General features: G+C 60.4%; 55 protein-coding genes and 1 tRNA gene (1 of these 56 running past the window's edge). 29 read left to right on the top strand and 27 right to left on the bottom strand.

Annotation, left to right across the window (positions count from 1 at the left end):
• From I2I05_RS17700 to I2I05_RS17685, 4 genes are all read left to right on the top strand, one after another.
• Positions 1-3,421: the end of an Ig-like domain-containing protein gene (locus I2I05_RS17700; protein WP_196283595.1), read on the top strand. 4,568 nt of this gene lie to the left of the window's left edge; only the last 3,421 of its 7,989 coding nucleotides appear in the window; its start codon lies off the left edge, out of view; its stop codon occupies positions 3,419-3,421.
• A gap of 145 nt (positions 3,422-3,566) precedes the next feature.
• Positions 3,567-4,487 carry an NAD(P)/FAD-dependent oxidoreductase gene (locus tag I2I05_RS17695; RefSeq protein ID WP_196283594.1) on the top strand — a complete coding sequence of 307 codons (921 nt, stop codon included), beginning with the start codon at positions 3,567-3,569 and terminating at the stop codon, positions 4,485-4,487.
• A gap of 44 nt (positions 4,488-4,531) precedes the next feature.
• Positions 4,532-5,251, top strand: coding sequence for an alpha/beta fold hydrolase (locus tag I2I05_RS17690; RefSeq protein WP_196283593.1), 720 nt, complete (start codon positions 4,532-4,534; stop codon positions 5,249-5,251).
• 47 nt (positions 5,252-5,298) lie between these two features.
• Positions 5,299-6,126, top strand: coding sequence for an MIP/aquaporin family protein (locus I2I05_RS17685; protein ID WP_196283592.1), 828 nt, complete (start codon positions 5,299-5,301; stop codon positions 6,124-6,126).
• A gap of 3 nt (positions 6,127-6,129) precedes the next feature.
• On the opposite strand, the gene I2I05_RS17680 is transcribed toward I2I05_RS17685, so the two are convergent.
• From I2I05_RS17680 to I2I05_RS17670, 3 genes are all read right to left on the bottom strand, one after another.
• Positions 6,130-8,439 carry a patatin-like phospholipase family protein gene (locus tag I2I05_RS17680; RefSeq protein ID WP_196283591.1) on the bottom strand — a complete coding sequence of 770 codons (2,310 nt, stop codon included), beginning with the start codon at positions 8,437-8,439 and terminating at the stop codon, positions 6,130-6,132.
• Positions 8,440-8,564: 125 nt separating this feature from the next.
• Positions 8,565-8,939: a DMT family protein gene (locus I2I05_RS17675; RefSeq protein WP_196283590.1), complete on the bottom strand. Its 375-nt coding sequence runs from the start codon at positions 8,937-8,939 to the stop codon at positions 8,565-8,567.
• A 47-nt stretch (positions 8,940-8,986) separates the two neighbouring features.
• Positions 8,987-9,964 carry a zinc dependent phospholipase C family protein gene (locus tag I2I05_RS17670; RefSeq protein ID WP_317192372.1) on the bottom strand — a complete coding sequence of 326 codons (978 nt, stop codon included), beginning with the start codon at positions 9,962-9,964 and terminating at the stop codon, positions 8,987-8,989.
• A 193-nt stretch (positions 9,965-10,157) separates the two neighbouring features.
• Between I2I05_RS17670 and I2I05_RS17665 the strand changes: the two genes are divergently transcribed.
• Positions 10,158-11,390 (top strand): kelch repeat-containing protein, encoded by a 1,233-nt coding sequence (locus I2I05_RS17665; RefSeq protein WP_196283589.1) that lies wholly within the window; start codon positions 10,158-10,160, stop codon positions 11,388-11,390.
• Between the two features lie 18 nt (positions 11,391-11,408).
• Here the strand turns inward: I2I05_RS17665 and def are convergent, their stop codons facing one another.
• Both def and ruvX read right to left on the bottom strand, forming a co-directional pair.
• Positions 11,409-12,008, bottom strand: a complete 600-nt coding sequence (gene def, locus I2I05_RS17660) for a peptide deformylase (protein WP_196283588.1) — start codon at positions 12,006-12,008, stop codon at positions 11,409-11,411.
• Between the two features lie 53 nt (positions 12,009-12,061).
• A complete protein-coding gene (gene ruvX / locus I2I05_RS17655) occupies positions 12,062-12,523 on the bottom strand; it encodes a Holliday junction resolvase RuvX (protein WP_196283587.1) in 462 nt (153 codons plus the stop codon).
• Positions 12,524-13,006: 483 nt separating this feature from the next.
• Here ruvX and I2I05_RS17650 point away from each other — a divergent pair, with 483 nt between their 5' ends.
• From I2I05_RS17650 to I2I05_RS17640, 3 genes are all read left to right on the top strand, one after another.
• On the top strand, positions 13,007-14,683 hold the full coding sequence (locus I2I05_RS17650) for a S41 family peptidase (protein WP_196283586.1): 1,677 nt from the start codon (positions 13,007-13,009) through the stop codon (positions 14,681-14,683).
• 173 nt (positions 14,684-14,856) lie between these two features.
• Complete coding sequence (locus I2I05_RS17645; RefSeq protein WP_196283585.1) at positions 14,857-16,062, top strand: homogentisate 1,2-dioxygenase; 1,206 nt, start codon at positions 14,857-14,859, stop codon at positions 16,060-16,062.
• 43 nt (positions 16,063-16,105) lie between these two features.
• A complete protein-coding gene (locus I2I05_RS17640; protein ID WP_196283584.1) occupies positions 16,106-16,627 on the top strand; it encodes a hypothetical protein in 522 nt (173 codons plus the stop codon).
• A gap of 75 nt (positions 16,628-16,702) precedes the next feature.
• Here I2I05_RS17640 and I2I05_RS17635 read toward each other — a convergent pair whose 3' ends face one another.
• Positions 16,703-17,434: a hypothetical protein gene (locus tag I2I05_RS17635; protein WP_196283583.1), complete on the bottom strand. Its 732-nt coding sequence runs from the start codon at positions 17,432-17,434 to the stop codon at positions 16,703-16,705.
• Positions 17,435-17,915: 481 nt separating this feature from the next.
• Positions 17,916-19,457, bottom strand: coding sequence for a hydroxymethylglutaryl-CoA reductase (locus tag I2I05_RS17630; RefSeq protein WP_317192371.1), 1,542 nt, complete (start codon positions 19,455-19,457; stop codon positions 17,916-17,918).
• Between the two features lie 606 nt (positions 19,458-20,063).
• Here I2I05_RS17630 and I2I05_RS17625 point away from each other — a divergent pair.
• Positions 20,064-20,879 carry a phytanoyl-CoA dioxygenase family protein gene (locus I2I05_RS17625; RefSeq protein ID WP_196283581.1) on the top strand — a complete coding sequence of 272 codons (816 nt, stop codon included), beginning with the start codon at positions 20,064-20,066 and terminating at the stop codon, positions 20,877-20,879.
• A gap of 47 nt (positions 20,880-20,926) precedes the next feature.
• The gene (locus tag I2I05_RS17620; RefSeq protein WP_196283580.1) at positions 20,927-21,712 is read left to right on the top strand and encodes an SDR family NAD(P)-dependent oxidoreductase; all 786 of its coding nucleotides are present in this window, start codon (positions 20,927-20,929) and stop codon (positions 21,710-21,712) included.
• 20 nt (positions 21,713-21,732) lie between these two features.
• Here the strand turns inward: I2I05_RS17620 and I2I05_RS22380 are convergent, their stop codons facing one another.
• Positions 21,733-22,422 (bottom strand): phosphatase PAP2-related protein, encoded by a 690-nt coding sequence (locus I2I05_RS22380; protein ID WP_196283579.1) that lies wholly within the window; start codon positions 22,420-22,422, stop codon positions 21,733-21,735.
• Between the two features lie 155 nt (positions 22,423-22,577).
• Between I2I05_RS22380 and I2I05_RS17610 the strand changes: the two genes are divergently transcribed.
• Both I2I05_RS17610 and I2I05_RS17605 read left to right on the top strand, forming a co-directional pair.
• A complete protein-coding gene (locus tag I2I05_RS17610; RefSeq protein WP_196283578.1) occupies positions 22,578-23,891 on the top strand; it encodes an amidohydrolase in 1,314 nt (437 codons plus the stop codon).
• Between the two features lie 343 nt (positions 23,892-24,234).
• Positions 24,235-26,700 (top strand): M4 family metallopeptidase, encoded by a 2,466-nt coding sequence (locus I2I05_RS17605; protein WP_196283577.1) that lies wholly within the window; start codon positions 24,235-24,237, stop codon positions 26,698-26,700.
• 97 nt (positions 26,701-26,797) lie between these two features.
• On the opposite strand, the gene I2I05_RS17600 is transcribed toward I2I05_RS17605, so the two are convergent.
• Positions 26,798-27,532, bottom strand: coding sequence for an outer membrane beta-barrel protein (locus I2I05_RS17600; RefSeq protein WP_196283576.1), 735 nt, complete (start codon positions 27,530-27,532; stop codon positions 26,798-26,800).
• An 80-nt stretch (positions 27,533-27,612) separates the two neighbouring features.
• Entirely contained in the window at positions 27,613-28,392 is a 780-nt protein-coding gene (locus I2I05_RS17595; RefSeq protein WP_196283575.1) for a tetratricopeptide repeat protein, read from the bottom strand.
• Positions 28,393-28,590: 198 nt separating this feature from the next.
• Between I2I05_RS17595 and I2I05_RS17590 the strand changes: the two genes are divergently transcribed.
• Complete coding sequence (locus I2I05_RS17590; protein ID WP_196283574.1) at positions 28,591-29,475, top strand: alpha/beta hydrolase; 885 nt, start codon at positions 28,591-28,593, stop codon at positions 29,473-29,475.
• 5 nt (positions 29,476-29,480) lie between these two features.
• Here the strand turns inward: I2I05_RS17590 and I2I05_RS17585 are convergent, their stop codons facing one another.
• The 4 genes from I2I05_RS17585 to I2I05_RS17570 form a co-directional block, all read right to left on the bottom strand.
• A complete protein-coding gene (locus I2I05_RS17585) occupies positions 29,481-29,972 on the bottom strand; it encodes a methylated-DNA--[protein]-cysteine S-methyltransferase (protein WP_196283573.1) in 492 nt (163 codons plus the stop codon).
• Positions 29,973-30,011: 39 nt separating this feature from the next.
• Entirely contained in the window at positions 30,012-31,181 is a 1,170-nt protein-coding gene (locus I2I05_RS17580; RefSeq protein WP_196283572.1) for an amine oxidase, read from the bottom strand.
• Positions 31,182-31,262: 81 nt separating this feature from the next.
• On the bottom strand, positions 31,263-32,228 hold the full coding sequence (locus I2I05_RS17575) for a cation diffusion facilitator family transporter (protein WP_196283571.1): 966 nt from the start codon (positions 32,226-32,228) through the stop codon (positions 31,263-31,265).
• A 154-nt stretch (positions 32,229-32,382) separates the two neighbouring features.
• The gene (locus I2I05_RS17570) at positions 32,383-33,330 is read right to left on the bottom strand and encodes a cation diffusion facilitator family transporter (protein WP_196283570.1); all 948 of its coding nucleotides are present in this window, start codon (positions 33,328-33,330) and stop codon (positions 32,383-32,385) included.
• 89 nt (positions 33,331-33,419) lie between these two features.
• On the opposite strand from I2I05_RS17570, the gene I2I05_RS17565 reads away from it, so the two are divergent.
• Together I2I05_RS17565 and I2I05_RS17560 are read left to right on the top strand one after the other, a co-directional pair.
• Complete coding sequence (locus tag I2I05_RS17565; protein WP_196283569.1) at positions 33,420-34,763, top strand: APC family permease; 1,344 nt, start codon at positions 33,420-33,422, stop codon at positions 34,761-34,763.
• A gap of 114 nt (positions 34,764-34,877) precedes the next feature.
• A complete protein-coding gene (locus I2I05_RS17560; protein ID WP_196283568.1) occupies positions 34,878-35,585 on the top strand; it encodes a phosphatase PAP2 family protein in 708 nt (235 codons plus the stop codon).
• A 37-nt stretch (positions 35,586-35,622) separates the two neighbouring features.
• On the opposite strand, the gene I2I05_RS17555 is transcribed toward I2I05_RS17560, so the two are convergent.
• From I2I05_RS17555 to I2I05_RS17530, 6 genes are all read right to left on the bottom strand, one after another.
• Positions 35,623-36,129, bottom strand: a complete 507-nt coding sequence (locus I2I05_RS17555; protein ID WP_196283567.1) for a GNAT family N-acetyltransferase — start codon at positions 36,127-36,129, stop codon at positions 35,623-35,625.
• A gap of 12 nt (positions 36,130-36,141) precedes the next feature.
• Positions 36,142-37,128 carry a porphobilinogen synthase gene (hemB, locus tag I2I05_RS17550; RefSeq protein WP_196283566.1) on the bottom strand — a complete coding sequence of 329 codons (987 nt, stop codon included), beginning with the start codon at positions 37,126-37,128 and terminating at the stop codon, positions 36,142-36,144.
• An 83-nt stretch (positions 37,129-37,211) separates the two neighbouring features.
• Positions 37,212-37,760 (bottom strand): hypothetical protein, encoded by a 549-nt coding sequence (locus I2I05_RS17545; RefSeq protein ID WP_196283565.1) that lies wholly within the window; start codon positions 37,758-37,760, stop codon positions 37,212-37,214.
• A gap of 59 nt (positions 37,761-37,819) precedes the next feature.
• Complete coding sequence (locus I2I05_RS17540) at positions 37,820-38,962, bottom strand: NAD(P)/FAD-dependent oxidoreductase (protein WP_196283564.1); 1,143 nt, start codon at positions 38,960-38,962, stop codon at positions 37,820-37,822.
• A 93-nt stretch (positions 38,963-39,055) separates the two neighbouring features.
• On the bottom strand, positions 39,056-40,306 hold the full coding sequence (gene rocD, locus I2I05_RS17535; RefSeq protein WP_196283563.1) for an ornithine--oxo-acid transaminase: 1,251 nt from the start codon (positions 40,304-40,306) through the stop codon (positions 39,056-39,058).
• A 67-nt stretch (positions 40,307-40,373) separates the two neighbouring features.
• Positions 40,374-40,883 (bottom strand): hypothetical protein, encoded by a 510-nt coding sequence (locus tag I2I05_RS17530; RefSeq protein WP_196283562.1) that lies wholly within the window; start codon positions 40,881-40,883, stop codon positions 40,374-40,376.
• Between the two features lie 77 nt (positions 40,884-40,960).
• Here I2I05_RS17530 and I2I05_RS17525 point away from each other — a divergent pair, with 77 nt between their 5' ends.
• The 10 genes from I2I05_RS17525 to I2I05_RS17480 all read left to right on the top strand — a co-directional run bounded on the left by I2I05_RS17525 (position 40,961) and on the right by I2I05_RS17480 (position 47,433).
• A complete protein-coding gene (locus I2I05_RS17525) occupies positions 40,961-41,143 on the top strand; it encodes a DUF5522 domain-containing protein (RefSeq protein ID WP_196283561.1) in 183 nt (60 codons plus the stop codon).
• A gap of 83 nt (positions 41,144-41,226) precedes the next feature.
• Positions 41,227-41,466, top strand: coding sequence for a 50S ribosomal protein L28 (gene rpmB / locus I2I05_RS17520; protein ID WP_044003635.1), 240 nt, complete (start codon positions 41,227-41,229; stop codon positions 41,464-41,466).
• Between the two features lie 194 nt (positions 41,467-41,660).
• Complete coding sequence (locus I2I05_RS17515) at positions 41,661-43,361, top strand: aminopeptidase P N-terminal domain-containing protein (RefSeq protein WP_196283560.1); 1,701 nt, start codon at positions 41,661-41,663, stop codon at positions 43,359-43,361.
• Between the two features lie 155 nt (positions 43,362-43,516).
• Positions 43,517-43,699 carry a 50S ribosomal protein L33 gene (gene rpmG, locus I2I05_RS17510; protein ID WP_035567317.1) on the top strand — a complete coding sequence of 61 codons (183 nt, stop codon included), beginning with the start codon at positions 43,517-43,519 and terminating at the stop codon, positions 43,697-43,699.
• Between the two features lie 8 nt (positions 43,700-43,707).
• Positions 43,708-43,872, top strand: a complete 165-nt coding sequence (locus I2I05_RS17505; RefSeq protein ID WP_083322258.1) for a DUF4295 domain-containing protein — start codon at positions 43,708-43,710, stop codon at positions 43,870-43,872.
• Between the two features lie 200 nt (positions 43,873-44,072).
• Positions 44,073-45,044, top strand: a complete 972-nt coding sequence (ftsY, locus tag I2I05_RS17500) for a signal recognition particle-docking protein FtsY (RefSeq protein WP_196283559.1) — start codon at positions 44,073-44,075, stop codon at positions 45,042-45,044.
• A gap of 81 nt (positions 45,045-45,125) precedes the next feature.
• Complete coding sequence (locus tag I2I05_RS17495) at positions 45,126-45,974, top strand: 3-hydroxyacyl-CoA dehydrogenase NAD-binding domain-containing protein (protein WP_196283558.1); 849 nt, start codon at positions 45,126-45,128, stop codon at positions 45,972-45,974.
• Between the two features lie 37 nt (positions 45,975-46,011).
• Entirely contained in the window at positions 46,012-46,461 is a 450-nt protein-coding gene (locus tag I2I05_RS17490; RefSeq protein WP_196283557.1) for a Rieske (2Fe-2S) protein, read from the top strand.
• A 109-nt stretch (positions 46,462-46,570) separates the two neighbouring features.
• A tRNA-Asn gene (locus I2I05_RS17485) sits at positions 46,571-46,644 on the top strand.
• A 198-nt stretch (positions 46,645-46,842) separates the two neighbouring features.
• A complete protein-coding gene (locus tag I2I05_RS17480) occupies positions 46,843-47,433 on the top strand; it encodes a hypothetical protein (RefSeq protein ID WP_196283556.1) in 591 nt (196 codons plus the stop codon).
• Positions 47,434-47,508: 75 nt separating this feature from the next.
• Here the strand turns inward: I2I05_RS17480 and I2I05_RS17475 are convergent, their stop codons facing one another.
• The 4 genes from I2I05_RS17475 to I2I05_RS17460 form a co-directional block, all read right to left on the bottom strand.
• Complete coding sequence (locus I2I05_RS17475; protein WP_196283555.1) at positions 47,509-47,979, bottom strand: nuclear transport factor 2 family protein; 471 nt, start codon at positions 47,977-47,979, stop codon at positions 47,509-47,511.
• A 289-nt stretch (positions 47,980-48,268) separates the two neighbouring features.
• Positions 48,269-49,516 (bottom strand): alpha/beta hydrolase-fold protein, encoded by a 1,248-nt coding sequence (locus tag I2I05_RS17470; RefSeq protein WP_196283554.1) that lies wholly within the window; start codon positions 49,514-49,516, stop codon positions 48,269-48,271.
• 137 nt (positions 49,517-49,653) lie between these two features.
• A complete protein-coding gene (locus tag I2I05_RS17465; protein ID WP_196283553.1) occupies positions 49,654-49,887 on the bottom strand; it encodes a hypothetical protein in 234 nt (77 codons plus the stop codon).
• 99 nt (positions 49,888-49,986) lie between these two features.
• Complete coding sequence (locus tag I2I05_RS17460; RefSeq protein ID WP_196283552.1) at positions 49,987-50,457, bottom strand: hypothetical protein; 471 nt, start codon at positions 50,455-50,457, stop codon at positions 49,987-49,989.
• Positions 50,458-50,658: 201 nt separating this feature from the next.
• Here I2I05_RS17460 and I2I05_RS17455 point away from each other — a divergent pair, with 201 nt between their 5' ends.
• Both I2I05_RS17455 and I2I05_RS17450 read left to right on the top strand, forming a co-directional pair.
• On the top strand, positions 50,659-51,093 hold the full coding sequence (locus I2I05_RS17455; RefSeq protein WP_196283551.1) for a hypothetical protein: 435 nt from the start codon (positions 50,659-50,661) through the stop codon (positions 51,091-51,093).
• A 76-nt stretch (positions 51,094-51,169) separates the two neighbouring features.
• Positions 51,170-51,559 (top strand): hypothetical protein, encoded by a 390-nt coding sequence (locus tag I2I05_RS17450; protein WP_196283550.1) that lies wholly within the window; start codon positions 51,170-51,172, stop codon positions 51,557-51,559.
• An 86-nt stretch (positions 51,560-51,645) separates the two neighbouring features.
• Here I2I05_RS17450 and I2I05_RS17445 read toward each other — a convergent pair whose 3' ends face one another.
• Positions 51,646-52,077 carry an energy transducer TonB gene (locus I2I05_RS17445; RefSeq protein WP_196283549.1) on the bottom strand — a complete coding sequence of 144 codons (432 nt, stop codon included), beginning with the start codon at positions 52,075-52,077 and terminating at the stop codon, positions 51,646-51,648.
• A 181-nt stretch (positions 52,078-52,258) separates the two neighbouring features.
• Here I2I05_RS17445 and I2I05_RS17440 point away from each other — a divergent pair, with 181 nt between their 5' ends.
• Together I2I05_RS17440 and I2I05_RS17435 are read left to right on the top strand one after the other, a co-directional pair.
• Positions 52,259-52,870 (top strand): recombinase family protein, encoded by a 612-nt coding sequence (locus I2I05_RS17440; protein ID WP_196283548.1) that lies wholly within the window; start codon positions 52,259-52,261, stop codon positions 52,868-52,870.
• Positions 52,871-53,001: 131 nt separating this feature from the next.
• Entirely contained in the window at positions 53,002-53,178 is a 177-nt protein-coding gene (locus I2I05_RS17435) for a hypothetical protein (RefSeq protein WP_196283547.1), read from the top strand.
• Here the strand turns inward: I2I05_RS17435 and I2I05_RS17430 are convergent.
• Positions 53,147-53,740: a Fic/DOC family protein gene (locus I2I05_RS17430; protein ID WP_196283546.1), complete on the bottom strand. Its 594-nt coding sequence runs from the start codon at positions 53,738-53,740 to the stop codon at positions 53,147-53,149. The two genes, I2I05_RS17435 and I2I05_RS17430, sit on opposite strands and share 32 nt — an antisense overlap.
• 109 nt (positions 53,741-53,849) lie before the next feature.
• The gene (locus I2I05_RS17425; RefSeq protein ID WP_196283545.1) at positions 53,850-55,142 is read right to left on the bottom strand and encodes a TlpA family protein disulfide reductase; all 1,293 of its coding nucleotides are present in this window, start codon (positions 55,140-55,142) and stop codon (positions 53,850-53,852) included.
• Positions 55,143-55,580: the final 438 nt, after the last annotated feature.

Genomic DNA, 55,580 nt, shown 5'->3' with positions numbered 1-55,580 from the left:
GGGGGCGCTGGTTACCTACTCCGTAACGCAGGGCAACAAAGGCCCACATGCAGCCACAACTGTGGGCGTGAGCGTTGACCTCAGTCCCAACATCGTGGCCACCGGCTCAAATTTCAAGGTCAATGGCGTGGGCGGCACGCAGCCAGGAGGTGCGGGTACTACTATCAGCTTCGCCTTGCCTGCTGGGACAGCCGTTTATGACCCCACCACTGGCGCTCTTGCCTTGCCCGTAATGGCGACGCAAGCAGCCAACACCACGGCCACTTACACCGTGCTGGCGCCAATGCCTGCGCATGGGCAGGCTACAATCACGAGCAGCGTGGCCTCCACGACTGCTGACCCCGTGCCAGCCGATAACATTGCCAGCACGCTGACAACCGTTAACAACGCCATTTCGGCCGACATGAGCACCACCATCGTGGGGCCAGCGTCGGCCACTGCGGCGCAGCCTTTGGTTTACACCATCACCACCACGAACAATGGCCCTGGCCTGGCCCAATCCGTGGTGCAGAACGTGGCCATCCCGGCGGGGCTGGTCCTCACGGGTGCTACTGCCGTGCGCATCAATGGCAGCTTGCCCACCAGCACCACTAGCACCGTTGCCACCTACGGTTCGGGCAGCACTGCAGCAACCTACAACGCCACCACGGGCTTGATTACGATTCCCACTGCGAATGTGGCCGGTGTGGGTACCTCAATTACCAATACCGTGGGCTACAGCGTGCCCGTGAACGATGGCAACCTGGTAAACGTGGCGTCGGTGCGTACCACGTCGGTAGACAACGTGCCAAGCAACAACACCACGCAAGTGGTAACCACCGTGCAGCCTCAGGCCGATGTGCAGGTGCTGCTTGATGGGCCTGCTACCAGCAATGTGGGCTCGCCGGTTACGTATGTCGTGACGACTACCAATCTGGGCCCGTCCATTGTGCCGAGCCAAAGCATCTCGGTGCAACTGCCCAGCACCCTGACTTCCAATGGGGGCGTAGTGGAGGTGAGCAACAACATTGGCGAGGTACTTAGTGGTGTTTATAACAACTCCACCGGAATCGTGACGCTACCGGCCATTCTAAACCAATCGAACGGAATTGGCTCGGCCGTGCGGTTTGTCATTTCGTTCACGACACCGGCGGGCTCAGTGTTCTCGCCCACGGCCCGGACCAGCGTACCCGGTACGCTTGACCCGAACCTGGGCAACAACGAAGCGTCACGGAGCGTCAGCGTAAGTCCGGCCACCACCCTCCCGCGGCCCGACCTGAGCACCAGTTTTGTTGCCGGTACCAGCACTTCTGCCACGGCCGGCCAGCCCGTTACGCTAGTGGTGCGCACCAGCAATGCCAGCGGCACCGCCACGGCGACAGACGTGGTGCAGGACGTGATTCTAACGGGTGGGCTAACGACCACCGGCTTCACCGTTGGGGGCGTAACGGGCACCCTCCAGGCGACCACGGGCCTTATCGAGTTTGTTTTGGCGGGAGGCAAAGCCACCTATAACCCTAGCACGGGCTTGCTGAGCATCCCCATTGGCTCCATGACAGCGGGTGCGTCTATGGCTAATACCATTGTGCTGCCCGCGCCCGGCAACAACCCCTTGGCCATTATGGCTGCCGTGTACGGCGACCAAACCGATGCCACAGTAGCCAACAACCGCGCCTATACAGCCTTTCCCGTTTCGCCCACCGTGGGCGTGCAAACCACCGTATCGGGCCCGACATCGGCCCCCATCGGCGCCACGGTGACGTACGCGGTAGTAACTAGAAACAACGGACCTTCGGATGCAGCAAACGTGGTGCAAACCGTTGTTCTGCCTCCTGGCGGGTCCAGCTTCGTGATTTCCGGGGGCGGCGTGCTCAGCAACAGCAACACCCTCGTCACGTTCCCAAGCATCACCACGCTGGTGCCGGGAGGGGCGGGGCTCATTACCAACAGCATCTCCTTCAAAATGCCCAACACCACGCCCTCCATCACGGTCACGGGCAACGTAGCGGCCATTGGCGACAACTCGCCGGGCGGCAACAATACCTCCAGCCAAGTCACCACCACGCAGCCCAACAGCTCGCCGGTGGCTTCTGATGTAGTCAACGCCCTGACTACGCCCAACGGCAATACCGCCGTCACGCGCCTAGCTATTTCGCCTTTGATGGCAACCGATGCCGACGGCGCTGCCACCGTTGTTACCTATACGCTCACCAGCGTGCCAAACCCGGCTTCTACGGGCACCCTTTACCTCAACAGCACTGCCATCACAAGTCCTCGCACGCTCACGGCTAGTCAAATCAGCCAATTGTTTTTCCTGCCCAAAGCAGGATATGTGGGCAACGTCTTCTTTACTTACACTGCTACGGACGATGGTAACGGCGCCCCGGCTTTTGCCCTGACCTCGAACGAGGCGCGCTATACCCTCAAGGTAGGGCAGGACAATGCCGCGGTGTACACGGTAAACGACTCCAAAGGCGCCGCTAATGCTTACCTCAGCGGCGATGAAATAGCCCGCGTGTTCGATTACAACGGCGGCGTGGCGCTGTCTCCAGCCACTGCCGGTAAGAATATTTTCTCGCCCAACCCGAAGGAGCGAACTGCTGATTACGCGAGCGGAATTACCGACAACGGAGTGCGCACCGCAATAGCCGGTGCCTTCACCTTGAGTTCCGCGCCCACCATTACCACCTTGGCGGATTTGAACTTAGTGTTTAATCCCATCACCGGCCGTATCACCGTTGGCCCGCTGGTCACGGAAGCCGACCGCAGCAAGCTGCGCGCCGGCACCTATACGCTGCCCATTACCACCACCGATGCCTTCGGTGGGGTAACCACGCAAAACATAACCTTCGTGATTAGCGATTTCCCGCTGCCGGTGGAGCTGACGGTGTTCACGGCGCAAGCGGTGAAGAACGTGGACGCGCAGCTGAGCTGGCGCACGGCCTCGGAGAAGAACAACGCCTACTTCGACGTGGAGCGCAGCCTCAATGGGAAGGACTTCGTGAAGATTGGCCAGGTCCAAGGCCAGGGCAGCACCTCCAGCGCCACGGCGTATGCGCTGACCGACGCCGGCATCGGCCCGAAAGCCGCGGGCCTGGTGTACTACCGCCTGCGCCAGGTGGACTTCGACGGCACGGCCACGTACTCGCCCGTCCGCACGGTGACCTTCACCAAGGCCCTGGCGTCGACCCCAGCCATTAGCGTGTTCCCGAACCCGGCCACCACCGCGACCACGCTGGACCTGAGCCAGCTGCCAACCGGCACCTACCAGGTGAGCCTGCTCGACGCCACGGGCCGGGTGGTGCTGGGCGCCACGCTCAACGCGGGCCTGGCCCACGCCCTGGAGCTGCAGACCATTGCCAGCGGCACCTACACGGTGCTGGTGCGCGGCCAGCACGGCGGGCAGATTATCAACCTGACCAAGCGCCTGATTAAAGAATAAGGCCCACGCTGGCTCGCCAATGCAGGTGAAAAAAGCCCTTCTCACTCGGGAAGGGCTTTTTTGTGTTTTAATGACTTGGCCGGATGTAACCTCGGGGCCTTGGTTTGGGTTAGAACGGGCTCAAGCTTAGCTGAATGGTTTACTGATGCAATACGACGTTCTGATTATTGGCGCGGGCAGCGCCGGGCTTTCGGCAGCCCTCACCTTGGGCCGCTGCATGCGCCGCGTATTGCTGGCCGATGGCGGGCCGCCCCGCAACGAGTCGTCGCCCGGCGTGCACGGGTTCTTGACCCGCGACGGCATCCGGCCGGCCGAGCTGCTGCGGATTGGGCACGAGCAGCTGCGGCCTTACGATTCCGTGGAAGTGCAATGCCTGGAGATTGAAAGCATTGTTCAGGAGGGAAGGGGCTTTCGGGCCACGGGCGTTGGCACCGCCGATGATGCCCCGCACACTATTTTGGCGCGGCGGGTGCTGCTGGCCACGGGCGTGGCAGATATTTTGCCGCCGCTTCCGGGGTTTCGGGAGTTGTGGGGGCGCGGCGTGCTGCACTGCCCGTATTGCCACGGCTGGGAAGTGCGCGGCCAGCCGTTGGCCGTGTACGGCCAGGGCCGCACCGTCACGGGGTTGGCCTTGTTGGTGAGCCGTTGGAGTTCCAATGTGGTGGTGGTGACCGATGGTGCCGGCTACCTCACGCCCAACGCCCGCCGCCGGCTGCGACACCAAAAAATTCAGATTCGGGAGGAGCGAGTTGCCCGGCTGGTAGGGTCGGCAGAGCATGATTTGCAATACATAGAATTCGCCGATGGCAGCCAGTTGCAGCGCAACGCGCTGTTTCTGCACGCGCCCCAGCACCAACGCAGCGCTCTGGCCGAAAAGCTCGGGGCGCGCCACAACAGCAAGGGCGCGGTCTGGGTCGACTCGGCCATGGAAACCTCCATTCGGGGCCTGTATGCGGCGGGCGATACCACGCCCGGCACCCAGCAGGCGCTGCTCGCGGCCGCGGCGGGCAGCAAAGCCGCCATTGTTATCAACGAAAGCCTCACGCGGGAAGAATGTCCGCGGTAGCCTCACAATTGTTAAGCTTGGTGGTTTAGACGTAAACCAACGAGATGCTTACAGTACTTGCGCTGCATTATTGGGCCGGTTCGGGCCGCGAATACGAAGCCGTGCGGGCGTTGTTGCCGGCTACGGTGCGGCTGCTGGCGCCCGACTTGCCCGGCTTCGGCAAGCAGCCTGTGCCCCCGGGGTTCGACTTCTCGGTGGCGCACTATGCCGACTGGTTGGCCGGTTTTATTGCCGATAATAAGATGGCTGAATTCACGCTGCTGGGCCACAGCATGGGCGGCAAAATAGCGCTGGCCCTGGCGGCCAGGCGCCCGGCCGGCTTGCGGCAATTGGTACTGCTTGCGCCCTCGCCGCCCACGCCCGAGCCCATCACCGATGCGGCCCGGTCCGCGGCACTGGCGGCCTTCGGGCAAGCGGCGGAAGCCGAGAAAACCTTCCGCAACATCACCGAGAAACCCTTGGCCGAAGCGCTGCACCGGTTGGTGGTGGCCGACAATCTGTGTTGCACCCGCCCTGCTTGGGAAGCGTGGCTGGAGCGTGGGTCCCGCGAAGATATTTCAGCCCTGATGGCCACGCTGGCAGTGCCGTGCAGCGTGCTGGTCGGGGCCAACGACCGGGCCATTACCTCCGAAACGCAACAGCAGCAAACGCTGCCGTGGCTGCCCGCCACTACCCGGTTGCGCGTAGAGCCCGCCACCGGGCATCTGCTGCCGCTTGAGGTGCCGGCCTTAGTCGCGGCGCTGGCGTTGCAATCTTTTAAGTAAAAAACCAGTAGCTGGCCATCTTCGAGCCGGGTGCGTTGCTGTTTCCTATGTCGCTTGCCGCTGAGCTTCTTGCTGCCTTTCGCTGCCACTGGCGGCATTATGTGGCCGAAGCGGCGGGGCTGGCTTTCTTTATTACATGCGGTAGCTTACTTACCGTTGCGCTGGAGCATCCGGCTTCGCCGTTGCACCAGGCGCTGCTCGGCGAGGAAGTGCTGCGGCGCGGCCTGTTGGGCATTGGCATGGGCTTGGCCATCGTCACTATTGTATATAGTCCCTGGGGAAAGCAGTCCGGTGCGCACATCAACCCGGCCGTGACGCTGGCGTTCTGGCAACTGGGTAAAATCCGGCCGGCCGATGCCCTCTGGTACTGCTTGGTTCAAGTGCTGGGCGGCCTTGGGAGTGCTTGGCTGTGGGCGCAGGTTCTGGGCCCGCACTACGCGCACCCCACGGTACATTACCTCACCACCAAACCGGGGCCTACGGGAACGGCCGTGGCTTTCCTGGCCGAATTCCTGATATCGTTTATCCTGATGGGGGCCATGCTATTGGCCTTGCACCACCCGCGTCTGAAGAAGGCGGCGGGATGGCTAGTGGGGGCCCTTATCTGGCTTTACATCTTGGTTGAAACGCCATATTCTGGCATGAGCCTGAACCCTGCCCGCTCGTTGGCTTCGGCCGTGGTGGCTAACGATTTCCAGGGGGTGTGGGTGTACATCGCGGGGCCGCTGGGGGCTATGTGGCTGGCCACAGTGCTGTTTTTGCGTTACCACCACGGACAGGCATTGGCGTGTGCCATCGTAGCAGGCTGCGAAGCCATGCCCAATTCGCCTCACGCCGAGGAGCCGCCACTTTACCCGACTGCGCAACCGGAGTAAGCCTTATTCCAAGGCCCGGCCTCGGAACAGCAGAAAGCCCAAGTGCCCGTAGACGCTGAAACGTTCCGCCGAATCGTCGTAAAACCGGCCGTGGATGGCCAAGGGGCCCACGGGGGTTTGCAGAATAATGCCCGTGCTGCCCGTGAAGCGGGGCCGTTCGAGGCCGGAGCCGCGCGTGGCCGTCTGAAATTCGCCCTGCCTCAAGGGTTGGGCATTGACGTGAATGAAGGCTTCGGTGCGCCATTCCAGCTTCTTGAGGAAGGGCCGGGTGTAGCGCAAGCCGGCGGCCGCGTACCGCGACGAGCGGTAGCTGTCCAAGAACATGGTGCGCGAATCAGGCAGCGGGGCAAATACCGGGGCCGTGGTTTGCGACGAGCGGTAGGTCGAGAACGTGGGCTGGGTACTGGCCATCAACTCCAGGAAATAGCCCCAGCTGTGCCGCTCGTCTTTCAAGGGGAAATACCGCTCGGCTGTGGCCCGGAACTGCAACCACTCGCGGTGCTGCGAGTTGCCGAGTTGCTCGGCCGTGGAGCCGGGCGTATACACGGCCGAGCCCGTAACGCCGCGCACCGTGTACACATAGCGGTGGCCGGTGGTGGAATATTGTTTGCGGTTCAGGGTGTTGCGGGCAAACCGCAAGGCGGCGGTACCGCCCCGGAATACGGTGGCATCCAGCACATCGGCGGTGTTAAGCTCTTTGGAATTGGCGTATTCGTCTTTGGTTACGAAAGCACCTATGTCGAGCAGGAGACGGCTGCGGTAGTTGGGACTGATGCCGAACTGCCCGCCCAGTTTGGTGTCCTGCTGCCGCACTTGGGCGTTGAGCACGTTGCGCCCCAGCAGCCCGCCCGTGTTCTGGTAGTCCCATTGGTTGTAAATGATTTCGGGCTCGATGAAGAACGGCAACTTGGCTGGCACGCTGATGCGGAACGACCCGCGTGCCCCGTTGTAGAAGCGGCCCAGGCTCACATCGGCCGAGGCCGTATAAAGCAGGCGGCGCAGGTAGCGGTACTCCACGCCAAAATAGAGGTTGTCGATGGGCCGGTTGCTGAGCACGAAGCCTACCTCGGTGCTCACGTTGTTGTTGCGCTGCGCGTCCACGCTGAATATGTAGCCCTTGCGTGTCGCGTCGTAACGAATGCGGGGGTAAATGTTCTTGAAATAGTCATCCGAAGCTAAGCGGTAATAGCCTTCTTCGATGTCATCGAGCGAGTAGTCGCTGCCCGAACGCCGGAAAAAGCGCGCCGCGTACTCGTTTTGGTCGGGGCGCAGGCCGTTCACACGCACTTCGATGAAGCGCGGTTTGGGCGCCAGGCCCTGAAACGCCAGCCGGCGCTTTTGCAAGTCCACCGAATCCACGCGGCGGCCAATGCGCTGCTTAATCAATTCCATTTCGCGAAGGGCCGCCGTGTCGCCCTCGGCAATGAATTCCTTCACCCGCTCAAAATCGCCCACGCCCATGCCTTCCAAATCAGGCTGAATGTAGATGCCGTTGCGGCCCACGCTGCCGGTATCGGCCACGCTGGTGCCCAAAAAGGCCACGGTACTCGCCAGCAGGGCGTCGTCGTTTTTGGGGTATTTCTTAAAGGCCACGTCGCCCACGTTCACCCCGATGATGATGTCGGGGGCGAAGGTCTTCTTCATAGTGCTGGTGGGGAAGTTGTCGTACACCGCGCCGTCGTAGTAGTATTTGCCATCGAGGTTGCGAATGGGACGAAACGCCAGCGGAAACGACATGGAGTTGCGAATGGCATCGGAGAGGGAGCCGGTTTTTTGCTCCACCACCGTGCGCGTAAACACCTCCGAGGCCATGCACCGGAAGGGCACGAACAGCTTGTCGAAATCGTAGCCACTGCTGGCCGAAGCCGGAGCCAGCAGGCGCGTCAGGGCCAGGTTCAGGTTCAGGTCGTTCACCAGGTTGGTGCTCACCCGCGCCTGAAAGGTGGAGTCGATGGCAATGCCGAGGCGCAGGGCCGACGGCGAGGGCTCGGAAGTCAGGAAGTTGAACGTTTTGCTCTCCAGCGGCTTGCCCGAAGTCCAGCGCTGAAAGTCGGTGCTGAGCACAATCTGCTCAATCTCATCGGGCGAGTAGCCCGCCGCGTACATGCCGCCAATCACGGCTCCCATGCTGGTGCCCACGATGTAATCGATGGGGATTTTGTTTTTCTCGAGCTGCCGCAGCACGCCCACGTGGGCCAGGCCCTTGGCACCGCCGCCGCTCAGCACGAGGCCCACGCGCTGGGCTTGGGCCTGGAATGACAACAGACATACCAACACCCAAAGCGCAACCGTGCGCGGTAAAGATTTCTGCATAAAAAGTAAGAAAAGCATTTTAAACGAAGCGGTTTGCTCTACGCCGCGCGTACGGCGCAGGTTGTTGGGGGCAGGTAGGCGCCAACTGGAATGGCAAGGTCAACCCGGGTACTTGGTGCCCCGATTTACCACTTCTTAAAAATAACATACACGGCCGCCACCAGCAGCGCGAAGCCTAGCACGTGGTTCCAAGCCAGCTTATCGGTTTTAAAGACAAAAACGGTGCACAGCGCAAACACCGTGAGCGTGATGACTTCCTGAATCACCTTGAGCTGAAACAAGCTGAACGGCCCGCCGTTGCCCGCAAACCCCAGCCGGTTGGCCGGCACCTGAAAGATGTATTCGAACAGGGCCAGCCCCCAACTCACCATGATGACTCCGAATATTCCCAGCTTGGCAAACCACGCCATCTTTTTGAACAGGTGCAGGTGCCCGTACCAGGCAAACGTCATGAACAGATTGGAAACGGTGAGCAGCAAGATGGAATAAACCCCTTTCATAGGAATAGGTAGGTAGTCGAGGGATGAAATGGCCGGCTGAAACCGCGCTATTCGTCGTGGCCGGGGGCGGCAATGGCCGGAGCGGCGGCGGTTTCCTTGGCTTCGCGCTCCAGGCGCTGCTTCTCGGTTTCGGAAGGTGTGCGGGGCATTTTGCTCAAATCAGGGGAGCCGCCATCCACCCAGCACGTATACCAGAAGTTGCCAATAAGCGCCGTTGCGTAGCGCATCTGGCGCTCCACCTGGCCGTTGAGCCGGCTGTGATACGCCCGGCTGAATTCGCGCGAATACGTGCGAACCGTTTGGGTGCCGCGCTGCTCGTAGCCGAATTTCTGGTCCTCGGGGTACTGGGCCGTGAGCTCTTTTTCGAAGCGCAGCACCGAATCGACGGCCGCGTGCGAGCGGATAACGGCGCCCCAGATGGCGTCGCTGGGGTTGTCGAGGTACTGGGCTTTGCCCGAAAACAGGTCGTAGTCGGTGCTCAGCAGCTCGGGCAGGCGCGACTCCCACAGCCCGTGAATGCCGCGCTGGCCGGTGAGCTGGCCGTTGTAGTTTTTGGTGGTGTGCAGCGGCACGCAGGCGTCGGCAATGTAGTGGCCCATATCGGCCGAAAGGCGCATGATGCGGTCGGTGTCGCGGGCCTGGAACGCGGCGGTGAGCTGGTTTTTCATGGTCACCACGTTCCAGGGCACAATGCCGTGGCGCAGCAGCGAGTCCTCGGTGTAGCGGGCAATGGCATCGGCGTAGCGGCGGGGCATTTTAAACTCCGCGCTGTCGCCGTAGCGGTCCACGTCGAGGAAGTGCTTGGGCGCTTCGCCGGGCACCACCGTGCGCCGCGAGTCGGGCCGGGTGGCGTTGGCAGTCAGGTAGTCAATGTTGGCCTTGTAGAAGCCCACCATGGCCGGTGGCAGCGTGTACACCGCCAGCCGGTTCAGCAGCCGGTGCCCGAAAAATCCCCACGCCTGGGCCCGGCGAGCGAGGAACAACAAGGGGAGGCAAACCAGAAGCAGAAGTAGGTATTTTTTCACGGGTAAAAGGTACGCGGAATGCGGGCAAAGTCAAGTTGCAACCCCTTGGTGCCGTGGCCGGCCTTTTGAAGAAAGGCCGCGCTTTGAAGGCCGTTGGAATGCTCAGGCGCAGGTAATATTTTTGCGCGCCTTCGTTTTTTGCGCTGCTTCTCCTACTTTGGTAACATCCTTTTCATTTCTGCAATTGCTGGTTATGCAACACTTCTCCTCGTTCTCAAAAATCGTCCTCATTGCCCTGAGCCTCAGTATTGCTGGCTCGGCGCAGGCGCAAAACACCCTCACATTCACGGCCCAGGCAGCCCTGCTCGACGGCGGACGCTACGGCATGGCCTATTGCCAGGACCAAACCGCTTTTTACATGGTGGGCGGCGGCAGCCTGACGGCCCCCTTAACTGCCGACGTATTTCGCTACGACATCGCCGCCAATAGCTGGGGCACTGCGCCCATCAGCTCCGGGCAAGTGGCGGCGCAGCGCTTCGGCACTGCGGCCATTATTGCGCCCAATACCAGCGCTAGCCTGATTTATACGCTCAACGCCGCCACCCTTGCCGCTCCCGTTGCCAGCGTGCAAAGCCTGCGTGTAGACGGCACGTCTGCGGGCAATTTCAGTAACCCCACGCCAGCGTCCACGGCGGGAGTGGCCGTCTGGAACGGGCTGATTTATGCCTATGGCGGGCAATTGGCGGGGGGCGTCTACACTAACCAGCTGCGCTCCTATAACCCCGCCACCAACATCTGGACAACGCTGGCGCCCATGCCCGAAGCCAAAAACACCTTCGGCGCGGCCGTAAACGGCAAAATCTACGCCTTCGGCGGCTACAACGGCGTGGCGAACTCCAACCGCATCGATGCTTACGACATTGCCACCAACACGTGGCAGGCGCTGGGCACGCTTCCCACTACTGTTTCCAACCAGGCAGTGGCCGTGCAGGGCGACGTGATTTGGCTGATAGGCGACTTTATCAACCTGTCTTACCTGGCGGCCTACAACACCAGCACCGGCGTGCTGCGCACCTTCACTTCCAACCTGCCCCCGCGCCGCAACGCAGCGGCCGCCATTGCGGGCAATTTTCTCTACGTGTGGGGCGGCAACACCGCTTCCGCCGGTAGCGCCACCCTTTCCGATATGTGGCGGGCGAACGTGGAGAGCGTCGTCACGGCTACCACTGGCGCCGCCTCACGCTCCTTGCTTCAGGCTTACCCCAATCCGTCGGCCACGGGTCGGCTCACACTGGCATTGCCCGGCCCCGCCGCGGCGCAATTAACCGTTGTGGATGCCCAAGGGCGCTTGGTGCGTACGCTACCCGTGCCGGCTGGTTCCACCAAGTTCGACCTGAACCTAGCCGGGCAAGCCGCCGGCCTCTATCAAGTGCGCTGGGAGGCCGCCGGGCAGCCAGCCGCTACCTGCCGCATCGTGCGGCAGTAAGCAGCCGGCCCCGTCGCTCTAGCGGCGCTTGCCGTCGCCCGCAAACCGCATGCGGTAGTCGTGCTTCACGTCGCCTTTGCTGATGCGGGCCAGCTTGCCCTTCAACAGCTGCTTTTTGAAGGCCGACAGCTTGTCGGTGAACAGCACGCCCTCCAAGTGGTCGTACTCGTGTTGAATGATGCGAGCGGCCATGCCGCTGAAGGCTTCTTCGTGTACTTGGCGGTTTTCGTCTTCGTAGCGCAGCACGATGTCGGCGTTGCGGTGCACCAGCTCTCGCACGCCGGGGATGCTCAGGCAGCCTTCTTCGAAGCCCCACAGTTCGCCGGTTTCGCTCACCATCACGGGGTTGATGAACGCGCGCTTGATGGGGGCTTCCAGCTCTTCGCCTTCTTCCTGGTCTTCCTCGTCCACTTCCACCATCGGGCCCGAATCCATCACAAACAGCCGCACGGCCTTGCCAATCTGCGGCGCGGCCAAGCCCACACCGTGGGCGTAGTACATGGTTTCGTACATGTCGGCAATGAGTTGCTGCAGGTCCGCAGCAGCCAGGTCGGGCGCCAGGTTTTTGGCTTTGGTCTTGAGCACGGGGTCGCCGATGGCGACAATGGAATAAATCATAACGGGTATCTGGTGGTCAGTGGCTAGGGTAAAAAAGGGGCCGTTGCGGGCGCTTAGCTCGGCGGTGTGGGCGGCGGGGTACTGGCCGCCTCCAGTGCCCGCATCAGCGGCGACTCAAGGAACGATTGCAGGATGATGGTGGCGCTGATGCGGTCGACGGTGGCTTTGTCGCGCCGGGCTTTCTGGCCCAGGCCCCCGGCCAGCATGGTGGCGTGGGCCATGCGGGAGGTAAACCGCTCGTCGAGTTCGTGCACGGGCAGTTCGGGCAGTTCGCGGCGCAGCCGGCGCAGCAGGCCCACCACGGCGCTGGTGACGTCGGTGGGTTCGTTGAGCAGCGTGCGCGGCATGCCCACCACCACCGCCCGCAACGGCTCGCGCTTGTGATAGGCCAGTACATACGCCACCAGGTCCTGGCTGTGAATGGTTTCCAGCGGCGAGGCAATCATGCACAGGGGGTCGGTGACGGCCAGGCCCACGCGCTTGTTTCCGTAATCAATGGCAAGGATGCGGCCCATATTGCCCGGTGGTGAAAGTAGCGGCGGTGATGCGGTGCGGCAAGTATTGCCCCCGCAAAGATACGGCAGGGGCGGAGGCCCCCAATCCATTGGCCTCCTTCGCACCGTAGGAGTACTGCAACAAAAAATTACCGAGTGAGCGGCGCCCAATCCGGAGCATGGGCAATGGGCATCCTGGAGTCTGCCGAACCTGCCGGAAGCCGCGCTATTTTAATCGGCTCCGCGGGTTTTATGGGCCTCAGGTCATACTCTGGTGCTTCCAGGGAAAATTATAGATTGCACCGCAGTCGGCCTGAGGACCGATGACGTGAGCACCGGCAATTGTCTGTGAATGAAGTGTGTATTTGCGTTTTAAAAATAAACTATTGCATTGATTAGAGAAACACCTCTATTGAGCAGTTTCTTAATACTTACCTAAGAAAATTTCAATAATTTTGGTGTCCATCCAAAGCATTACTATTCGCTAGCACTTTTACCCAATCCATGCCTGCTCCCTTCCCCGCTGCTCCAGAAATTGGTCGGCCTGCTGCTTCCGGGCGGCGGCAGGGGCGGTGGCGACAGGCCATGATGCTGGCGCTGGCCATGGGCTGTGGCTTTTTGGTGGCCAACAACCCGTTTCGGCCTTCGGATAACAACCCGGACGCGACGGCCCGGGGCTACCTCCGCTTCAAGGAGATTCTGAGTTACGTGGACCGCGACTACGCCGACTCCGTCGACACCGAGCAGCTGGCCGATTACGCCGTGGTGCAAATGCTGGAAAAGCTCGACCCGCATTCCGTTTACATCCCGGCCCGCGACCGCGAAAAGTCCGACGCCTTCCTGCAAAGTGATTTCGACGGGGTGGGCATCGAATTCAACCTGTTCCGCGATACCATGACCGTGGTGGCCCCGCTCAGCGGCGGCCCCGCCGAACAAGCCGGCATCCAGCCCGGCGACCAAGTGCTGAGCATTGCCAACAAGCGGGTTTCGGGGGCCCGCCTAAGTACGGGGCGACTCACCGAACTGCTGCGCGGCCCGCGCGGCAGCAACGTGGTCATGGAATTGCGCCGCCGCGGGCTGGCCCGCCCGCTCATCCTGTCCATCGCCCGCAGCCGCATTCCCAATTCCTCGGTTGATGCGGCCTATTTGGTTGACGAGCAGACCGGCTACATCAAAGTGAGCCGCTTCGCCTCGAACACCTACGACGAGTTCAAAACAGCTTTGGTGGACCTGCGCCGCCAAGGACTCACGCGGCTGGTGCTCGATTTGCGCGGCAACCCCGGCGGCTACCTCGACCGCGCCACCCGCCTCGCCGATGAGTTTATCGGCGGCTCCCGCAAAATTGTGTACACCGACGGCAAGGGCGACCAGTACGATTCGCAGACCTACGCCCGCGTAGCCGGCGAGTTTGAAGAAGGAGCCCTGGTGGTGCTCGTGGACGAAGGCAGCGCCTCGGCGGCCGAAGTAGTGGCCGGCGCGTTGCAAGACCACGACCGGGCCATTGTGGTGGGCCGCCGCACCTTTGGCAAGGGCCTCGTGCAGCAACCCATTGCCCTGAGCGATGGCGGCGAGCTGCGCCTCACTATTGCCCGGTACTACACGCCGGCCGGCCGCTCCATCCAAAAACCCTACGGCGCCAACTACGCCGAGTACAGCCGGGAGCTTACGGGGCGCTCCGCACGGGGCGAACTGGCCTCTGCCGATAGCGTCCACTTCGCCAAAGAACTGCGCTTTCGCACCGACCACGGCCGCACCGTGTACGGGGGCGGTGGCATCATGCCCGATGTGTTTGTGGCCCGCGATACGCTGGCAAACTCCGCCTATTTCACCCGGTTGATGAGCCACGGCGTGGCCCGGGCCTTTGCGCTGTCCTTCTACCAAGCGCACAAAGCGGAGCTGGAAGGCCTGCGTTTCGAGCAATTCAACGCCACCTTCCGCATCACCGATGCGCAGCTGGTGAGCCTAGCGGCCCAAGCCGCGCAAGACGGCGTGACGACCGATGCGGCCGCCATGCGCCGGTGCGCGCCCTTGCTGCGCAACCAGCTGAAGGCTTTCATTGCCCGCAGTGCTTTTGGGCCGGTGGCGTACTACACCGTGCTCCGCGAGCAGGATGCGGAATTGCAGCGTGCCCTCCACGCCGTGGGCGACAGCACGGCGCAGCTGGCCCTGCTGGGGAAGTAGCGGTTTCTACTGAGCAGAGCGGGAGAAGTCGTGCCAAGAGTGGGGTGCTTCGTGCATATTGGGCTGCTGAGCGTACTCCACGGAAGCAGGAACAGAGAGCCCAATAAGAGGCTGGTCCCGTAACTTCACTCCTCCAACCGAAGGTCAGCGTAGCTAATCCCACCCCTCGTCCCATGTCGCACTACCACCGCCTTGGCCAGATTCCGCGCAAGCGCCATACCCAGTTTCGTCAGCCCGACGGTAGCCTGTATTCGGAGCAGCTGGTGGGTACGCTGGGTTTTCATGGCGTGTCGTCGCTGCTCTACCACGTGCATCCGCCCACCCAGATTAAGCACGTGGGCGAGCCCCGTCCCTACGCGCCCAAGCTGCTGAAAGACCGGCCGCTGCAGCCCGAGCACCTGCGCACGCTTGCCCAAACCAGCACCGGCGGCGACTACCTGACCGCCCGCCAAACCCTGCTCGGCAACGCCGACGTGACCATGAGCATCTGCAACCCGACGGCAAAGCAGATGGGGTACTACTACAAGAATGCCCAGGCCGACGAGGTGATTTTTGTGCACGAAGGCCGGGGAGAGCTGTGGAGCCAGATGGGCAAAGTGGCTTTCGAGCCCGGCGACTACGTGGTGGTGCCGCGCACGGTCATTCACCAGCTGCATTTTGAAGAAGGGCCGGTTCGTCTGATGATTATCGAGTCGTTCAGCCCCGTGGAAACGGTGCGCCGCTACCGCAACCATTTCGGCCAGCTGCTGGAACACTCGCCGTATTGCGAGCGCGACATGCGCCCGCCCTCGGAGTTGATTAGCGAGGAATTTCCGGAGGGTGACTACCTCGTGCAGGTCAAAAAAGAAGGGCTGCTGCACCAATTGACTTACGCGCATTCGCCGTTCGACGTGGTGGGCTGGGACGGGTATTTCTATCCCTACGCCTTCAGTATTCACGATTTTGAGCCCATCACCGGCCGCCTGCACCAGCCGCCGCCCGTGCACCAAACGTTCGAAGGCCACAACTACGTCATCTGCTCGTTTGTGCCGCGGCTCTTCGACTACCACCCGCTCAGCATTCCGGCGCCCTACAACCACTCCAACGTCGATTCGGACGAGGTGCTGTACTACGTGGCCGGCAATTTCATGTCGCGCAAGGGCGTCGATTTGGCTTCCTTCACCTGGCACCCCACGGGCCTGCCGCACGGGCCGCACCCCGGCACGGTGGAGGCGAGCCTCGGCAAAAAGGAAACTCACGAGCTGGCCGTGATGCTCGACACGTTTCGCCCGCTTTACCTCACGGAAACGGCTTTGCCTTATATTGATGCTCGGTATCCCATGAGCTGGAATCCGGGTTTTGTGCCCGACCCGCCCCGCGCGGCCGACCTGATGGATTAAAACCCGCCGCTTTCGTAGAATACGCTAACTCTAGTTTAACATCATGAAGAAGATTTTGCTCCTGGCCCCGCTGGTATTGCTGCTGGTATTTGTGGGCTGTAAAAAAATTGACAAGCTCCTGACATTCAACGTGGATGTAACGCAAAGCGTCACCATTCCGGGGTATTTCGTGGGGGCGCAGCTGGCGCCGGTGAGTGTGACCACGAAGTCGGAAGACTCCTTTCGCAACAACAAGACCAGCCGCGACAAGGTGAAGGATGTGTACCTCGACAAGATGGTGCTCACGGTGACCAACCCGTCCGGCGCAAACTTTGACTTTCTGGAAAAGATTAACGTGTACATCAACACGCCCGGCGACAACAACAAAATCCTGTTGGCCAACCTACAGGCCGTACCGCTCAGTACCAACATTATCAACTTGGAGCCCACCAAAGTGAAGCTCGACGAGTACCTGAAATCCGACAAATACGAACTGACCGTGGAAACCAAGCTGCGCGGCTTTAGCCCCACGGAGTTCACCGTTCGGTCCGACGCAACGTTTCGCGTAACGGCGTCCCCGCTCTAGCCTCAATTGAATAGCTCGGCAACGAAAACGCCGGCCCTTGTGAGCCGGCGTTTTCGTTGCCGAGCGTTCGGCGCCTTATTTCACCACCACCATCCGGTTGTAGTGGTCCATCATGCGGGCAATGTCGGCGGGGCGGGTATAGTCCAATTGATTGGTGGTGGCGAAGGTGCGCACGTCATCGGCCCGGGAGCCGAAGAGGCGGAGCACAGCCGCTTGGGTCGGTTCCAGCGGGCGCAGAGGCTCGTTGCCCATTGTGCCGGGGCCGGCCAGCAGCGTCGCCACCAGCGGCCGGTGGCCATTGGCGGTGGGAGTTAAGGCCACGGAGTAGAGCCAGCTAAGCAGCAGCGGCCCGGCATCGACGGCGGTGAGCACTTCGACAAACTCGCGGCGGACGCCCGCGCTGCCTTCCTTCACCAAGCGGGAGCGGAAGCGGCGCACGGGCACGGCCTCGTCGTCGGGTTCGCCCACGTCGAAACCCCGCAAGCCGGCCGCGGTCCACAGGTGCGTGGCTTCGATGTTGACGGAATCCTGAACCTCCAACACTTGCAGGCCCGCATGATAGCGGAGGCCCGGAATGGGCAGGTAGCGGCCCGCATACGTGCGCAAAAATCCAAACGCAAAGCTGCCGTCGCCCACAAACCCCGACGACTGCTGGCTGAGCGAGGCGCGCAACGCGGCGCCCGCCGGCGAGGAGTTGGCCTGCTGGTACGCAACCAGCGCCTCGGCTTGGTCGCGGCCTGACTGGGCCCAGGCTGGCTGCCCACCGGCCAGCAAAAGCAGCAGCAATAAGTAGTAGGAATATTTCACTAACCGTTACTGAAGGGATACGAAATAAAAAGGTATCAAAACTACAACAACAGCAGCGGAAATCAGGGATAGAACACTATGCAAAACCTGTTGATTGGACAGTTCCTGCGCTAAATATTATCGGTTGGGATGACACAAAATGTTGAATATCTGTCGTAAATATCATTCGTTGTCTGCTCAATTTACTCGTGGGAATACTTAGAAACCAGGTTTGAGGGGCAAGCATGATTTTTCAGGTTGATGCAAATAGCAATATTCTCACATCAACCAGGCTTAGTAGATGCATTGCCGTGAATAGGTGCTCACTGCCTAGTACCATCGTAGAGCTTCGCTACTAAATCAATAACGGCTAGGGCTATTGGGCGTGGGTGGGCAACAAACGATTGGGACATACAAACCGGCCGAAAACCAGTACGTCCCCCTTGTCGCCGAATAAGCAAGCGACAAGGGGGACGTACTGGATTTCGGCCGGACTGGCCGTTTAGCGGTTGCGGCCGTACTGCTCGTGGCTGCTCACCCAGTCGGAGCTGCTGATGGCAGCGCCCAGGCTGAGCTCGCCGGCTAGTACCACGCCGGCCACGATTTCGGCAAACTTGCGCACCGTGCCGCGGCCCACGCAGCCTAGCATTTGCAGGCATTCGTTTTGAGTGGCCAAGCCAGTGCCGCCGCCGTGGGTAGCCACGATGAGCGACGGGATGGTGATGCTGATGTACAAATCGCCTTCGGGCGTAACTTCCGAATACAGAATACCGGCCGACGATTCGCTCACGTTGGCCACGTCCTGGCCGGTGGCGATGAACATGGCCGTGATGCCGTTGGCCGAGTGCGCGCCGTTGTTGTTGGCCCCCGAAATGAAGGCGCCCACGTTGCTCACCTGGCCGTGGTAGGCCAGCTGCTCGGGCGTCACGCGCATGCGCTGCATCAGCACGTCGCGCTTCACCACGGCTTCGGCCACCACGCGCTTGCCGCGGGTGCGCATCACGTTGATTTGCGAGGCCTTTTTGTCGGTGGCAAAGTTCGATTCGAGGTAGAAATGCTCGATTTTGTGGTCCTTGTAATTCTCCAGAACCCAGGAGCAGGCGGCGAAGGTGGCACGGCCCACCATGTTCTGGCCCGCAGCGTCGCCGGTGCTGAAATTGAAGCGCAGGTAAGCAAACTTGTTGCTCAGATACGTGTCGATGTACTGCAGCTTGGCCACGCTCGATGTGCTTTCGGCCTGGGGCCGAATCTGGTCGATGTTGTCTTCCACCCACTTGCCAAAGTCGCGGGCCCCGCGGGCATCGCTGAACACGAAAACCGGGGCGCGCTGCATGGCGTCGCCCACCACGGTGCACTTCACGCCGCCGCACAAATTCAGCACCTGAATGCCGCGGTTGTAGCTGGCCACGAGGGTGCCTTCGGTGGTGGCCATCGGGATGAGGAAGTCGCCCTGGGCGTGCTCGCCGTTCACCGTGAGCGGCCCGGCCAGGCCCACCGGAATCTGGGCCACGCCCATGAAATGCTCGCAGTTGCCCTGGAGCTGGTGGGCATCGAAAGAGTAATGTTTGAGATGCTTGAATTCCTTCTCCGAAAACTGCTCGGCGAAGCGCTGGCGAGCCGCAATGGCGGCGTCGGAATAGTCGTCTTCCTCGGAGCGCGGAATGCGGGGTTTTTGGTTGATAGCGCCCACAATGGCGTCTTCTACTTCCACGTGCAGGTCGCCGAAAGCATCGGTCGAAAACCAGACCTGTACCGGGTGGATGCCTTCGGCCAGGGCAGGGGTGTCGAGCAGAATGGTGAGCGTGCGGCCCACGGGCAGCTCAATGGCCTGGCCGTCGGGGTTGATGTCGGCAGCGGGCCGTAGTTCGCCGTTGCCCAGGTCCACGCGGATTTTATCGGCCGGAATCACCTCGCCCCCAATCTGCACTTGTTTGAACCCGGTGACTTTCACGGTATCGAGCCGGTTTTTGATGCTGAAGGCCACGCCCGCATCCTGGGGCAAATTGTGCAGGCTGCCGCGGGTGTAAAGCAGCTTCAAAAGCATGGGGCTGGGAGTGAAGACCATCGTTTGGTGGGAACTGAGGTGATGTAGAAAAGAGCGGTTTGGTGCGCGGGAGTGAAGGTGGGGATTTTTAGGCGGAATATCCAAGCGCCGCCGCATTCTTCGCGGCGGAATACATGGGGCTAATGGCCACTTCAATTGCGCTGCTGCCCACGGGACGTGGCGGCCTGCAGTGCCTTTCGACGGATGGCCTCCACAGACGGCCACGTCCCGTTCGGGCGCGGTTGGCAGGCCGTTTCTGCATAAAGATGAAAAGAATGTGAAAGAATTTATGGGCTTTTATAAATGACTTTTTATTGAAAAAACGGGCACGGAAAGCACCAGAAAACCGGCCTTCATTGCCTTGATGCTCTGCTGATAGAAACGGCGATGGATGAATTTGATGCGGCGCTGCCCGAATGCAATGAGTCCTTATTGGTAGCTCAAAGTCCGTCCTCGCATCGTTGAGGTCCCAAAACTCCCGGGCCCTGGTGCGGTTCTCACCTGCATTGCTTGCCCTGGCCGCTTCCTGAAAAAAGGTGTGGCGCGGCTGAATCTGCTTCCTCCGTGCGGTGTTTCGGAATGCCCGCCGGCTACCTCTTTTCTGCTATGTTCTTATCTAGCGACTATCCCCGCTTTTCGTTGGGCCGTGCCCTTACGGCCGAGCAACGGGCTTTTTTTAGCCAGTACGGTTTTCTGCACTTTCGCCCGTTTGCTTCGCCCGAGTACGTTCAACAACTCCTGAAAGCCACGCAGGACGTGCAAGCCGAATGGCTGGCCCACGGCGTGGAAAAAGTGAACGGCGTGCCCATCAAATACGGCCGCGACGTGGACGGTGCCCGCATTGTGCAGCGCTTTGCGTTTGCCTCGCAGCACAGCCCCGTGCTGAACGAGCTGGTGCACGACGAGCGGTTTCGGGCCCTGTTTCCGCTGCTCGAAGCCGACGGCGGCCGCGTGGGCGAAAACGAAAAGGACGGCTTGGTGGTAAACCACTATGTGAATGTGGACGGTTCGGAATTCTCGCAAATGGGCTGGCACACCGACTCGTTGCGCGACGTGTTCTATGGCAAGCGCATCGGGCCGATGCTTAACGTGGGCCTGCACCTCGACGGCACCAGGGCCACCAACGGCGGCCTGCGCGTGATACCCGGCACCCACCGCCAAAGCCTGCACAAAATGCTGTTTCGGAAGAAGTACTACAAAGACGTGGATTACGACCCCAACGAAATTGCCATCGAAACCGAACCCGGCGACCTCACCGTGCACGACGGCCGCATGTGGCACCGCGTGGCGCGCTCCCCGCTCACCGGCGAAGCCAGCCGCCGCCGCGTGATGTACGTACCCATCATCGCCGGCAAATACCAGCCCAAGAGCGCGGCCAGTCCCACGCCGTTCTACCTGCGTTTTTTGCACTTGGTGAAATAATGGCGGTTGGCCTGCGCTACGCAGCCCACCGATAAAGCAAGACAATTATGGCTTACGCACTTGTTACCGGCGCCTCGCGCGGCATTGGCCGCGCCATTGCACTGCTGCTCGCCCAGCGCGGCTACGACTTACTCCTGGTGGCGCGGTCCGAAGACCAACTCCGGGCTCTGGCGCAGGAAATAGCGCAGCATCACCAGCGCCAGGCGCATGTACTGGCCCTGGACCTGGCCGCTCCCGGTGCCGCCGAAACCGTGGCCGAATGGGGCGTGCAGCAGGCAAGCGGGCAGTTGGCCGTGCTGGTGAACAACGCCGGCTACGGCCTCTGGGGCCGCTTCGAGTCCCTCCGCCTCGCCGAACAGCAAAACATGCTACAGCTAAACATGGCGCTGCCCGTGGCCCTCACGCACCTGCTGCTGCCCGCACTGCACCAAGTCCCCCGGGCCTACGTGCTGAACGTGGCCAGCACCGCGGCCTACCAAGCCGTGCCGTCGTTGGCGCTTTACGCGGCCAGCAAAGCCTTTCTGCTCAGCTTCAGCCGCGGCCTGCGCTACGAGCTAAAACACAGTAACGTCTCCGTCACCTGCCTGTGTCCCGGCGCCACCACCACCAGCTTTGCCGACCGTGCCGGCATGGGCGCCGAACTGCAAGCCACCGCCAATAAAGTATCGATGAGTGCCGAAGCCGTGGCCGACGTTGCCGTAGCCGGCATGCTGGCCGGCGAGGCCGAAGTCGTGCCCGGCGTCTTAAACAAAGTTTCGGCTGGCCTTACCAGCTTCGTGCCCAAAGGCATTGTGGAGAAAATCGCGGCCGGCATCTACGAGAAGTACTTGTAGGCCGGTCTCGGGTGAGAAGGCTACTTCTTGCTTCGGCTAATCTGCCCAGCCAGTTGGTAGGCGAACCACGCGAAGAGCGGCGCAACCAGCACATCGTAGGAGTAGTGTACGCGCTGCACAAGCACCAAGGTGCCCACGGCCATGGTCATCAGCGTCAGAACACGGCCCCAGTTGCGGCCCCGCACCGCCAGGGCCAGCAGGGCCATGGTAGCCGTGTGGCCCGAGAAGAACAAGTCGCGCACGATGGGCTGCGTAGTCACTTCAAAAAGGCGGTCTATCACCGGGTCGCGCAGCGTGATTAGGGCGGCGGGTGGGTCCAGCGGCACCAGCCACAGCGTCAGCATCCGGAGCAGCTGCAGCAAAAAATACCCCCACAAAGCCCGCAGCAGCAATGGCGGCCGTGGCAGCAGAAACACCAATGCCGCCGCAATGCCGCCGTAAATCAGCGCAAACGTGGCGGCCGACACGTCGTGCACTGGCAGCAGCGCCAACAATGGGTCGGCGAGCTGCTGGCCGGGGCGCGACTGCACAAAATGGTAGAAGTGCGGCACCACCGCCAGCAAGCCCAGCAGCAGCCCCAGTACCAGCCCCAGCCGCCCCCGGAAGCCCGCCCTTGCCCAAGCCTCCGACCATTTCTGCTGGCGGGGCTGATAAACCTGCGGAGCTGGTTGGGTAGGATGCAAATCAACGGGTTCGAGGAGCGAAGCCACAGGGCAGAACGGTTGGGTAGAAAATGGTCAGCGAAGCCGCCGCAAAAATACGCCGCAGCCTGAACAGTAGCCCGGGAGTTCCTGCCTGTGGCGTAACATTGCCTGCCAATGAACCCCACGTCTTCGAATTGATTTCATTCACACACTCCGGTCTTATGCGCCTTGCTACTACTCTTTTTGCTGGTGTTTTGCTGAACACCATTGGCCTGACTGCCCAGGCCCAAAACACGGCCCTCAACACCCGCATTGCCCAGCTGGCGGCCCAGCAGGAAGGCAAAGTGATTGCCTGGCGGCGCGATTTCCACGAGCACCCCGAACTAGGCAACCAGGAAACCCGCACGGCCGGCATCATTGCCGCGCACCTCAAAAAGCTGGGCTTGGAAGTGCAAACCGGCGTGGCCCGCACCGGCGTGGTGGGCATTTTGCGCGGCGGCAAGCCCGGTCCCGTGGTGGCCCTGCGCGCCGACATGGACGGCCTGCCCATTATCGAATCCAACAACTTGCCCTTTGCTTCCAAAGAAAAAGCCACCTACCTGGGCCAGCCCGTGGGCGTGATGCACGCCTGCGGGCACGACACCCACGTGGCCATGCTCATGGGCGCGGCCGAGGTACTGAGCCAAGTGAAAAAAGACCTGCCCGGCACCGTGAAATTCATCTTTCAGCCCGCCGAGGAGGGGTCCTTGCCGGGCGTGGAGGGCGGCGCCAAGCTCATGGTAAAGGAAGGCGTGCTAGACCAGCCCAAAGTGGATGCCGTATTCGGCGTGCACATCAACGCCCAGACCGAAGTGGGCAAGCTGGCCTACCGCCCAGGCGGCACCATGGCCTCGTCCGACCGGTTTACCATTAAAGTGAGCGGCAAAGGGGCTCACGGCGCCTACCCCTGGAACAGCGTGGACCCGGTGGTGACGGCCGCCCAGATTATCATGGGCCTGCAAACCATCGTGAGCCGCCAAGTGAAGCTGATTGACGACGCGGCCGTGGTCACGGTGGGCACCATCAACGCTGGCGTACGCTACAACGTCATCCCGCCCGATGTGGAAATGAGCGGCACCATCCGCGCCCTCAACACCGACGTGCAGAAGCAGATATGGGCCTCCATCCGTCGCATTGCCACCAATATTGCCGAGAGCGCCGGCGCCACCGCCGAGGTCACCATTGAGCCCTACGTGCCCGTGACCAGCAACGACCCCGCCCTAACGGCGCGGATGCTGCCCACGCTGCAAGCCGCCGCGGGGTCCGGCAACGTGCGCGAAATCAAAGCCGTGACCGGTGCCGAAGACTTCGCCTACTACCAGGAAAAAGTACCCGGCCTGTTTTTATTTGTGGGTGGCATGGCCAAAGGGCAGGACCCCGCCACTGCCGCCGACCACCACACCGCCGGTTTCCACATCGACGAAAGCGGCCTCACACTGGGCGTGAAAACCCTGGCCACGCTGGCGGCCGACTACCTGGGAGCGAAGAAGCCATAAGGGCTGATTCGGTTGGTGCGTCTACTTCGGCTGCTGGCACAGCCGCAGAAAGAGCGCGCGTGCCGGGATGGAAAAATCAATCCACAATCCAAAGGGCTAGTGCACCCTCCGAGTGCGACTTGACGCTAGCAAAAATCGACCCGTTTATTTATTCAGGGTAAAAGAATGTTTCTATTTGTTAGAATACTATTTGTTTCGCTTTTGATTTATAAAATCCGGGCTTTTCAATAAAATTTACAACAAAAGCAGTTTGTAGTAAACAAAATGACTAGGTTGCAGTGGAATTGATGCGAAATATTCAATTCTGCAGTTCAACTTTTTACAACAACTCCAAACGGTTTACATGAGAAAACAATACTCTGCTGCTGCACTTCTATTGCTCGGCACATTGGCATCCACCACGGCGCAGGCGCAGGACGCTTCCCGCATTCAGGCAAAAGTGGTAGGGGCCGACAACCAGCCCGAACTGGTGCAATTCAACGCGGCCGGCAAGGCCAGCTACAAGGCCAGCGAAGCGGCCCAAGTGCTGCGCCAGCAGCTGGGCCTCACCAGCGACGACCAGCTGCGGCCCGCCCGCACCGAGCTGGACCAGTTGGGCTTCACCCACCAGAAATTCTCGCAGTACTACAAAGGCGTGCGCGTAGAGCACGCCGACTATAACGTGCACGCCAAAGGCGGGGCTATTGAGAGCATCAGCGGCGACTTTGAGAAAATCGCTGGCCTCAACACCACGCCCGCCCTGAACGAAGCCACCGCCCTAAGCCGGGCTCTGGCCAAAGTAGGCGCCCGCAAATACATGTGGCAGGACCCCGCCGAAGAGGCCGGCCTGAAGCAGCAGGAAAACGACCAGGCCGCCACCTACCTGCCCAAGGGCGAGCTGGTGATTGTGCGCGACCGCCGCATCAGCGCCGATAACGCGCCCCTGGTACTGGCTTGGAAATTCAACGTGTATGCGCAGCAGCCCGTCAGCCGCGCTTATATCTACATCGATGCCCGCACGGGCAAGGTGGTGTTGCAGGACAACATCATTAAGCACGTAGCGGCTACTGGTTCGTTTGCGACCAAGTACTCGGGAACGGTAAGCAGCGCCACCGAAACCGCCACCGGCGGCTACCGCCTGCGCGAGCTGACCCGCGGCCTGGGCATCGAAACCTACAACGCCCGCAAGGGCAACAGCTACACCACGGCCGTTGACTTCATCGACGCCGACAACAGCTGGACGGAATACAACAACGCCAACTTCGACAACGCGGCCCTCGACGCCCATTGGGGTGCGCAAAGCACCTACGACTACTTCAAGAACGTTCACGCCCGCAATTCCTACAACAACGCCGGCGCCAAAATCAAGAGCTACGTGCACTTCGACGACACCCCCGGCGACGGCGTAGGTTTCGAAAATGCGTACTGGAACGGCTCGGTGATGACCTACGGCGACGGCGCCAGCCGCTTCGACCCGTTGACGTCGCTCGACGTGGCGGCCCACGAAATCGGCCACGCCGTATGCTCCAGCACCGCCAACCTGACGTATGCCAACGAGTCCGGCGCACTCAATGAGGGCTTCTCCGATATCTGGGGCGCTTGCGTGGAGTACTACAAGGCACCCACCAAAGCCACGTGGCTCATTGGCGAAGACATCGACAAAGTGCGGCCTTCGCTGCGCTCGATGAGCAACCCCAACGCCGAAGGCCAGCCCGACACTTACAAAGGCACCAGCTGGGCGCCTACCAGCACCGCCCCCAGCAATGCTAATGACCAGGGCGGTGTGCACACCAACTCGGGCGTGCTCAACCACTGGTTCTACATCCTGAGCGTGGGCAAAGCCGGCACCAACGACATCGGCAGCGCCTACAGCGTTACCGGTATCGGCATCGACGCGGCCGCCAAAATTGCGTACCGCACCGAGAGTGTGTACCTCACGGCTTCTTCGAACTACGCCGCGGCTCGCACCTACTCCATTCAGTCGGCTACCGACTTGTATGGCGCCGGTTCGGCCCAGGTAACGGCTGTTACCAATGCGTGGTACGCCGTGGGCGTGGGCGCCGCAGCGGGTGGCACCACGCCTCCCCCCACCGGCACGCCCACCTACTGCACCAGCAAAGGCACCAGCCAGGCCTATGAGTGGATTGACCTCGTAAACCTGGGCACCATCAACCGCACGTCGGCCAAAGACGCCGGCTACTACAACGGCACAGCGTTGAGCACCAGCATTGCCGCAGGTTCGTCGCAGACCATCCGCTTCTCGGCCGCCTTCACCAGCACCGCCTACACCGAGAACTGGAAGATTTACATTGACTACAACAAGAACGGCTTGTTCACCGACGCCGGCGAATTGGTGGTGAGCGGCAGCAGCGCCAGCGCGGCCACCCTCAGCGGCACCTTCACGGTGCCCACCACGGCCCGCACAGGCGCTACCCGCCTGCGCGTGATTCTGAGCGACAACGCAGCCACCACCAGCTGCAACACCTACAGCTACGGCGAAACCGAAGACTACACGGTGAACATCACCGGCGGCGCGGCCATCGCGGGCGGCACTTACAGCCTGACCGGTGGCGACTCGATGCCGCTCGGCAATGAGTTAGCCCGCGGCCTGGAAGTGTACCCGAACCCCGCCACCGATGCCGTACGCCTCGTGCTGCCCGGCAATGCCGAAGCCACCAGCGTGGTCCTGACCGATGTTCGCGGAGTGCGCATCGCGGGTGCTACCTACAGCAACGGCACCTTGAACATCAGTGGCCTAGCCAAGGGCATGTACACCCTAAGCGTGAGCGACGGGCAGAAAGTGTTCCACCAGCGCTTCGTGAAGCAATAAATAAGCTTCGGAGCTAAGAAAAAAGGGCCGTCAGCATTGCTGGCGGCCCTTTTTCGTGTGGCTGAGTTTCGTTCTGCCTGGTTGGCTCTCGCGCAACCTAGCGCAGCGAATAATCCAGCTTCAGCATCAGCGTACCAAATCCATCTTTGTTGAGCGAGGCGCCGCCGAGACGGGTGCTGGCGTCGTCCAGCTGGTCGGTGGTGGTGAAGTAGTAGTTGCCCTCCAAGCCGGCGCGCAACTGGTCGGTGAGGCGTACCTGGAAGCCGGCCCCCACGGGAGCTACGCCCGCCAGGGCCGGGTAGTCGTTGCGCTCGGGGCGGAAGTAAGACGTTGTTGAGCTGGGGCGTTCCGTGCCCGTGTAAGCGCGCGGACTATAGAGCAACAGCCCCGCGCCGCCCTGCACATAGAGCTGAAACTTGGGGGCTTCGGCGCGCGTGGCAGCATAAATAGATTCGTCGCGCAACAAGTCGAACCGTAAAAAGACTGTGCCCAGCCCGTTGTTGCTGGTGAAGGCCAAGCCGCGTTCCTTGGCTTGGTCGCGGGCTCCCATGTTGACGAACGAAAACTCGCTTCCGATGTGCAGGTGCGTGGTCAGCCGGTACCGCACCCCCAAGCTCACGGCCGGCCCAAAGAAGTTGTCGGCTGGGCTGTTGCCCAGGTCTCCGTCGTAAAAAGCGGTGCCACCGCCGAGGGTGACGTGCAAGGGGCCCCGGTAGTACGGGCGGCCCTGCGAATCGTAGTGGCGCACTTGCCGGGTGTATTGGGCCTGAGCTGTTGAGGTACCAAATACTCCCGCCGCTACAAGGCCAAAAATCAACGCGCGAATCCGCATGCTATCCAAAATGAGTGAAAGAAAACCGTTTATACGGCTGCCAACGCTCAATCTGCCAAATCCGTGCCTTTTCTTTCCGCTTACTTGAACTTTCCCTGGGGGTCAGGCTGCTTGGCTAGCAAATCGGTGATGAGGTCAAAGTCAAGGCTGCCAACGCTTTGGACCTGGCCTTTGTGCACTGCTTCCCAGGCTTCCGGATACTTCTCCTCGTAATACAGGCCGCGGGCCAGCTGCTGCCACGCCGTACCGTTATTGGGCTCGAGGGCGGTGACGCGTTGGAGTAGTTCCATGCCGGTTTTGAGGTCCTTTTTCTTCTTGGTCTGGTTGTAGCGCATGAGGTAACTCGTGCCCAAATCGCTCATCAGTAAGGTGCTGCTGGGCGACAGAGCCAAGCCCTTGGTAAGCAGGCCAATGGCCGCGTCGGGCGTGGGCTGGGCACTGGCCACAATGCCCAAACCGCGAAAAGCCTCAGCATTTTGAGGATTGAAAAGCCAAGCCAAGTTGAAGCGATACGCGGCCGTATCGGGCTGGTTTTCGCGGAGGTACTCGTAGCCTTTGGTGGTAAAAAACGTGCTGGCTTCGGTGGTGGAGGCAAAGCTGGCGGCAATGGCTTTGAGCTGCGCCTCGCCAATCAGCTGCGTGGCCTGCGCGGGCGTGAGGCCGCCGAACAGGGGTTTCAACCGGGCTGGCTGCGCTACAGTTGCCGCCGAAGTAGTGCCAGCCAGGCTGCCATCGGCATTGGCAGCGGACGTGGTACGACCCTTGCGCTGGGCCTGGGCCGGCGCAGCAAACAACAGCCCCAGCAGCAGAAATGCGGCCAGCGACTGCGAAGCGGTTTTGAGCGAAGTGGAAATCAACACGGAGATGAAAATTAAAAAGGGTAAGGGCCCAACCGCTATAAAAACGGCTGAACACGGTTTCGGACAAAGATAAAGCCAATAGTGCCAAGGCCCTGCCCTAGCCCTTCCCGAGGTCTTCGGCAAACTGTAACGGGTGCCAGGGCGTAGGTGAGCGACCTCGCCACTACTTGGCGACGGACTTTACTGCTTGCTGACTGTATGCGTCGTTTCTTTTTGTTGCTGCCCGTGGCCCTGCTGCTGGCCGCTGTGGTAGTGGTGCTGGCCACCGAATATGTGGTGGCCCGCCCCAGCCGCCGCGCCAAAGACGTAGCTTACCTGCCCACCACGGCTCCGGGTTTCGATAAAGAACGCAACATTCTGGACGTCTATTCACCCCGAGAAAAGGCTGCTACGGCGGCTGGCTACCCCGTGGTGTTGTTCATCCACGGCGGCAGCTGGACCAGCGGCAACAAGAATATTTACACCTTTATCGGACGCCGCTTGGCCAAGCAAGGGGTGGTGGCTGTGATAATCAACTACCGCCTTGCCCCGCCAATACACGTGCCCGAGCAAGCCGCCGACTGTGCCCGCGCCCTAGCATGGACCGTACAAAACATCAATTCCTACGGCGGCGACCCCGCCCGTGTATTCGTGATGGGCCACTCGGCCGGCGGCGGCTTGGCAGCCCTGCTGGCTACCGACAATGCCCTGCTCGCCGCCAACGGCCTGCCCCAAAACCCCGTGCGCGGCGCCATTATGGACGACCCGGCGGGGCTTGATATGTACAGCTACTTGAAGGAAATGAAGTACGAAGGCGACCAGCAGTACCTCGTCCCCTTCGGTAGCGACCCCGTGGTGTGGAAGGAGCAGTCGCCCATCTACAAGATTAAGGCAGGCATGCCGCCGTTTATTTTCTTTATCGGCGGCGAGACATATCCCAGCATCAGCGGCAGCTCAGGCCGTTTCCGTGACCGGCTGAAGGCCATTGGCCAGCCGGCGCCCTATACCATCATCCCGGGCCGCCACCACATTCCCATGGTGCTCCAGTTGTATTGGCAGCACAACATCATCTACAAAAGCTTGCTGAAGATGGTGGGGGCGTAGTGCTTTTAGCCAAATAATCCGCCTTGCCGCACCGGCTGCTCAAATTCCAGTAGCCACTTCTTGCGGTGCATGCCACCGGCGTAACCCGTCAGGCTGCCATCGGCGCCGATAACGCGGTGGCAGGGCCACACAATGGCCAGCGGGTTTTGCCCATTGGCCGCGCCCACGGCTCGCACCGATTTGGGGTTGTTCAGTAGCTTGGCCACATCGAGGTAAGAAGCTGTGCGCCCGTACCCAATGCCGCCCAACGCTTGCCATACTTGGCTCTGGAAATCAGTGCCGAAAGCGGGTGCGTAAGTCAGGCTGAACTCGCGCAGTTCGCGGCCGAAATAGGCTTGCAACTGGCGATGCCCTTCCTGCAAACAAGCGGGCACCACATGAAAAGGCGTAGCCGTGTGTCCTTCGGTGTGATGAAAGCTGACCGCGCTCAATCCGGCATCGGAACCCGTGAGCCCGAGCAGGCCCAAGGGAGAATCGAGGTACGCCGTGGTTGTCATGGGGCAAAAGTAGGAGCGCCCCGTGATTTTGATTGCTACCTACCTGCTGGGTGGGATGGCAGCGGCTACCAGGGCCTGGGCCTCACGCAAAGCCTCGGCGCTGGGCTGGTGCAGTACGCGGGCGGGGCCGGGCTGGCTGAGGTCAGCGTCCCAGAGGCCGGACTGGTGCCACTGGTCGAGGTGGTCCCAATCGGGCCGGTCGACGATGGGGTAGAGGCAGGCGCCCCACAGCGGCAGGCCGTCGGCCACCACGGCGGCGCACTCCTCGCCAATCATGCGCAGCCACTGCGGCCGGTCGAGGCCCGGGTGGCTGGTTTCGGTGAGGGCGAAGGGGCGGCGGTAGCGCTTGTAAGCGTTGCGCAAGAGGGTGCGTAAAGGGTGCCAGCGCGGGTCGTGCACGTCGTCGTTCCAACCGAGCTTCAGGTCGGTGTGGTTCTGCCACTGGTTGTCGTAGTAGTAATTGAAGCCCACAATGTCGAGCAGTTCCGGGCGGCCGCCCAGCTCCGGGCACATGCGGCCGCAGAGAATGTCGGTGGCCTGAAACTGGTTGCGGTGCGCTTCATCGGCCTCGCGTCGCTGCCGGGGCGTGGGCCGTGGGGGCGGCACAATGTTCACGAGCGGCTCGGTGGTGAGAATGCGGATGCCGGGGTCGGCCTCGCGCAATGCGTGAGCGCCCTCAATGTAAGCGCGCATCAGGCCGTACTTTACTTCCCAGCCCTGGTGGGTGCAGTAGGGCACCGTGCCCCGGGCATCGCCGCCGAGCCAGGAAATGAAGCTGACCTCGTTGATGGGCGTGACAATTAGAACATCGTCGGGCCGCTGGTTGCGGTAGAACGCCACAAAGGCGCGGCACAGCGCAGCAAAGCGCCGGGCAAACAGCGGATGCAGCGGCGTCAGGTCGTCGGGGTAGCCGAAGTGGCACAAATCCCACACTTGCTGAATGCCGTGGCGCTGGCCAGCGGCCAACATGGTTTGCACCGTGCTGAAATCGTACTGATAGGGCGTTTTCTCAATGTGGGCCCAACGAATTCCCTCGCGCACGGTGCGCACCTGGAACTGACCCAGGGCCGCATAATCCTCGTCAATTAGCTGCAAATGGCCGGTGAGGGGCAGGAAATCGACGCGGTGCCCGAAGCAATTGAGCTGGTCCGTGCATTCGTAGCCGCCCATCCAAAACGAACGGAACGGGTTGGAGGAAGATAAAATCATAGAAATAAGCTAACAGGAAGCGCTGCACATACACAGTTGCTCCCGGCACCCGCAACGCGGACATAACGGTAAGAATCGATGCTAGGACAGTGTAGAAGCCGGCTGGATACTGCCCGGCCCGGCTACCTCGCCGTGGTGCGTGAGCGCGCTGGCTTCAATAAAAATTCGTTTAAACTCCGGATGCTTGGCTTTGATGGCAGTTTGCAGGCGCTCCACAGCTTCTTCTACCTCCACGGCAGTCAGGTGGCCTTTGAACGAAATATCCAGGGCCAGCACAGCGTCGGTTGGGCCCAGGTACATGGTGAGGGGCGCGCGTAGCTGCTCCACGGCAGAGTCCTGGCGGGCAATGGCGTCGAGGTCGCGCAGCACGGTGTCGTCGGCGCCTTCGCCCACGAGCAGCCCCTTGGCTTCGCCCAGCATGAACACCGCCATGCCCACTAGCAGCACGCCGATGAGCATTGAAGCGCCGCCGTCGAAGTACAGGTTGTTGAACAGGTGCCCGAAGTAAATGCCGGCCAGCGCGATGAACAGACCCACTACCGCCGCTAAGTCTTCCAGCAAAATGGCGAACACCGCCGGGTCTTTGCTACGCCGCAGGGCCTGCCAAAAGCCGAAATCGCCCTGGGTTTTGCGGAATTCCCGGTAGGCCAAGGTGCTTGCCACGCTTTCAAAAACGATGGCCAGGCCCAGCACCCAGTAGTTCCAGGTAGGGTCGGTGAGCGGGGCGGGGTTTTGGATGTACTGATAGCCTTTGTAGAGCGACATGCCCCCGCCCACGGCGAAGATGAGGACGGCCACGATGACGGTCCAGAAATAGATTTCCTTGCTGTAGCCGAAAGGATGCTTGGCATCGGCGGGCCGGGCGCTGCGGTTCATGCCGAAGAGAATCAGCATGCCGTTGCCGCTGTCGACCAGGGAGTGAATGCCTTCCGACATCATGGCCGCGCTGCCCGTAAAAAATGCCGCCACAAACTTGGAAACGGCAATAGCGAGGTTGGCTACAATGGCTCCATAAACAACGATTTTGGAAGAGGAAGCACCGGCCATAAACTAGGGAATGAGTGAAAAATACGCAGCATAGCTGCCTGGGCCTACGCAGACCACGCCGGAGAAGTTGGAAATTGTGTTAAGCGCCGCTTGGCCTGCGGGGTGCACCTAGGCACCGGCGGAAGCAGTAGAGATGGCCGAAAATTAGGTGCGGTTAGTCAACCGTGGCACTGCCCACCCGCTCTTTTTCGACAATGGATTTGGCTTCCACGAAAATGCGTTTGAACTCCGGGTGCTTGTCCCGAATGGCGCTCTGAATAGTCTTGATGGAGGTTTCTACCTCGGAGGCCGTCATGCGGTTCTCAAATTCAACATCGAGGGCCAAAATGACGTCCGTGGGACCCATGTACATCGTGAGCGGCGCCCGCATGTGCTGCACCCCCGATTGCGCCCGGACGATGTCCTGAACGCCGACCAAGGTTTCGTCTTCAACGCCCGTGCCCACAAGCAAGCCTTTGGTTTTGTAAATGAGAAAGATGGCTACCAATACCAGCAGGATGCCGATGCCAATGGAAGCCGCGCCATCCAGGTACGGGTTGTTCAGCAAATGCCCAAAGTATACCCCGAACAAGGCGATAACAAGGCCCAGTAAGGCGGCCAGGTCTTCGAGCAAAATGGCGAACACCGCCGGGTCTTTGCTGCGCCGCAGCGTGGCCCAGAAGCCGGCGTCGCCCCGGTCGGCATTGAAAGCCTTGAAGGCCAGAAAGCAGGAAATGCCTTCGAATACGAGCGAAAGGCCCAGCACCCAATAGTTCCAGGTAGGGTCGGTGATGGGGGCCGGGTGTTTAATGTGCTCGATGCCCTCGTAAAACGACATGCCGCCGCCCACCGAGAACACCAGAATGGCCACGATAAGGGCCCAGAAATACAGTTCCTTGCTCCGTCCAAACGGGTGCCGCGCATCGGGTGCCTTCGCGCTTTGGTGCACGCCAAACAGGATTAGAACGCCGTTGCCGCTGTCGACGAGGGAGTGAATGCCCTCGGAAAGCATTGCCGAAGAACCGGTGAAAAACGCCGCTGTGAACTTGCTGATGGCAATTGCAATATTGGCCCCAATGGCCCCGTAAATGGCGAATTTGGAAGAGGAAGCGGTTGTACTCATGCCTGCCCTTACGCAGCAGTAGCAGTTGGCGTTGGCCGGAAGGCCGTACCGTCGCGCTTGCAATGCCGCCTGGGCGCTACTTTCGCCTCATGTCCCAACCTTCGTTGCAGCGCCGTCTCGGCCTCGTTCAAGCCACTGCGCTAAATATGATTGACATGGTCGGTATCGGACCATTCGTCACGCTGCCGCTCGTCATGGGCTTTATGGGGCCCAATTTCCTGCTGGCGTGGCTGGTAGGGGCGGGCCTGGCCCTCATCGATGGGTTGATTTGGAGCGAACTGGGCGCCGCCTACCCCGAAGCCGGTGGCTCTTACCGCTTTCTCAAGCTGGCTTACGGCGAACAGAAGTGGGGCCGGCTGATGTCGTTTCTCTACGTGTGGCAGACGCTGGTGCAGGCGCCGCTGGTGCTGGCCTCGGGTGCCATTGGCTTCGCCCAGTACTTCGGCTACCTCGTGCCTCTGACCGAATGGTGGCAGCCCAAAATGGTGTCGGGCGCCGTGGTGCTGCTGCTCATCGTGCTGCTCTACCGCCGCATCGAAGACATCGGCAAGCTCGGCGTGATGCTTTGGGTGGGCGTGCTGGGCCTCATGGGCTGGCTGATTTTCGGTGGCCTCACCCATCCCAACCACGAAGTAGCTTGGCTGCCCAGCGGGGGCGTGAGTGCTCTGCCCGGCGTGCTTTTATCGGCCGCCATGGGCCAGGCCGCCATCAAAACTATTTATTCCTACCTGGGCTACTATAATGTTTGCCACTTGGGCGGTGAAATTCAGAACCCGCAGCGTGTGATTCCGCGCAGCATTTTCCTGAGCATTCTGGGCATCATGGCGCTTTACCTGTTGCTCAATTGGAGTGTAGGCACGGTCATTCCGTGGCAGGAAGCCAGCAAGTCGGAGTTCATCGTTAGCTCTTTCGTGGAGAAGATTTACGGCGCCGGAGCCGCGCAAGCGGCCACCGCGCTGGTGCTGCTGGTGGCGTTTGCTTCCCTGTTTGCGGTGCTGCTGGGCTACTCGCGCATCCCCTACGCCGCCGCCGCCGATGGCGAGTTTCTGCCGCTATTCGGCCGCCTGCACCCCACCAAGAACTTCCCCCACGTGTCGCTGCTGATTTTGGGCGGAGTGGGCTTTGTCTTCAGCCTGCTGTTCCGGCTGGGCGAGGTGATTACGGCCATCTTGGCCATGCGCATCTTGGTGCAATTTGTGGGCCAGGCGGTGGGACTGGTGCTGTTGCGCCGTCGCCTTGGCACCGACCGGCTGCCGTTCAAAATGCCACTTTACCCGTTGCCGGTAATCCTGGCCATTGCCGTGTGGCTGCTGGTTTTCTACAGCACCGGGGCGAAATTCATGCTCTCCGGTCTCACGGTTATCGTGCTGGGTGCGGGGGTGTTCCTGCTCTGGAGCCGCCGCTTGAAGCGGTGGCCGTTTGAAAAAAAGTAACAGCGAATGAATAGTTGAGGGTTGTTATTTTTTTCCTGCTTGGCATTTGATTATTATTAAGTTAATAAAATTTATTATTTTTATACAGTAACGAATTGCATTACTGTATAACTTATGAATGCTTTAGACTATTCTATTATCGCCTTTATCAACCAATTTGCGCGCAAATCGGGCTTTTTCGATTCAGTGGTAGCGCAATTTGTTACTAATAATCTATTGAAAGGAGGTGTACTATCGATACTGCTTTGGTTTCTCTGGTTTTCAGCATCAGCAGCTAATAGAAATCGGGTACGCCAGGTTCTAATAGGCACGCTGATGGGTGCTCTTTTGGCTATGCTTATTGCCCGGGTGTTGGTGCACGAGCTGCCGTTTCGCGCCAGACCACTGTATAATAAAGAATTGCATTTCGTGGCCCCCATTGCTGACTGGCGCACCAATCAGGTTGCTTCCTTCACCGACCTTAATTCCATGCCAAGCGACACTGCCACGCTGGTCTTTTCCATGGTGACGGGCATTATGCTGGTCTCCCGGCGAATTGGATTGGTTGCTTTGGTTTACGCGGTAATTTTCATCTGCCTACCGCGTATGTACGAAGGCGTACATAATCCCACCGATTTACTAGCTGGAGCGGCAATAGGCACCAGTTGCGTGTTGCTAGCCACACGCTCCCGCTCGCTACAACGCGTAGCGGCGCCCGTGCTTTCTTTCGGCAAACGCTACCCTGGCTTGTTATACGCTTGCCTGTTCTTTTTTACTTCCCAGGTCAGTTCCATGTTTGATGACGTGCGAGAGTTTTTATCTTTCTTCTTAATGACGCATTAGCACAAGTTCTTTCCCCGAAATTGCTTCCTGCGCCCAATTAACCCAGCCGCTTCTCGTAGCAGAAAAACCGCAACCCCGGCCGAAACCCCAGCGTGATTTCGCCCGCAAACCGGTAACCCAACTTCGGGAAAAGTCGTTGCGTGGCCGCGTTTTCCGAGTTGGTGTCTACCCGCAGCACGCGCAAGCCTTGCGCTATGGCCTGCGTCTCGGCTTGCTGCATGAGGGCTAAAGCCACGCCTTTGCCCTGCGCGGCCGGGTTTACGGCCAGCCGGTGCGTTACCAAGGCGGGTTCGCTCACGTCCCAGTCGGCTTGCGCATATTCCTCGTCCTGGTCTGTGGTGAGGGCGGCTACGCCGGCTATTGTGCCATCAAACTCCGTCACCCACAGGTGGCCGCGCGCCACATCACTGGCAAAAACGGCTTCGTTAGGATAATCCGCTGACCATTGGAAGTTGCCGCTGGCGTTCATCAACGGCACCACGCGGCTTATCAGGGCCAGAATAGCCGGCACATCGGCCAGCGTTGCACGGCGGGTTGCAAGCATGGTAAGCAGGGTTTAGCCGCGGCGCAGCACGGCGGCCGCTTCCTTGGCGAAGTAGGTCAGAATGGCATCGGCGCCGGCTCGTTTAATGCTGGTTAGTACTTCCATCATCGTCTTTTCGCCGTCGAGCCAGCCGTTTTGGGCGGCGGCTTTCACCATGGCGTACTCGCCGCTCACGTTGTAGGCCGTCACGGGCAGGTGGGTGCGCTCTTTTACCACGTGAATCACGTCGAGGTAGCTCAGGGCGGGCTTTATCATCACCATATCGGCGCCTTCGGCTTCATCCAGTGCCAATTCGCGCAGGGCCTCGCGCTTGTTGGCGGGGTTCATTTGGTAGCTCTTCTTGTCGCCTTTTTTCGGGGCTGAATCCAAGGCATCGCGGAACGGACCGTAGAAGGCCGAGGCGTACTTGGCCGTGTAGCTCATGATGCTCACGTGCTGAAACGCATTCTCATCCAGCACCCGCCGAATCCAGGCCACCCGGCCGTCCATCATATCGCTCGGGCCGATGATATCGGCGCCGGCGCGGGCCTGGGCCAGAGCCATCTGGCCAAGCACTTCCAAGGTCGCGTCGTTCAGGATTTCGCCGGATTCGGCATCTACCACGCCATCGTGGCCGTCGCTGCTGTAAGGGTCCATGGCCACATCGGTCATCAGCACCACGTCCGGAAACTGGCGCTTGATGTCGGCCACCGTCTTCAGATACAAGCCCTCGGGGTTGGCCGATTCTTTGGCCAGTCGGTCCTTCAAACTATCGTTGATGCTCGGGAAAGGAGCGAAAGTTTTCACGCCCAGCTCCACGCACTGCCCGATTTCGTCAATTATCCGGTCGGCTGTGAAGCGGTGAATGCCCGGCATGGACTTCACTTCCAGCGTTTGGTTCTGGCCTTCGATGAGGAAGAGTGGATAAATAAAATCGTGGGTGGTGAGGCGGGTTTCCTGCACCATGTCGCGAATAACCTCGGATTTGCGGTTGCGGCGGGGGCGGTGGGTAGGCAGCATATAGAAAGAATGGCGGGCCGGGCCCGCACAGCAAAAGTTGAGATGAAGAACGGTGCTAAACAAGCAACGCCAGGCTGCAAAGTTCACTCCTGCCGGCCAAACGGGTCGAGGTAAGCCACCAAAACGGCTACGGCGGCCAATCCGGCCACAACAGCCCACACCAGCCCGCCTCCGCTAACCACCAGCCCGATTAGCGCAATGGGCAGAGCTATCAGCCCCAGCACCCCCAGCACCGTGGTACCAAGCCCAACCTCCGCGGTGGCATGCGGCCGGCGCAGCCACTCACGCCGATGTACCGCCGCCGATGCTGGTGAGAGTACAACGGTGGTTAAGCTAGTGGCTACGGGTTGTTTCGACGATTGTGGGGTGGTTGGACGTCGCTTTTCGCGCACTGACTCAGCGGCCAGGCGCGGTAGGGGGGGCGTGGCGAGAGCTGGAAGCCCGACGGCTGCCACAGTAGAGTCGGCGGCTGCCTCAACCGGAGGCATTTGTGCTGCTCGCTCGTGGTGCGGGGCCGGTTGAAACGAAAAGCTGGGCCGGCTGCTCTGGCAGCTGCTGGCCATCTCCCCGGAAATCACCAGAAAGCCTAATAAACGAAAGCGAAAGAAGCGAAGACGCGTAGTAAAAACCATAAGGTGAACGGGAAGGTGAGGCCGCGTTAAGCTCTACGGATATCGGCTTAATTCCGCTGTCAACCGGCCAGCTTTTGGGCGGCCAGCCAGCCGGTGCCGGCGCCCATCGCCACGCCCATGCCATTGCAACGCACCGCCGCTAGCACACCCGGCCGTACCCAGTCAATAATGGGCGCCAAGGCGGGGCCAAAACCCATTACGCCGCTCCAGCGGTAGTCAATTTGGGGCCGCTGGCCAGGCAAAATAACGTCGTGCAGCAGGTTTTCGAGGTATTGTTGCACCGGAGCCGTTAGCCCGGGCGTGGTGGTTTGCTCAGCAGCGAAATTCAGGTTGCGGCCGCCGCCGAGCAGCAGTCGTTTATCGGGCAGCTGGCGGAAATACGCGTAGCCGTGGTCGTAATGGAAGGTGCCGGACAGGCGCACCTCCGGCAGTGGTTCGGTAACCAATACCTGGCCGCGGCCGGGACTCACTTCTACGCTCGGCAGCAGTTCGCTGGCAAAGGCATTGGTAGCCACCAGCACTTGCCCGGTTTCGATGCAAGCGCCGTTGGCGAGCCGCACGTGGAGCTGGCCGCTTGGTGCAGTTTCCAAGGCTTCGACTGCACAGTTGGTGAGCACAGGTACCTCTGCCGCCCAGGTGCGGGTGAGCAAAGCGCGCATCATCCGGCCGGCATCGAGGCTGCCTTCGCACTCATTCTTGAGCAAGGTGCCCACGCCCTGGAAACCGAATTGGCGGGCGTCCGCGCTGGCATCCCGGAAGGTTTGTGGGTGGCCCGTTACCGGGGCCAGCAGGTTGTTGAAATAGCCGATTTTCGCAACACATTCGCTGGCTAGCTCGGCTTCTTCGTGTCGGAATAACTCGTAGCCGCCCACGGGCTGGTAGTCCAGCGCGGCATCGCTCACCAAGTCGCGCAGCCGGGCCAAGCCGGCACACCGAGCAGCAACTACCGCTTCCAGGTCGCCGCGTTTTTCCTGCTCAATCAATTCTGAAATCGACCCAAAACACGCAAACCCCGCGTTTTTGGTGGAGGCGCCGCTGGGCAATGGTCCGCGCTCCAGAACCACCACGCGCCAAGTGGGCTGCCGTTGCTTGAGGTACAGCGCCGCCGTGAGCCCCACGATTCCGGCGCCGATAATCACGACATCGGCCGGCCCGAAAAACGCTTGGTACTCCCAGTAAGATAGATTCGAAGGGTTTTGCACAACGAGAGATGTAAAAAGGAGTTGCACCGAGGACGCAAATTACGGCCTTGGTACAACTCCTCTCATTGCCGGCATGGCCGGGTAGAAAAAGGCTTAGAATGCCATTATCACGCCTTCGATGATGTCGCAGGCCTCGTGCAACTGCTCTTCCGTTATCACCAGTGGCGGGGCGAAGCGGATGATGTCGCCGTGGGTGGGCTTGGCCAGCACGCCGCGCTCCATCAGGGTCACGCACACGTCCCAGGCGGTGCGGCCGTCATCAGCGGGCCGGATAACCACCGCGTTGAGCAGGCCTTTGCCGCGCACCAGTTCCACCACTTCGGGGCGCTTGGCTTGCACCTGGCGCATCCGCTCGCGGAACAGTTCGCCCAGCTTGGCCGCGTTCTGGGCCAGTTCTTCTTCCTGCAGCACATCGAGCGCGGCGCGCATCACGGCGCAGGCCAGTGGGTTGCCGCCAAAGGTGGAGCCGTGTTGACCGGGCTGGATGGTGAGCATGATTTTATCGTTGGCCAGCACCGCCGAAACCGGCAGCACCCCCCCACTCAGCGCCTTGCCCAGAATAAGAATGTCGGCGTGCACGGCTTCGTGGTCGCAGGCCAGCAGCTTGCCGGTGCGCCCCAGACCGGTCTGGATTTCATCGGCCACAAATAGCACGTTGTGGGCCCGGCACCGTTCGGCGGCCTGGGCGAGGTAGCCCACGGCGGGCACCATCACGCCAGCCTCGCCCTGAATGGGCTCCACCATGAAGGCGCACACGTGCGGGTCTTTCAGGGCTTCTTCCAGCGCCTCTATGTCGTTGTAGGGCACCACTTGGTAGCCGGGCATGTACGGCCCAAAGCCGCCCGTGCTGTCGGGGTCGGTGCTGAAGGAAATAATGCCCGTGGTGCGCCCGTGAAAGTTGTGCTCGGCCACCAGAATGCGGGCCGTATTCGGCGCAATGCCTTTCTCCTGGTACCCCCACTTGCGGGCCAGTTTGAGGGCCGTTTCCACGGCTTCGGCGCCGGAATTCATCAGCAGGGATTTATCGTAGCCGAACAGCTCGCACAGCTGCTTTTCAGCCGCGCCCAGCTGGTCGTTAAAAAACGCCCGCGACGTGAGCGTGAGCTGCTGGGCCTGCTTGGTGAGCGCCCCGATGATGCGCGGGTGGCAATGCCCCTGGTTCACGGCCGAGTAAGCCGAGAGAAAATCGTAGTAATGCTTGCCGTCTACGTCCCACAGGTGCACGCCTTCGCCGCGGTTCAGCACCACGGGCAGCGGGTGGTAGTTGTGGGCACCGTACTGGTCTTCGAGCTGCATCAGCTGCTCGGCGCGGCTGCTGGTGGCGGTGGGGGAGGCGGTTTGCATGAGCAGGTGGAAATAAGAGGTGAACGCACGAAACTACGGTTTTTTGGGCCGTCAGGGCAAGTTCTGCTTACCTAAAAGGCAAGCTCTCCAGTTGGCGCGCGGTATCGAGGTAGCGGCCCACGTAGTTGCCCTCTTCGCGGCCGCCGGCGCGCAGCAGCGTCCAGTCCACCACGGCGGTTTCGGGGAAACTCACCGGCAGTGGCTCCATTGGGCTGGCCGAGTTGGCTTCTTCGGGCAGCAGCAGCGCCTGCACCGTGTTGCCGCGCCAGCCCAGCACCCGCGCGGAGGCCTGCCGGAAGCTGGTATCCGAGGCCACTACCCGCACCGAAATCAGAAACTGGTCACCCTGCGGCAGACCGGCCTGAAACCGTTTTTTGGCCTGTGGCAGGGTGCGCTGCGCTTCCCGAAGCGGGTCGGCAAAAGCCGTTTCATCGCGGGTTAAGGCGGGCCGCAGGCCAGCCGGCGCCGAAGCGGCGGTGAGCACAATTGGGGCTGTGCCCTGGGCTGCCACCGCCGGGGCCTGCAACCACGCCAAGCCCGCCAGTAGGGGCACCACGAAAGCCGGAAGTGTATTCATAGCAAAGAGCTGAAGATGATGGCCACGAGAGCCGTTAGTATCCTTCCAACGCAGCCGGCCGTAACTTTGATTCACCGATGCCAACCCCCGTCCCCCAGCCGCTGCAGCCCGGCGATTTTTACTACACGCCCGAGGGCTACCTCGTCTTCACCGAGCAGTACCACCGGCGCCGGGGCAGCTGCTGCCAGAGCGGTTGCCGGCATTGCCCCTGGAATTTTCGGGCCAAATCAGGCCGTCAGGACGCATCTGGGCAGAAATAGCGCGGGGTGCTTGGTGAATGCCAGACTTTTGCCGATATTTGCGGCCCGTTTCCCTGCATTGTAATTTTTAACCCTCCGATATTATGGCCCGTGTTTGTGATTTGACCGGCAAGCGTACCCGCGTTGGTAACAACGTTTCGCACGCTAACAACAAGACCAAGCGCAAGTTCTATCCGAACCTGCAGAAAAAGCGCTTCTACATCCCCGAACAGGATGCTTGGGTAACCTTGAAAGTAGCTACGTCCACCATCCGCACCATCAACAAGAACGGCATCATGTCGGTATTGAAGAAGGCCAAGGAGCAGGGCTTCATTGTTTACTAGATTTTAGTGATTGGCACGGGTGCGTGCTGAGTAGATAGACGACAGTCTTTCAGCTTGCTGCCCGCCCGGCATTCCACTAAATACGCTAAGCCAGCGCCGATACGTTTGCCCTCCAGGCAACTGTATCGGCGCTGGCTTTGTCTGTTGGCGGTAACTTGGCTTTTAGCTCCCTTTTCCCCAACCCTTTGATGACTATGCGGCGTTCTTTATTCCCTCATTTGCTCGCGCCTGTGCCCGTTCGGCGCACGGTTCAACTCGTTTTCGGAGGCTGCCTTGTGCTGGCCGGTTTGGTGGCTGAAGCGCAAAACGCCGTTTCCATTCCCGAGCCGCTCACGGCCGCTTCGGTGCCTGCCCGCCCCACCGATTTTCTTTCGCCCGCCTTTCATAAGCAGCGGCGCGAGTTGCTGCGGGCCCAATTGCCGGCCAAAGGCGTAGCCGTTCTGTTTGCCGCGCCGGTGCGGAACCGCGCCAATGACGTCGACTTCATCTACCACCAAAACCCCGACTTTTACTACCTCACCGGCTACGAGGAGCCCGATGCTGTGCTGTTGCTTTTCAAAGAGCCGCGCACCGTGGGCGGGCAGGCGGGCGTCACCGAAGCCCTGTTTACCCAAACGCGCGACCCGGCGCGGGAGTCGTGGACTGGCCGCCGCCTCGGCGCTGCCGGCGCCAAAAACCAGTTGGGCTTGCAGTTTGCCGCCGACAACAAAACGTTTGGCAGCGTGGGTATTTCGTGGGCCGATTTCGAACAGATTCTCTTTGTCGACTTGCCCACCGATGCCCGCGACGACTTCAACAACCCGGCCGACCTCTACAGTCTGGTGGCCACGTTCCGGCAGCAAGCCGGGATACCCGCCAACTACAATCCCGAAATAAGCGCCCTCAGCGCCGCCATCCGGCGCAATGGCGTCCGGAATGCCAAGCGGGTTTCTGACTACCTCAACAGCCGAATCAAGGAAACACCTTCTCTGGCGGCGGCGCCGCTGATAAGCGCGTACCTGGCGGCCACCACCGATGCCGCCCGCGAGGCAGCCATCGCCGCCAATCCCCCCGGTCGCTTCGACGACGCCACACTGGGCCAGAAACTCGACGGACTCCGCGTCATCAAAACCCCCGAAGAACTGACCTTGCTCCGCCGCGCCATCCGCATCAGCGCCATGGGCCAGCGCGAAGTAATGAAGCTGGTAAAGCCCGAAATGGGCGAAATGGAAGTACAAGGCTTGCACGAGTACGTGTACCGCCGCTACGGAGCCGAATTCCAAGGCTACCCCAGCATTGTGGGCGCCGGGGCCAACGGCTGCATCCTGCACTACGAAACCAACGACCGACAGCGCCTCGACAACGACTTGATATTGATGGACTGCGGGGCCGAATACCACGGCTATTCAGCCGACGTCACGCGGACCGCGCCACCTTCCGGCAAGTTCAGCCCCACGCAGCGCCAGATTTACGAGTTGGTGCTGGCCGCCCAGGAAGCCGGCTTTGCCGCTTGCCGCCCCGGGGCCGAGTTCAACGCCCCCAACCAAGCCACGCAGGACGTGGTGGCCAATGGCCTGCTTAAGCTCGGCATCATCAAAAAGAAAGACGAATTCCGCAAGTACTACCCCCACGGCTCCAGCCATTACCTGGGCCTCGATGTGCACGACCGGGGCAGCTACGGCCCTTTGCAGCCCGGCACCGTCATCACCGTGGAGCCGGGTATTTACATTCCGGCCGGCTCGCCCTGCGACCCCAAGTGGTGGAACATCGGCGTTCGCATTGAAGACGATGTGTTGATTACCACCACCGGCTACGAAAACATGTCGGCCGAAGCGCCACGCACCGTGGCCGATATTGAGAAGCTCATGGCAGAACCCAGCGCCCTAGAGGGATTTAAGCTGCCTGAATTGAAATAGCTGGGGTACTTGTGCGCTCAGCAGGACTGTTTTTTTAGCTTGCTCAACGGTCGTTCTGCTTCTCGGACTGAAAGTTGCGACATAACCCTTGGTCGTTTCCAAAAAGACCCGTACCTTTGCAGTCCTAAATTTAAAAAAACAACACCCCCGTCGAGATGGCCAAGAAAGGAAACCGGGTGCAGGTTATCATGGAATGCACCGAGCATAAAACCTCGGGGATGCCGGGCACCTCGCGCTACATCACCACCAAGAACCGCAAGAACACCCCTGAGCGCATCGAGTTGAAGAAATTCAACCCCATCCTCAAGAAAATGACCGTTCACAAGGAAATTAAATAACCTGAACAATGGCTAAGAAAGTAGTAGCAACTCTGAAAACCACAGAGAACGCCAAGAACTGGGCAAAGGTGATTCGTGCCGTTAAATCGGAGAAGACCGGTGCTTATACCTTCCGTGAGGAAATGGTTCTCCTCGACAAAGTGCAGGAGTACCTGGCCACCGGCAACAAATAGTTGCTGGCCGGTATCGGCTTTGTAGAAGTTTAAAAAGTCCCACCTTCGTGGGACTTTTTGCGTGTTACCAATTTCGTCAGGCTGACTTTTGTCGTGCTGACGCAGAAAGCATCCCATCACGGCTGCTTTTTATAGAGTTACCAATCAGAGTCCTGCGACCGTGATACGATGCTTCGCAAGCTCAGCATGACCGAACCCCCATGGGCCTCTTCGATTTTTTTAAAAAGGACAAGGAAAGCACCACGCAGCAGGCCTCGCTTGATGCGGGCTTGGAAAAGACCAAAGCCAATTTTTTTGAGCAGCTGAGCAAAGCCGTGGTGGGAAAAAACACCGTGGACGAAGCCGTGCTCGATGATTTGGAAGGACTACTGGTGCACGCCGACGTCGGCATCGAAACCACGGTGAAGGTCATCGACCGCATTGAGGCGCGGGTGGCGCGCGACAAATACGTGAGCACCGGCGAGCTGGACCGCATTCTGCGCGAGGAAATTGCGGCGTTGCTGGAGGACAACAACTCCGGCTCCATGGCCGTGCTCGATAGCGCGGGCAGTTCCGGTCAACCCTATGTCATCATGGTGGTGGGCGTGAACGGCGTGGGCAAAACCACGACCATCGGCAAACTGGCCCACCGCTTCCATGCTGCGGGCAAAAAGGTAGTGCTAGGGGCGGCGGATACCTTCCGTGCGGCTGCCGTTGACCAACTCATTATTTGGGGCGAACGGGTGGGCGTGCCCGTGGTGAGCCACGGCATGAACACTGACCCGGCCTCGGTCGCATACGACGCCGTACGCAAAGGCGTGGAGCTGGGGGCCGATGTGGTCATCATCGACACGGCCGGCCGCCTGCACAACAAGGTGAACCTGATGAACGAGCTGAGCAAAATCAAGCGCGTGATGCAAAAGGTGATTCCCGATGCGCCCCACGAAGTACTGCTGGTACTGGATGGCAGCACGGGCCAAAACGCGTTTCTGCAAGCCAAGGAGTTCACCAAAGCCACCGAAGTCACGGCCTTGGCCATCACCAAACTCGACGGCACGGCCCGGGGCGGCGTGGTCATTGGCATCTCGGACCAGTTCAGTATTCCGGTGCGCTACATCGGGGTGGGAGAGAAGATGACCGACCTGCAACTCTTCGACCGGCACACGTTTGTAAATTCGCTTTTCAAGAAATAAGCTTCCAATTTTCGCGCAAAGCGCCCTGCGGCCCGCACCGCCAAGTTCTGCTTGGCCGTGCGGGCCGTTTACCTTCGCACCATGAACGACATTCAAACCCTTGCCGTGGTTGGGGCCGGCACGATGGGCCTCGGCATTGCCCAATTGGGCATCCAGCACGGCTTGCCCACTGTTTTGTTTGACCTGAACCCGGCCGCCCTGGAAAAAGCGCAGGCAGCTATTGCGGCCGGGCTGGGCAAGCTGGTTGAAAAAAGCAAGCTCAGCGCCGACGCGCGCGACGCGGCCCTGGCCCGCCTCACCATCACTACCGACATGAGCGTGGTGCAGGCCGACCTCATTGTGGAGGCTGTGGTGGAGCGCCTAGATGTGAAGCATCAGCTATTTGGGGAGTTGGCAGCCATCAACGGCCCGCAAACCATTCTGGCTTCCAATACTTCGTCCTTGCCCATCACGCAGCTGGCGGCCAAGGTGCCGAACCCGGAGCGGGTGGTGGGCATGCACTTCTTCAATCCGGCCCCGTTGATGCCGTTGGTGGAAGTTATCAGCGGAGTGGCTACCGCGCCCGAAGTGGCTGATGCGGTGGAAACATTGGCCAAGCGGTTGGGCAAAACCCCAGTCCGGGCTGCCGATGCCCCCGGCTTTATTGTGAACCGGGTAGCGCGGCATTACTATGTCGAGAGCCTGAAAGTGGTCGAGGAGAACGTGGCCTCTTTTCAGGTGGTGGATGAATTGCTGGAAGCCAGTGGATTCAAAATGGGCCCTTTTCGGTTGATGGACCTAATTGGCGTGGATACCAACTTCTCGGTAACCAGCGCCATGTTTGCCTCCTTTCATCAGGATGCGAAATTTCGGCCCAGCCGCATTCAGCAGCAAAAGGTAGACGCTGGCCACCACGGCCGCAAAACTGGCCAGGGATTCTACAAGTATTAAGGGTTTATTCGAAATGAAGAATTATTTGCTCTGTCTGTTGGCACGTTCCGTGAATTTGTGTGGGCTATCGGCGGCCGTTTTCCTTCTGGGGGCGTGCGGCGACAAGAACAACGACCAGCCGCTGATACCCTACGCCCCGGTGAACTTGAGCATCAACATCACCAATCAGCAATACGCCAACCTCCGCGTCGACAATGGTGCCGTTACCTTGCCCGCCAAGGGCCCCGCCGGCGATGGCGGGGTGAAGGGCGTTATCATCGTTCGGCAGAGTGCCAATACGTTTTTGGCCTTTGAACGCAACTGTCCCTACCAGCCGTACGATGCCTGCGCACTCGTTAGCCTCGACCAGTCGCGTTTTTTTATGCGAGATTCGTGTTGCTCTTCGCAGTTCGACTTGCGCGGCCAAGTCACTGGTGGTCCGACCTCAAGACCTTTGAAACAGTACAGCACGAGCTTGCAAGGAACGTTGCTGAATGTCACAAATTGAGGAGTGGAAGAAGTTTTTAGAAAAAAAAGCGGTTTTGGCTTGTGTCTTTTTAGAGAAGGCCGTAAGTTTGCAGTCCGAAACAACAACACCGGGTTTCGGGCAAGCAATTGCTTCCTTAGCTCAGCCGGTTAGAGCATCTGACTGTTAATCAGAGGGTCCCTGGTTCGAGCCCAGGAGGGAGCGCTAAAAGGCCACTCACGATATCGTGAGTGGCCTTTTTTATTTATTGCCCCCGGTTTTGCCCCCGGTTGGCTCTGTTAGTTGTGTTTTAGATGCTAGGTGTATTACGAAAACCACCGTTTAGGTGAACCCCTTCGGTCGCATACGCTTGCGCCGATAAGCGTGGTAGCTTGCCTCCTCCTAGTGCTTGTTCTCCCCGGTATGAAGTCTTGTTTCGCCTCCGTTCCTCTTCCTGGACTGCTGGTGGCCCTGCTCTGCGGCCTCACCGTTCCCGGCTGGGGCCAAGTCCGGCCGCCTGGGTTGCTGGGTCAGCAGTCCCGCCTATCCTATCAGGCACTCGTGCCGGTCGCGGATGTGAGTCAAGCCGAGTTGGTGCTGCGCGCCCGCGCCTGGGCCCAACGGGTCGCACCCGCTGGTAAGCTCCCTGTTCTCATGCGCGTGACCGATGGCGAGGTGATGCGTACCACGGGCGTCGCCCCCTTTACCTACGACTGGGGCGGCAAAACCCTCTTGCCCTGTGTGATGCGCTATACGGCCACCATTACGGTGCGCCAAGGCAACTACCACTACCAGGTGAGCGATTTCGTGTTCCTGGAAAAGACCACGGGCCCGGATTCAATCTCTGTAACGCCCGCCGAAACCTACTTCAACGGCAACTTCAAACCCTACCGAGAAATCGCCGCTCGCTTCCAGACGACCATGCGCACGTGCTTCACCGAAATCACCGGCGAGGTGCTGGCCCATCTGCAAGAGAGCATGCGCCTGCCCACGCCCAAGACGGGGACCGAATGAGGGATGGCTTGCAGTAAGCAACTGTTCGTTTCGTTTTTCTACCCTTTCGCTGAACAGTTTCAACTAACGGTCTGCTTACAGGCCGAGCTCCGTCAGCCCGGGATGATCGACGGGGCGAGCTCCCAGGAGCCAATGAAATTTGCGCTCCGCCTCGGCAATCGCGACATCATTAATACTGGCCTCGCGGCGTTGCATGAGCCCCAACTCATTAAAGGCCCACTGCTCGTTGCCGTAGGCCCGATACCACTGCTCGTCAGCCGTCCGGTACTCGTACTGAAAGCGAACGGCAATCTGGTGCCCGTGCACGCCCCAGACTTCCTTGATAAGCCGGTAGTCATGCTCCCGTTCCCACTTGCGGGTGAGAAACGCGACGATGGACGCGCGGCCGGTGAAGAACTCGCTGCGGTTACGCCACTGGCTGTCGGGGGTATACGCCAGGGACACCCGCTCCGGGTCCCGCGCGTTCCACGCGTTTTCGGCCAAGCGGGCTTTCTGGACGGCGGTTTCAAAGGTAAAAGGGGGCAGGGGTGGGCGGCTGTGGTCCATGAGCGGGGATGGATTAGGGAGCAAGACAGGCAAAACACCGGCCGAGCCGGTGGAACAGGCGAAAGTAGAAACTACGACCAATCGCCGCCAAGTATGGCTTCCGCTTTTGGCTCGGATGGCCCCGATAACAAGCCAATTCGGTTCGCAGCAATTTACCCTTTGGCTGAACTCGCGGCGCTTCGTATGCCAAGGATGGCCTAGCTATAAAAACTCTGTTACACCCGTCTATGGACTACTGCACTCCCAACTAGCCGCCCCCGCGCCGAGGCGGAGCGTTCCCAGTTGGCCGCTACTTTTTCGCCTGAAGCTGCGTCATCTTCTGCCGCGTTAGCGGGCGTTCTTGCAGTTTCAGCGCCTTGGCGAAGGAGGCAATGGCCAGGGTTGGCTGGCCCTGGCCCTGGTAGTAATCGCCCAGGCTGTCGTGGACGTTGAAGCTGGTGGGGTAGTTGCGCACGTTGAGCTGAAACAAATCCAGGGCCCGCGCGGACTGCCCCGCTTGTGAGAGCCAGTAGTAGGCGAGCTGGTTGACGAACGACTCAGGTGGCAGCACTGGGTAGCCGGCCTGAGCCGATACCTGCCGATAATGGTCTGTAAGCAGGACCGCCCCGTTGACCGGCGAATTGGCGGCCGGCGTACCCAGTTCGTTGGTGACGGCCGGCGAGAGCGCATAGGGCTGAAATAGGAAATGCAGGGCGTCATAGGTCGCCAGCAGCGGCAGCGTGTTGTGGGTGTCGGCGGGGTAGTATTTGTAGGCGGAGCGCAGCCCATTGCGGCGGTTGCGCCCTAGCTCGTCGCGCAGCTTCCACTTGGCGCGGGTGAATTCCCCACCCACGGAAAGGTCCTTCAACACCCGCAGCGAATCCAGCCCCGTGGAGTTGGCCGAGGCCACGAACAGCGCCCGGCCAGCAAACCGAGGTTGGGCCAGGGCGTCATGGGCCTGCTTGAGCAGCTTCTCACCGTCCCAGAACATGCTGGGGTCGAGGGCCACGTAGTTTTCAAACAGACCGGGATGGTGCACGAGCGTATTTAGCACCAGCAGCCCGCCAAACGAGTGGCCGATGAGGGTGCGGTGGGCCGTGGTAGGGTAGTAAGCGTCGATGTAGGGAATCAACTCTTTTTCCAAAAAAGCGGTGAAGTTCTCGCCGCCGCCTGCACTTTTCAGCTCGGCGGCGGGCAGCCAGTCGGCGCTGGCTGGCCGGGACGGGGTAAGGTCACGGGTGCGGTTAGTGTTGGGAATGCCGACGACCATCATCTCCGGGCACACCGTATTGGGCATCTGGCTCAGCTGCTGAATCATCGCCGTCACAGCGGCAAAATGAGCGTCGCCGTCGAGCAGGTATACCACCGGGTAGCGCTGCGGGAGGTAGGTCGGGTCGCCGGCACTGGCCGGCACATAGACCCAGAGCGGGCGCTTTTCCTTTAAGACGACCGACGTGACGCTATCAACCCGGCCGATGACGATGGCGTTGTTTTTAACCGTTTGGGCCTGCGCCAGTGTGGGGCCGACCAATAAAAACAGGAGGAGAAATAACTTCATCCAGAAAGGGTTGGGTTTAAGCGCTCAAATGTACAAGCGTATATAGGGGATGCATGATTCGCTTGGTAATAGCCGATAGTCAATTAAATGCTCGTTTTAGTATTCGGACCGTTTAAGTGAACCGTTCAGCACAGGCCTTACTCCTCCGGGCGATAGGCGGTGTACCCGTTGCCAAAGCCTTGCCAGTACACCAGCAACCGGCCACAGTGGGGGCAGACCAGCATCGACTTCATGTCGGCATAGAGCGTTTCGGCGTCGACGGGCCCGGTGTAGCGGTCGTAGTCGACATCGGCGATGAGCAGCCATTCCCCGGGATTGGGAATCGCGCCGAGGTCAAGAAATTGGCCACATTTACAAAGCTCCTTTGGCATGCGGCAAAGCTAGATGCTGCAGACTCCCTAATATATATTAACCTCGTTTGCCTTTCCGACCGTTTTGGTAGACCAATCAGGAAGGCCCTGGCCGATTACTTACCGGGTCGTTTTGCGTTGGGGGAGGTCTATTTTTTTTCGATCCTTGGGCCCGATTGGGGATTCCAGTACGTGATCCAGGGTCCTACTGCCCTCGTACAGGCGGCCGTTCCACAACACGTTCCCCCCGGCATCGGCCAAAATCTTTTGCTGGCTGCCGTCGGTGTACGTAACCGCGTACAAAATCCGAATATGCTGGTAGTTAATCGCATCCGCCGCTCGTCCCGGCCCCAGCGACGTCTTGAGTCGGGTCAAAAACGCGTCGGGCTGGCGCACGCGCGTTTCCAACTGGTGCTTGCTTCTGATCATTAGGGAATCGATGTGGTAGCGAATAAAGCTGTGGATGGGCAGGTAGTACATGGTGATCTTGCGCGCCCGTTTTTCAGGGGGTGGCGGGGTATTTCCCTGGAATGCCGCCAGCCCGATCAGGAGACCGCAGGCCGCAACGAATGGCGGGAGTCGTTTATACATGGGCGAACGGGATGGGGACGAGTGGAAAGTAGGGCAGGGCGAAAGCTACAAAGATTGAGCCCCTATTGATTACGCTCCTTTTATCAAACAGAGCGCGTTTACAGCACCACCGTTTTAGTTCACTCTACAAACCGCCCTATCTTGGCAAGGCCTCGGCTTTCGGCGTGCTCATGGCAGTCCACTTATTCGCTTCCGTTGCTTATGCCCCGTCTCGTGTCTGCCCTGTTCTGCGCGGTGGCGTTGCTCACCACCGCCTGCCAAAAGCGCACCCCAGAGCAACCGGAGCCGGCAGGCTCGTTAGAAGGCACGTGGCGGCTGGGCTTGACCGAGCCCGTGATCTACGACCGCCAAAACCAGGCGGTGGCCACGTATCCGCCCCAGGCCGGCATCCTGCCGTTTACGCAGGTCACGTTCACGGGCACCGACCTGACGTTCTTCCACGAGCAAAGCACCTTGCGCACCACCACCGCCTACGTCCACGCGGGGGACCAAGTGACGTGCCCGCTGCCGTTTGCGTCCTTCACCATTCGCAAATTGACGACGCGGCAGTTGGACTTGTATCAGCGCGGCGAGTACCTGCCAATCGGTGCCAACTCGTTGCGCACCGACTACTTGATGCATTTTGAGCGGCTATAAGGCAATCGGTTCAAAAAAAGGGTGCCGTTTGCGCTGGAGACCGTTTTCGTGAACCATAACTTACCTTGTTCCCTGCATGGCTCACATTGTCAAGACCACTTTTTGCTTAGCTGGTGCGCTGCTGGCGGTCGTAGGCGTGCAGCACTTTACGGCCGGCCCCGTCGTCTTACAGGCCTCCTTTGACACAGTGGCCGGTTACGGAGAATGGCTGGCCTTGCGGGCCAATGGCACCTTCGACCACACCACCGTCGGCCTGTTTTCGGAAACCATTACCCATGGCCGCTATACCCGTACAGGCACTCTCATCCACTTGGACCGGCTGCCGGAAGAAGGAGCCCTCAAGCGCAAAACGCTTCGGGTGGAGGCTTCCTCTGCCTTTGCCACGGGGAAAGGACTCTGGCAGGTGGAGCCAACCGGCCGCATCGATTCCACCTTGGCGGGGTTGAGAATCGTTCACGAAGAATAACGCTCGTTTCACGATTCGGACCGTTTTCGTGAACTCTACTGGGTATCTGGATAGCCCTCCCCATCAGGCCCATTGAACCAGCTGCTTTATTGCCATTTCAGGCAACTCACTGGCAAGGCAACCCAGCAGCTAACGGGCTTGCCTTGCATGCGAGCTGGTGTCCAGCCCGTCATGGTGAGTAATTTCTCGCGCACTTCCCGACCGCACCGAGTCGATAAATGCGGGCGGGTAATTTGTACGTTGCTTACCTGCCCTTTCTGGTCAATAAGGAGCCGCAGGTATAAGCTGGCTATCTCTTCCCCCTCCCGCTGCCTATTCCGATACAAAACGGGGCTTAATTCCTTTGAAACGTAGGTCAGCCAATGCCGTGGGGTATCGTTTCGGTAGCTGGGCATCACCTCTGCATAGTCATATACCCGTTTACTGGCAGCTGCCTGCCCCTTAACTGCCGTTGTAAACACAAGTATGAAAGACCCGAAAAGAGCAAGCTGCTTCAAGCGGATGCGTATTTCATTCATTTGTGTAGGGGCTTATGAAGTAAAATTGCCCTCGTTTGTGTAAACCGCTAATGTAGACGGCTGGGAACTCCTGCCAGCGTTCAAAACAGCCAATTCGTGCGTGAGCCGAGTTTAAAAAACTGGTTTATCAATCAAAGTTTACGAAACTGCGTTAGGGGATGAGTTTCGTAAACTCCTCCGCATGAAGATTGGCTACGCCCGCGTTTCGACCCGCGACCAGAACTTGGAACTCCAACTCGACGCCCTGACCCAGGCCGGCTGCGAGCTCATCTACCAAGAGAAAGCCTCCGGGGCCCTGGCCGCCCGGGTCGAACTCGACAAGCTGTTGCTGCAGGTGCGCCCGGGCGACACGGTCTACATCTACAAGCTCGACCGGCTGGGCCGCTCCTTGAAGCACCTGCTCGACCTGGTGGCCGACCTGCAGCGCCGCGGCATCGGCTTGATCTCGCTGACCGACGCCATCAACACCCACTCGGCCCAGGGCCGGCTCGTGCTCAACCTGTTCGCCTCGCTCGCGGAGTTCGAACGCGAGCTCATCCGCGAGCGCACCCTGGCCGGGCTGGCCGCGGCCCGCGCCCGGGGCCGCGTCGGCGGGCGCAAGCCCGGCTTGTCGGAGGAGGCCCAGCGCACGGCCCGCGCGGCGGAGCTGTTGTACAAGGCCCGCGAATTGAGCGTCGACGACATGGCCCGCAGCCTGCGCGTGTGCAAGGTCACGTTCTACAAGTACCTGCGCCACCGCGGCGTGTCCCTGCACGCCCACCCCCTGCCGAGCCCGGTGACCGCCCCGGCCTGAGCCGCGGGGCGGCGATCAGGGACGCTCTCCTCCGCGTCTTGTGCGGAGAACGGCCGCCCGGCCGAGCGACCGTGGCGCGGCGGAACTTCGCCCGTACCTTTGGGCTTCTATTGCGCACACGCCCCTTTGCCATGAAACTCCGCGACCGCTTCCGCCAACTGCAGGACCCCGCCGTGGTCAAGGCCATGGTGGTGCGCTCGGTGTACGCCTCGATGGCGCTGGAGAACCAAACCGTTTCGCTGGATCGCTTGGAGGCCCTCTACGAGCAAACGGGCCCTACGTCCCCAGCGGGCGCAGCTGGGCGCTGATCAACGCCTGCAAGGGGCCCGGCTCGTGGGCGTCCGCGTGGCGGATCGCTTGTAAATACTCTGTCCGCCCGGCGCCGTTTTCGCGGCGGTACAAGACCACGTCCTGGTAGCCGTAATTGTAGGCCAACAGGTTGGTGAACAAGCGCGCGGTCCGGCCGTTGCCGTTGGTATAGGGGTGAATGGCCACCAGCCGGTGGTGCGCGTAGGCCAAGAGGGCGGCCACCTGCGCGTCCGTGGGAACCTCCGGCAGCCGGGACTGCCGGTGGCGCAGTTCGTCGACGAATTCGTAGAGCAGCTGCGGCACCCGGTGGGCCGGGGGCGGCAGGTACGCGCCCACGTTGGGCACTTGCGTGCGCCAGTGCCCGGCCCAATCGTAGAGGTGGCCGAAGGCCCGGCGGTGCAAGTCTTGCAGCAACGCGACCGACAGCTCCACGGGGTACTCAAATTCTTCGAGCAGGTAGCGCTCGACCCGGGCCACACCGAGTGCTTCCTGTTCGTTCAAGGCCGCCTTGTCCGTCAAGCCCAGCAAATTATCTTCCGGTGCGTCGGTGTAATGCCCCATGGCGCAAAGGTAGCGGGTCCGAAGAAGCCTGAAGATGCGTGTTTCCTCAAAGGAGCACTGGCACTAGGCGGTAAGCCTGGCGGCTCCGCTCGAGCCAGCTAACCGCCCCTTACAGCGCGCGCTGTAAGTGTTTGTACAACTGAGGGTACTCCACATCGACGGCCACCACGCGCCCCGTGCTGTCGACGAGTAGATTCGCGGGAATGCCCTGGATGCCGAAGCGCTGGGCATCCTCCCCCTGGCCGCCCTGCAGCTCTGAGAGGTGGGGGATGCGCAGGCTGTCCTCGGCGATGGCCTGCACCCACTTGTTGTAGTCGCGGTCCAGCGACACCCCAATCATGCCGAAGCCTTGGGGGTGGTACTGCTTGTAGAGGCCATAGTACTTGGGCAGCGTCATCCGGCAGGGGCCGCACCAACTCGCCCAGAACTCGACCAGCGTGAGTTTATTTTGCTTAAAGAGGCGGGGCGCGTCCAACTTTTGGCCCGCAGGCGTCTTGCCGGCTAAACCGTGGATGTAACTGCCGATAAAGCGCTGGCGGTTCTGGTTGCGGCCTTCGTTGCGGGCGAGCTCCTTATCCAGGATCTGGCCGTAGAAGCTCGCCCGCAACGCCGCCGGCAGGGCCTGGTAGTAGCGGCGAAAGCGCTCGGCCGACGGTAAATCATCGCGGTTGTCGAGCATGGCCCAAAGCGCCACCTCCGACGCCGGGTGCTGGCGCACGAAAGCATCGGCGGCCGCCGCCCAGTAGCCGCCGGCGCGGTAGTCGAAGCTGCGGGCCGAGTCGGCCCACTGCTCAATCCGGGCCTTGTTGCCCGTGCCCATGGCCTGCATAAAGCGGGCTTGCAGCCGGGCTTTGTCCACAAAATACTGGTTCCAGAGGCTGTCGCGGCCCACTAGATACTGTTCCCACTCGCGTTGCTTGGGGGAAGTGGAGAAGACGATCGTATTGCGCAGGTAAGAGCCGATAGCTGGCTTTTCAGGATAAAACTTGGTGCGAATCTGCTGGCGCGTGGCGGTGATGTGCACCGAGTCGGTGGGCAGATACAGCTGCAGGCTACCGGACACCGCGTGGTCGGTGTTGCTGTAATAGAACAAGTTATAGAGGCCGGGCTGGGCGAGGGTGCCCCGCAGGGTGAAATGCCCGTCCTTGGTCGATGAGCTGTCTACGTCCTGAAAAGAACTATAGCCCCGTAGAGAAAGCTGGGCGCGACAGTCGGTGCAGCCTTCAATGTCGGCGACAAGCACGTAGGGCTGGGCAGCTGGAGGCGGCTTTGCTTGGCAGCTGGCCAGTAACACCAGCCACAGCCAGCCGAGCCAGCGACTAGTAGCACGCAGGCCCTGGGGCAACCAAGGGGGGGTAGGGGTAGCGCGCGCGGGTAAGCCGCCGGAGGGTAGCAAGGGCATGGGCAGGCAATAGTAGCGAATGGGCGGGACTTATTACCTATCTGGCCCTTAACGTAGCCGCGACCGGCGGTTGCTTCGCCTCGACTCCACGTAATAGCTTCTGCTGGTGGTTCCGAAAGGCGCCTTTCGGAGCCACCGGGCCGGCTTGGCGACTTAGCGCTGGGCCGGCCTTTTTGATGTGTCAAAAAGGGGGTTCCGCAAGGTAGTTGGCGGCCACCGGCAAGGCGGAGGAGGAGAGTGCACGAAACGCATCCCTTCGGCGTGTTTCGTAAACGTTGATTCGCAGACGAGTTTCTTAAACTCCTCCGGCTCTGCAGTGGCCCAATAGCACGTAGTGTCGAACAACTGCGACTAGTTTAGGGAAAGGAGGGGTTAATTCTGCCTACTCCTTCTCTCTCACGAATACCAAGGTTGACGTAATGCCAGCGCCTGTTACGA

It is taken from the genome of Hymenobacter jeongseonensis, from assembly GCF_015694725.1.
Classification (GTDB): Bacteria; Bacteroidota; Bacteroidia; order Cytophagales; family Hymenobacteraceae; genus Hymenobacter; species Hymenobacter jeongseonensis.
Note: the sequence above shows the minus strand (reverse complement) of the source record. Positions and strands in the feature narration are given on the sequence as shown.

What these genes read in the sequence shown, in the direction of transcription:
- I2I05_RS17530 (WP_196283562.1), bottom strand. Translation starts at nt 40,883, where the DNA reads ATGAATACACTTCCGGCTTTCGTGGTGCCCCTACTGGCGGGCTTGGCG.
- rocD (WP_196283563.1), bottom strand. Translation starts at nt 40,306, where the DNA reads ATGCAAACCGCCTCCCCCACCGCCACCAGCAGCCGCGCCGAGCAGCTG.
- rpmG (WP_035567317.1), top strand. Translation starts at nt 43,517, where the DNA reads ATGGCCAAGAAAGGAAACCGGGTGCAGGTTATCATGGAATGCACCGAG.
- I2I05_RS17645 (WP_196283585.1), top strand. Translation starts at nt 14,857, where the DNA reads ATGTCGCACTACCACCGCCTTGGCCAGATTCCGCGCAAGCGCCATACC.
- I2I05_RS17630 (WP_317192371.1), bottom strand. Translation starts at nt 19,457, where the DNA reads ATGCTTTTGAAGCTGCTTTACACCCGCGGCAGCCTGCACAATTTGCCC.
- I2I05_RS17460 (WP_196283552.1), bottom strand. Translation starts at nt 50,457, where the DNA reads ATGTATAAACGACTCCCGCCATTCGTTGCGGCCTGCGGTCTCCTGATC.
- I2I05_RS17525 (WP_196283561.1), top strand. Translation starts at nt 40,961, where the DNA reads ATGCCAACCCCCGTCCCCCAGCCGCTGCAGCCCGGCGATTTTTACTAC.
- hemB (WP_196283566.1), bottom strand. Translation starts at nt 37,128, where the DNA reads ATGCTGCCTACCCACCGCCCCCGCCGCAACCGCAAATCCGAGGTTATT.
- I2I05_RS17590 (WP_196283574.1), top strand. Translation starts at nt 28,591, where the DNA reads ATGCGTCGTTTCTTTTTGTTGCTGCCCGTGGCCCTGCTGCTGGCCGCT.
- I2I05_RS17600 (WP_196283576.1), bottom strand. Translation starts at nt 27,532, where the DNA reads ATGCGGATTCGCGCGTTGATTTTTGGCCTTGTAGCGGCGGGAGTATTT.
- I2I05_RS17455 (WP_196283551.1), top strand. Translation starts at nt 50,659, where the DNA reads ATGCCCCGTCTCGTGTCTGCCCTGTTCTGCGCGGTGGCGTTGCTCACC.
- I2I05_RS17480 (WP_196283556.1), top strand. Translation starts at nt 46,843, where the DNA reads ATGAAGTCTTGTTTCGCCTCCGTTCCTCTTCCTGGACTGCTGGTGGCC.
- I2I05_RS17495 (WP_196283558.1), top strand. Translation starts at nt 45,126, where the DNA reads ATGAACGACATTCAAACCCTTGCCGTGGTTGGGGCCGGCACGATGGGC.
- I2I05_RS17650 (WP_196283586.1), top strand. Translation starts at nt 13,007, where the DNA reads ATGCCTGCTCCCTTCCCCGCTGCTCCAGAAATTGGTCGGCCTGCTGCT.
- I2I05_RS17585 (WP_196283573.1), bottom strand. Translation starts at nt 29,972, where the DNA reads ATGACAACCACGGCGTACCTCGATTCTCCCTTGGGCCTGCTCGGGCTC.
- I2I05_RS17505 (WP_083322258.1), top strand. Translation starts at nt 43,708, where the DNA reads ATGGCTAAGAAAGTAGTAGCAACTCTGAAAACCACAGAGAACGCCAAG.
- I2I05_RS17465 (WP_196283553.1), bottom strand. Translation starts at nt 49,887, where the DNA reads ATGCCAAAGGAGCTTTGTAAATGTGGCCAATTTCTTGACCTCGGCGCG.
- I2I05_RS17640 (WP_196283584.1), top strand. Translation starts at nt 16,106, where the DNA reads ATGAAGAAGATTTTGCTCCTGGCCCCGCTGGTATTGCTGCTGGTATTT.
- I2I05_RS17555 (WP_196283567.1), bottom strand. Translation starts at nt 36,129, where the DNA reads ATGCTTGCAACCCGCCGTGCAACGCTGGCCGATGTGCCGGCTATTCTG.
- I2I05_RS17695 (WP_196283594.1), top strand. Translation starts at nt 3,567, where the DNA reads ATGCAATACGACGTTCTGATTATTGGCGCGGGCAGCGCCGGGCTTTCG.
- I2I05_RS17470 (WP_196283554.1), bottom strand. Translation starts at nt 49,516, where the DNA reads ATGAAGTTATTTCTCCTCCTGTTTTTATTGGTCGGCCCCACACTGGCG.
- ruvX (WP_196283587.1), bottom strand. Translation starts at nt 12,523, where the DNA reads ATGGGCCGCATCCTTGCCATTGATTACGGAAACAAGCGCGTGGGCCTG.
- I2I05_RS17425 (WP_196283545.1), bottom strand. Translation starts at nt 55,142, where the DNA reads ATGCCCTTGCTACCCTCCGGCGGCTTACCCGCGCGCGCTACCCCTACC.
- I2I05_RS17440 (WP_196283548.1), top strand. Translation starts at nt 52,259, where the DNA reads ATGAAGATTGGCTACGCCCGCGTTTCGACCCGCGACCAGAACTTGGAA.
- I2I05_RS17430 (WP_196283546.1), bottom strand. Translation starts at nt 53,740, where the DNA reads ATGGGGCATTACACCGACGCACCGGAAGATAATTTGCTGGGCTTGACG.
- rpmB (WP_044003635.1), top strand. Translation starts at nt 41,227, where the DNA reads ATGGCCCGTGTTTGTGATTTGACCGGCAAGCGTACCCGCGTTGGTAAC.
- I2I05_RS17515 (WP_196283560.1), top strand. Translation starts at nt 41,661, where the DNA reads ATGCGGCGTTCTTTATTCCCTCATTTGCTCGCGCCTGTGCCCGTTCGG.
- I2I05_RS17625 (WP_196283581.1), top strand. Translation starts at nt 20,064, where the DNA reads ATGTTCTTATCTAGCGACTATCCCCGCTTTTCGTTGGGCCGTGCCCTT.
- I2I05_RS17665 (WP_196283589.1), top strand. Translation starts at nt 10,158, where the DNA reads ATGCAACACTTCTCCTCGTTCTCAAAAATCGTCCTCATTGCCCTGAGC.
- I2I05_RS17435 (WP_196283547.1), top strand. Translation starts at nt 53,002, where the DNA reads ATGAAACTCCGCGACCGCTTCCGCCAACTGCAGGACCCCGCCGTGGTC.
- I2I05_RS17675 (WP_196283590.1), bottom strand. Translation starts at nt 8,939, where the DNA reads ATGAAAGGGGTTTATTCCATCTTGCTGCTCACCGTTTCCAATCTGTTC.
- def (WP_196283588.1), bottom strand. Translation starts at nt 12,008, where the DNA reads ATGATTTATTCCATTGTCGCCATCGGCGACCCCGTGCTCAAGACCAAA.
- I2I05_RS17575 (WP_196283571.1), bottom strand. Translation starts at nt 32,228, where the DNA reads ATGGCCGGTGCTTCCTCTTCCAAAATCGTTGTTTATGGAGCCATTGTA.
- I2I05_RS17580 (WP_196283572.1), bottom strand. Translation starts at nt 31,181, where the DNA reads ATGATTTTATCTTCCTCCAACCCGTTCCGTTCGTTTTGGATGGGCGGC.
- I2I05_RS17610 (WP_196283578.1), top strand. Translation starts at nt 22,578, where the DNA reads ATGCGCCTTGCTACTACTCTTTTTGCTGGTGTTTTGCTGAACACCATT.
- I2I05_RS17605 (WP_196283577.1), top strand. Translation starts at nt 24,235, where the DNA reads ATGAGAAAACAATACTCTGCTGCTGCACTTCTATTGCTCGGCACATTG.
- I2I05_RS17620 (WP_196283580.1), top strand. Translation starts at nt 20,927, where the DNA reads ATGGCTTACGCACTTGTTACCGGCGCCTCGCGCGGCATTGGCCGCGCC.
- I2I05_RS17570 (WP_196283570.1), bottom strand. Translation starts at nt 33,330, where the DNA reads ATGAGTACAACCGCTTCCTCTTCCAAATTCGCCATTTACGGGGCCATT.
- ftsY (WP_196283559.1), top strand. Translation starts at nt 44,073, where the DNA reads ATGGGCCTCTTCGATTTTTTTAAAAAGGACAAGGAAAGCACCACGCAG.
- I2I05_RS17445 (WP_196283549.1), bottom strand. Translation starts at nt 52,077, where the DNA reads ATGAATGAAATACGCATCCGCTTGAAGCAGCTTGCTCTTTTCGGGTCT.
- I2I05_RS17690 (WP_196283593.1), top strand. Translation starts at nt 4,532, where the DNA reads ATGCTTACAGTACTTGCGCTGCATTATTGGGCCGGTTCGGGCCGCGAA.
- I2I05_RS17475 (WP_196283555.1), bottom strand. Translation starts at nt 47,979, where the DNA reads ATGGACCACAGCCGCCCACCCCTGCCCCCTTTTACCTTTGAAACCGCC.
- I2I05_RS17565 (WP_196283569.1), top strand. Translation starts at nt 33,420, where the DNA reads ATGTCCCAACCTTCGTTGCAGCGCCGTCTCGGCCTCGTTCAAGCCACT.
- I2I05_RS17560 (WP_196283568.1), top strand. Translation starts at nt 34,878, where the DNA reads ATGAATGCTTTAGACTATTCTATTATCGCCTTTATCAACCAATTTGCG.
- I2I05_RS17680 (WP_196283591.1), bottom strand. Translation starts at nt 8,439, where the DNA reads ATGCAGAAATCTTTACCGCGCACGGTTGCGCTTTGGGTGTTGGTATGT.
- I2I05_RS17450 (WP_196283550.1), top strand. Translation starts at nt 51,170, where the DNA reads ATGGCTCACATTGTCAAGACCACTTTTTGCTTAGCTGGTGCGCTGCTG.
- I2I05_RS17545 (WP_196283565.1), bottom strand. Translation starts at nt 37,760, where the DNA reads ATGGTTTTTACTACGCGTCTTCGCTTCTTTCGCTTTCGTTTATTAGGC.
- I2I05_RS17685 (WP_196283592.1), top strand. Translation starts at nt 5,299, where the DNA reads ATGTCGCTTGCCGCTGAGCTTCTTGCTGCCTTTCGCTGCCACTGGCGG.